We start from the raw sequence: 55,856 nt of genomic DNA, 5'->3' as shown, positions 1-55,856 counted from the left end.
GAGTCGAGCGCGATCAGCGGGACCGCGAAGAGCGGCAGCAGGACCGGCATGGCCATGGCGACGACGCAGATCAGCGGTGCGATGCCGAGCAGCGCGACCGCGACGAGGCCCTGGCGCAGCAGCGCGGTGCGGGCCGCGGTCGGCAGTCCGCCGCCCTGGGGTGAGCGGGCGTACCAGAGGAGTACCCGGGTGACGAGCAGATAGGTGGAGGCGGCGAGGAGGACTTCCGGGACGGCGTCGATGCCCCAGTCGAGTGGCTGCCAGGGCGACTCGACGGTCTGCACCTCGCCGAACGCGGCCATGACCAGTGCCGCCGCGCCCACCCCCAGGATGTCCACCGCGCCGTGCAGCAGCCCCTGCCACCAGCGGTGCCTGCGGGCCATCCCGACGAGCACGACCACGACCAGGCTGACCAGTCCGGCGGGCACCCAGCCGTAGAGCAGCAGCACGGCGAGCGTGAGGGCGGCCCCGGAACCGGTGCCGCCCCACCAGCGGTCGCGGCCGAGCGCGACCAGGTGGCCGACGACGATCCCGGTGAGAACGGCGAGCGACCAGCCGGCCTTCCCGTCCGGGAAGATCGCGTGTCCGCCGCTCACGGTCCAGTAGAAGCCGGTCGCGAGCTGGACGGTGGCGAGAGCCACGACGACGATGCCCACCTTGGGCGTGAGTCCGGCGAAACCCTGCAGCCGCGACACCGGTGCGGCGTTCTCGGTCGGTTTCATTCCGTCCCTCTCACAGCCGGCGGTGCCGATGTCACCTGATCGTTCCGTTCCCTGCCACCGCGCTCTTCGCACCCGGTGGCCGGGCTCCGCGGACGCATCCCTCAACAGTAGGCCGCAGAGGGCTTCCAGGGGCAGCGGTCTACATCTCTTGCCCGAATGCGAACCGACCGTCCGTCAGCATCTGCTATGCGCCGACCGGGTGAATCCGGGCGTACGCCCACGACTCCCCCGCACCGCGGCCCGGCGCTACTCCCCGGACCCGGCACCCGCCCCCTCGTCCTCCTCCGTCCCGGCCGGCACCGCCGCCTCGCGCGCCGCGTCCGCTCCGTCCGCGAGCAGTACGGCGAAGCCGTCCTCGTCCAGCACGGGGACCTTCAGCTGCATGGCCTTGTCGTACTTGGAGCCGGGGTTGTCACCGACCACCACGAAGGAGGTCTTCTTCGAGACGGATCCGGTCACCTTCGCCCCGCGGCTCTGGAGGGCTTCTTTCGCGCCATCCCTGGTGTGCGAGGCCAGGGTGCCGGTGACGACGACGGTGAGTCCTTCGAGCGGCCTGGGCCCCTCCTCCTCACCGGCCCCCTCGTCCTCCATCCGGACCCCGGCCTCCCGCCACTTGCGCAGGATCTCCCGGTGCCACTCCTGCGCGAACCACGCCTTGACCGAGGCGGCGATGATCGGTCCGACCCCGTCGGCGTCGGACAGCTCCTGCTCGGTGGCCTCGTCGATCCGGTCGATGGACCGGAACTGACGGGCCAGCTCCTGCGCGGCGACCGGCCCGACGTGGCGGATCGAGAGCCCGGTGAGGATACGGGCCAGCGGGGCTTCCTTCGCCGCCGCGATGGCGTCCAGCATCGCCACCGCGTTCTTCTTCGGCTCGCCCTGCTGGTTGGCGAAGACCAGCGCGGTCTTCTCCTCGCCCGTCTTCGGGTCGCGCTTGGGCAGTCCGCTGTCCATGTCGAGGACGTAGGCGCGGATGGGCAGCAGCTGCTCGACGGTCAGCCCGAAGAGGTCGCCCTCGTCGCGCAGCGGCGGCTCGGCGGGCTCCAGCGGGCGGGTCAGCGCGGCGGCCGCGACATAGCCGAAATGGTCGATGTCCAGGCACTTGCGGCCCGCCAGATAGGCGACGCGCTCGCGCAGCTGGGCCGGGCAGGAGCGGGCGTTCGGGCAGCGGACGTCGATGTCGGCCTCCTTCATGGGCCGCAGCTCCGTGCCGCATTCGGGGCACTCGGTGGGCATGACGAACGCCCGCTCGGTGCCGTCACGGAGGTCGACGACCGGCCCGAGGATCTCGGGGATCACGTCGCCCGCCTTGCGGAGCACCACCGTGTCACCGATCAGGACGCCCTTGCTCCGCACCACGTTCTGATTGTGCAGGGTGGCGAACTCGACCTCGGAGCCCGCCACCTCGACCGGTTCGACCTGCGCGTACGGGGTGACGCGGCCGGTGCGGCCGACGCCGACGCGGATGTTGACCAGCTTGGTGTTGACCTCCTCCGGCGCGTACTTCCAGGCGATCGCCCAGCGCGGGGCGCGTGAGGTGGAGCCGAGCCGGCCCTGGAGCGGGATCTCGTCGAGTTTGACGACGACGCCGTCGATCTCGTGCTCCACCGAGTGCCGGTTCTCACCGAAGTGGGCGATGAACTCGCGTACGCCGTCGAGGGAGTCGACCACCTTGTTGTACTTGGCGGTGGGCAGGCCCCAGCCCTGGAGCAGCTCGTAGGCGTGCGAGAGGCAGTCGATGTCGAAGCCCTCGCGGGCGCCGATGCCGTGGACGACCATGTGGAGCGGGCGGCTCGCGGTGACCTTGGGGTCCTTCTGGCGCAGCGAACCGGCCGCCGCGTTGCGCGGGTTGGCGAAGGGCTTGTCGTCCGCCTCCACCAGCCGGGCGTTCAGCTCCTCGAAGCCCTCCATCGGGAAGAAGACCTCGCCGCGGATCTCGACCAGCGCCGGGACGCGGTCGCCCTTCAGCCGGTGCGGGATCTCCGCGATCGTCCGGACGTTGGGCGTGATGTCCTCGCCGGTGCGGCCGTCGCCCCGGGTCGCGGCCCGGGTCAGCAGGCCGTTCTCGTAGGTGAGGTTGACCGCGAGGCCGTCGATCTTCAGCTCGCACAGGAAGTGGTAGCCGGTGGCGCCGACGTCCCGGGCGACGCGCTCGCCCCAGGTCGCCAGCTCCTCGTCGTCGAAGGCGTTGTCCAGGGACAGCATCCGCTCGCGGTGCTCGACGGAGGTGAACTCCGTACGGTACGGACCCGCGACCTTCTGCGACGGGGAGTCGGGCGTGCGCAGCGGCGGATACGTGTCCTCCAGGGCCTCCAGCTCACGCATCAGCCGGTCGAACTCGGCGTCGCTGACGACCGGCTGGTCGTTCACGTAATAGCGGAAGCGGTGCTCCTCGATCTGTTCGGCGAGGAGCGCGTGCCGCTCGCGCGATTCCGGCGGCACCTCCGTCCCCGCCTCCACCGGCCCTGCCGTCTGCTCTTCGCCGGCCATCGTCCCGTCCTCCCGTTACCCAGTGCCCCGTTACTCAGGGTTGTCCGCAAGCGATTTCGCGGCCCGGACGCAGTGGGCGAGCGCGGCCCGTGCGTACCCGGGTGACGCGCCGGCGAGGCCGCATGACGGGGTGATCGCGACAGACTCGTTCAGAGTCCCCGGATTCAGCCCCAGCCTGCGCCACAACGTCCTGACACCCATGACGCTACCGCCCGGGTCCGACAATCCGTCCGAGGCCGGGTCTGTGCCCGGCACCACCCCGAGGAACAGCTGGGTACCGCCCTCGACGGCTTCTCCGATCGCCTCCTCCTCACGCTCGGTGAGCAGCGAGAAGTCGAACGAGATGCCGTCCGCCCCGGCCCTGCGCAGCAGCGCGAACGGGACATCCGGCGCGCAGGTGTGGACGAGCGTGGCGCCCTCGCCCGCCGCGCCCAGCACCTCGCGCAGGGTGGATTCGACGAGCTGGCGGTCCACCGCACGGTAGGTGCGGTAGCCGCTCGCCGTCCTGACCTGTCCGCGCAGGACGCCGGTCAGGGAGGGTTCGTCGAGCTGGAGGATCAGCCGGGCTCCGGGCATCCGGCGGCGCACCTCCGCGAGGTGGTCGCGCAGTCCCTCGGTCAGCGATCCGGCCAGGTCGCGGCAGGCGCCCGGGTCGCCGAGCACGGCCTCGCCGCCCCGGCGCTCCAGGGCGGCGGCCAGCGTCCAGGGCCCGACGGCCTGGACCTTGAGGGGGCCCTCGTAGCCCTGGGTGAACTCCTCCAGCGCGTCGAGGTCCTCGCCCAGCCAGGAGCGGGCCCGGCGGGTGTCGCGCCCCGGCCGGTCGCTGATCCGCCAGCCGCTGGGCTCGACGTGCCCGTACATCTCGACGAGCAGTCCGATGGTCCGCCCGATCATGTCCGCGCCCGGTCCGCGCGCGGGCAGTTCCGCCAGGTACGGCACGCCCTGGCCGTCCCCGAAGGAGCCGGTGACGGTCTTCGCCGCCTCCCGTGCGTCCCCTCCGGGCATCGAACCGATTCCGGTGGCCCGGCAGTCCCTGAACTCGCTCTTCTCGCTCACGCCGGAAGCCTAGGGCCTTTCGTTTGGGTCAGGTCGGATCAGGGAGCGGGGTCTGGTGCGTGCGGCTGCAAGGCGGAGGAGGGAGACACTGCGGAGCATTGGCGACTGACGACAACGCCGCAGCTGTGCGTGCCGGACCCCGCGAGCCCGGCATGATCCGAACGAAAGGCCCTGAGGCGGCTGCGGGCCCGTGCCGTCAGCGGCCGGGGCGCACCGTGAGGTCGTTGACCTCTGCGTCCCGCGGCAGGTCGATCGCCATCAGGATCGTGGTGGCGATGGACTCGGGGTCGATCCAGCGCTCGGCGTCGTACTCCTTGCCCTCCTGCTGGTGGACCTTGGCCTGCATGGGGCTGGCGGTGCGGCCGGGGTAGACGGTGGTCACCCGGACCCCGTTGCCGTGCTCCTCGTGGCGCAGCGAGTCGGCGAGTGCCTTCAGCCCGTGCTTGCTCGCCGCGTAGGCGCTCCAGCCGGGGCTCGCGGCGAGCCCGGCGCCGGAATTGACGAAGAGGACGTGGCCCTGTGCGACGCGCAGCTGCGGCAGGAAGAGCCGGGTGAGCTCGGCCGGGGCCACCAGGTTGGCGTTGAGCTGGGCGTGCCAGGCCTTGGGCGTGAGCTCCCCGACCTGACCGAGTTCGACAACGCCCGCGATGTGCATCAGGGAGTCGAGCCGCTCCGGTACCGGCTGCTGGGCGAAGGCCCAGGAGAGCCGGTCCGGGTTGGCGAGGTCCCCGACGATCGTGCGGGCGCCGGGGTGCATGGCGGCGAGTTCCCTGGCGCGGCCCGCGTCACGGGCCAGGAGGACGAGGTCGTCGCCGCGCTCGGTGAGACGGCGGGCGACTGCCGCGCCGATGCCGGAACCGGCGCCGGTGATGAGGTGAGTGGACATGCCCCCATCGTCGCACCCGTCGCACCGCCCCCTTCACTCACTGCCGCCGCATCACTGCAGGCCGGACCACTCCTCCAGGTAGGCGAGGGCGCCCACGCCGTCCTCGGCGAAGAACACCAGGTCGGTCAGCGGGAGCGGCAGGAAGCCCTCGTCCTCCATGCGCTGGAACTGCTGGCGCAGTCCGTCGTAGAAGCCCGCCGTGTTGAGCAGCACGACCGGCTTGGTGTGCTTGCCGTGCTTCTTGAGCTCCAGGATCTCGGTCGCCTCGTCGAGGGTGCCGGTGCCGCCCACCATGATCACGACGGCCTCGGACTTCTCCAGGAGGAGCGCCTTGCGCTCCGCGAGGTCACGCGCGATCACCATCTCGTCCGCGTCGGTACGGGCCTTCGCGGCCAGGAAGTCCACCGAGACCCCGACCAGCTTCCCGCCCGCCTCCTGCACCCCGTCGGCCACGACCTTCATCAGCCCGCTCTCCGAACCGCCCCAGACCAGGGTGTGTCCGCCCCGGCCGAGCAGTTCGGCGAATTCGCGGGCGGGCCGGGTGTAGCGCTCGTCGAGGTCGGCGGCGGAGAGAAATACGCAGATGTTCATGGCCTCCACGGTAGAACCCGCCACCGACAGCCGTGCCGCCGGGGAAGAGGGGGAAGAAACGGGCGCGCCCCGCCGCTGAACCACATATGACTGCCACCCGAGGACATCTCATCACCGTGGAGCCCGCCGCCGAGCATGTGCGGGTGATCCACGACGGCGTGACCCTGGCGGAGAGCCGCCGCCCGCTCGTCCTGCGCGAGACCGGCTGTCCGGTGCGCTACTACCTGCCGCCCGAGGACGTCCGCACCGAGTTGCTGACGGCCTCCGACACCCGAACCCACTGCCCGTTCAAGGGGGATGCCTCCTACTGGTCGCTGCCGGACGCGGCGGACCTGGTCTGGGCGTACCCGGAGCCGAAGGAGGAAGTCGCCGCGATCAAGGACCACTTCTGCTTCTACGACACCGAGACGGTCGCCGACTGAAGCCTGACCGGTGGTCAGCACGGGTCAACAATCCCTGTGAGCAGGGACGGAGAGAAAGTCCAGAAGCTTTTCGCTCGGGGCGATGAGTTTTCCGGCACCCCGCAGTCCACCTTCACATGGACAAGACTCTCTCCCGCGACGGCACCCTGATCGCGTACCGGCGCCGTGGTGAAGGACCGCCGGTGATCCTGGTGGGCGGGGCCCTGGCCACGGCCGCGACCGAGGCCCCGCTGGCCCGCCTGCTGGCGCCCCGCTTCCATGTGGTGACCTACGACAGGCGGGGCCGGGGCCAGAGCGGCGACCGCGCGCCGTACGCGGTGGAGCGCGAGATCGAGGACCTGGGCGCGGTCGTCGCGGCGGTCGGCGGCCGCCCCTCGGTGTTCGGCGTCGGAGCCGGTGGCGCGCTGGCCCTGGAGGCGCAGGCCGCCGGGCTCCCGGTCGATCTGCTCGCGGTGTACGAGCCTCCGTACACCCCCGGCCCCGCCGGGCTGCTGTTCAAGGCGGACTGCACGGCCCGGCTGCACCGGCTGCTGTCCGCCGGGGACCGGGACGGGGCGGTGCAGCTGTTCCTGAGCGTGTCGGGCGTCCAGGCCGATGTGATCGCCAGGATGCGGAGTGCGCCGCTGTGGCGCAGCCTGGAATCCGTGGCGCACACCCTGGCGTACGACGACGCGCTGCTCGGTGACGGCGCGGTGCCGGCCGGGCGGTTCGCCTCCGTCACGGCGCGGACCCTGGTGGTCGGCGGCGGTTTCAGCCCGGACACCGCGAGGGCGGCGGGCCAGGAGCTGGCGGACGCCCTCCCCCGGGGCCGCCACCGCACGCTGACGGGCCAGGCCCGGGAGCTGGCACCGCAGGTGGTCGCCCCGGTGCTGGCGGAGTTCTTCGCCCGGCACGCGTACGCGGGCCAGGCGTCCTGAAGGGGGCCTCAAGCACCTCGCGCGGCCACGCCCGTACAGGGGTCGGGCGTATCCGCGCGGGGTACGAACGCCGGGCGGTTCAGCCCGCCGCCGCCGTCTCCCGCCGCACCGTCGTCGCGATCGTGGCGGACCCGACCACGCGGGTGCCGTCGTACAGCACGACCGCCTGGCCCGGGGCCACGCCCCGCACCGGCTCGGTGAACGAGACGTTGAGGGTGCCGTCCACCAGCTCGGCGCTCACCTCGGTCTCGCCGCCGTGGGCGCGCAGCTGGGCGGTGTACGTGCCGGGGCCGGACGGCGGGGTGCCGCACCAGCGGGGCTTGATCGCGGTCAGGGCGGTCACGTCGAGTGCCTCGACGGGGCCGACGGTCACCGTGTTGTTCACCGGGGAGATGTCCAGGACGTAGCGCGGCTTGCCGTCGGGCGCGGGGTGGCCGATGCGCAGGCCCTTGCGCTGGCCGATGGTGAAGCCGAAGGCGCCCTCGTGGGTGCCGAGCTTCGTGCCGGACTCGTCGAGGATGTCGCCCTCCGCCGTGCCGCCGAGGCGGTCGGCCAGGAAGCCCTGGGTGTCGCCGTCGGCGATGAAGCAGATGTCGTGGCTGTCGGGCTTCTTGGCGACGGCGAGGCCCCGGCGCTCGGCCTCCGCGCGGATCTCGTCCTTGGTGGTGAGGGTGTCACCGAGCGGGAACATGGCGTGGGCGAGCTGGCGCTCGTCCAGGACGCCCAGCACATAGCTCTGGTCCTTGGCCATGTCGGAGGCGCGGTGCAGCTCCCGGCTGCCGTCGGCGGCGAGCACGACGGTGGCGTAGTGGCCGGTGCAGACGGCGTCGAAGCCCAGGGCGAGGGCCTTGTCGAGCAGCGCGGCGAACTTGATCTTCTCGTTGCAGCGCAGGCACGGGTTGGGGGTGCGGCCTGCCTCGTACTCCGCGACGAAGTCCTCCACGACGTCCTCGCGGAAGCGTTCCGCCAGGTCCCAGACGTAGAAGGGGATGCCGATGACGTCCGCGGCGCGGCGGGCGTCGCGGGAGTCCTCGATGGTGCAACAGCCTCGCGCCCCGGTCCGGAAGGACTGCGGGTTCGCGGAGAGGGCGAGGTGCACACCGGTCACGTCGTGGCCCGCCTCCGCGGCGCGGGCCGCGGCGACGGCGGAGTCGACCCCGCCCGACATGGCGGCGAGGACACGGAGGGGGCGCTGGGAAGTCTGAGTCATAGCTCCACCAGGGTACGGGGCGGCGGGAACCGAACGCTCATGGATATGCGTTGTCGACCACATGGGGACCAAGGGCACGACAGGCGCCGAAGGCTCGGGCACCGGCATCAGCCGGCGTTCGGTGCTGATCGGTGGCGCCGTCACGGCGGCCGGCACCGCGGTGCTCGCCCGTGACCAGCTGATACGTGCCTGGTGGCGGCTGCCGGGCGTGGAGAAGCCCCGGAAACCCGGCGAGGTGGACTACGCGCGGGCCCGGTGGACGCCGGCCTCCCCGTCGAACTGGCGGCGGGCGGACCGCCCCGACGACTACGACATCGACCGGGTCGTCATCCATGTCACGCAGGGCAGCTTCCAGAGCGCCGTCAGGGTCTTCCAGGACCCCCGGCACGGGGCGGCGGCGCACTACGTGGTGCGCAAGGACGGCCATGTGGAGCAGATGATCCGCGAGCTGGACGTGGCGTTCCACGCGGGCAACCGCTCGTACAACGAACGCAGCGTCGGCATCGAGCACGAGGGCTTCGTGGACCGCCCGCAGGACTTCACGGCGGCGATGTACGCGGCGTCCGCCCGGCTGACCGCGTCGATATGCGGGCGGTACGGGATACCGGTGGACCGGAAGCACATCATCGGGCACGTGGAGGTGCCGGGCGCCGATCACACGGACCCGGGCAAGGGCTGGGACTGGGACCGCTACATGGCGCTGGTGCGGGCGGCGCGGCGCTGAGGGCCGGGCCGCCCGCGCTCAGCTGAGCCCGGCCGTCCTGGCCCGTTCCACCGCCGGGCCGATCGCCCGTGCCACCTCATCGATGTCCTGCTTGGTGGTGGTGTGGCCGAGCGAGAAGCGCAGGGTGCCGCGGGCCAGGTCCGGGTCCGTTCCGGTGGCGAGCAGTACGTGACTGGGCTGGGCGATCCCGGCCGTGCAGGCGGAGCCGGTCGAGCACTCGATGCCCTGGGCGTCCAGCAGCAGCAGGAGGGAGTCGCCCTCGCAGCCGGGGAAGGTGAAGTGCGCGTTGGCCGGGAGCCGGCCGCCGGGGGCCGGGTCGCCGCCGAGGAGGGCGTCCGGGACCTCCGCCAGCACGGCCGCGACCAGCTGGTCGCGCAGGCCGCCGGTCTCCCGGGCGAAGTCCTCGCGCCCGTCGGCGGCGAGCCGTCCGGCGACGGCGAACGAGGCGACCCCCGGCACATCGAGGGTGCCGGAGCGCACATGGCGCTCCTGACCGCCGCCGTGCAGCACCGGTACGGGGGTGAAGTCGCGGCCGAGCAGCAGTGCGCCGACGCCGAACGGGCCGCCGATCTTGTGGGCGCTGACGGTCATCGCGGCCAGTCCCGAACGGGCGAAGTCGACTTCCAGCTGCCCGAAGGCCTGCACCGCGTCGGCATGCATGGGCACATCGAACTCGCGGGCCACCGAAGCCAGTTCACGCACCGGAAGGATGGTGCCGATCTCGTTGTTGGCCCACATCACGGTGATCATCGCGACGTCGTCGGGGTTGCGGACCAGCGCCTCGCGCAGCGCGTCCGGGTGGACGCGCCCGAAGCGGTCGACGGGGAGGTATTCGACGGTCGCGCCCTCGTGCTCGGCCAGCCAGTCCACGGCGTCGAGCACCGCGTGGTGCTCGACGGGGCTGGCCAGCACCCGGGTGCGACGGGGGTCCGCGTCGCGGCGGGCCCAGTACAGGCCCTTCACCGCGAGGTTGTCCGCTTCGGTGCCGCCGGAGGTGAAAACCACCTCGCTGGGGCGTGCGCCGAGGGCGTCGGCGAGGGTCTCTCTGGACTCCTCGACGGTACGGCGGGCCCGGCGCCCGGCGGCATGCAGGGAGGACGCGTTGCCGGTGACAGCGAGCTGGGCGGTCATCGCCGCGATCGCTTCCGGGAGCATCGGGGTGGTCGCGGCGTGGTCGAGGTAAGCCATGGTGGGCTCGATTCTACGAGCCCGCGGTGGGGCGCAGGGCGGGCGCATGGCGCATCGCGGCCCGCGCACCGCGGAATCAGCCGCTGAAGCTCCAGCCGACGGCGCCGTTCCCGGTGACGAGGAAGGCCAGCACCACCAGGTCGGCGACGCCGAGCGCGAGCCCCAGCAGGGCGCGGCCGCGGCGGGCGGTGGACCGAGCCAGGGCGACGAGCGCCATCACGATGGCCGCCGGGCCCAGCAGGATGTTCATCACCAGCAGTCCGACGAGACCGAGGACGAAAGAGGCGACCGCGAGGGCGTCGGCGTCCCGGGTGGACCGGACAGGGCCACCGGCGGCCGGACCGGAGTCGTCCGTCGTCGCGGAGCGGCGGCCGAGTGTGGTGAGCGTCATGGTGCGGACTCCTTCGGGGTGGATGCGGCGGGGGCGGCGGGCGGGGGCGTCCGTCAACGGGACCGGCGCTGGGCGCCGTGCCGCTCGCGCACGGCGAAGACCAGGAGCCAGCAGCCGATGAGGGCGCCGAGGACGAGAGTCAGCGGCAGCGGTATGTGGGCCACCGCCCCCAGCACGATCCCCAGCAGAAGCAGAGCGACGACGAGGACGATCATGGCCGGCCTTTCCAGGGTCGAGAGCCCCGATTGAGAGCCCCGATTGAGAGCCCTCATTTGAGAGCACGAGTGTTCACTGACTTGTCAGTCTAGACCCGCGTACCCCTTCCCCGTCCCGGAGAACAGTTGTTTACTGAATGGCATGAGTCACACCGCCGGTATCCGCCAGGCCCAGAAGCTGAAGACGCGTCAGGCACTGCTGGACGCCGCCCTCGGACTGCTTGAGGAGCAGAGCCTGAGCAGCCTGGGACTGCGCGAGGTGACCCGCGCGGGCGGCGTCACGCCGACGGCCTTCTACCGGCACTTCGACGACATCGCCGCGCTCGGGGTCGCTCTCGTCGAGCAGACGCTGGGCAGCCTGCACGGAATGATCGGCGCGATCCTGGCCGAGACCGGCGACAGCGAGGTCCGGCTCGACCGCAGCGTCGAACTGATAGCGCGCCATGTCCGCGAGCAGCCCGCCCACTTCCGGTTCATCGCCCGCGAGCAGCACGGCGGGGTCGGCCCGGTCCGCGAGGCCATCGCCGACCAACTCCGGCTGTTCACGGAGGAGGTGGCGACGGCGATCGCCGGGGAGCCGGAGTCACGGGGCTGGAGCCAGGAGGATCTCCTGATGCTGGGCGGCCTCTACGTCGACCACATGGTGATCACCGCCTCCGCGCTGCTGGACGCGGGCCCGGACGGCGGACGGGCGGTGGCAGAGGTGGCCCGGCGCCGGATGCGACTGGTCACCCTCGGCAGGCTGCACTGGCTGGACGGCACCCCTGATCCGGCCTGATCCGGACGGAGGACCCCAGGACAGCCCTAGGCTGGCACACATGAGCGACGACCCGTGGATCCTGGACCGTACGTTCCACAGCTCCGCCGGGGAGGTCCGCTGGGCCGCCCTGGGACCGGCCGACGCACCGCCCGTCGTCCTGGTGCACGGGACGCCCTTCTCCTCGTACGTCTGGCGCGGGGTGGCCCGCGCGCTGGCCCAGGACCACCGGGTCCTCGTCTGGGACCTGCCCGGCTACGGCGCCTCCGCCCAGTTCGAGGGCCAGGACGTGTCGCTCGGCTCGCAGGCGCGGGTGCTCACCGAACTGCTGGGCCACTGGGAGCCGGCCGAACCCGCCGTGGTCGCCCATGACTTCGGCGGCTGCGTCGCCCTGCGCGCCCATCTGCTGCACGGTGCCCGCTATCGCCGCCTGGCGCTGGTGGACCCGGTGGCGCTGGCGCCCTGGGGCTCACCCGCCTACCGGCTGCTCGGCGGGCACCCGGAGGTGTTCGGACAGCTGCCGCCCGCGCTGCACCGGGCCCTGGTGCGCGAGTACGTGAGCTCGGCCAGCCACACCGGCCTGCGTCCGGCGGTCCTGGACCGGCTGGTCGAACCGTGGTGCACCGAGGCCGGACAGCCCGCCTTCTACCGGCAGATCAGCCAGAACGACCAGCGGTTCACCGATGAGATCCAGCACCGCTACGCCGGGATCGAGCCGCCGGTGCTGATCTGCTGGGGCGCGCAGGACACCTGGATCCCGCTCGAACGCGGCCACGAACTGGCCTCCCTCGTCCCCGGCTCCGAGCTGCGGATCATCGAGGGCGCCGGGCACCTGGTGCAGGAGGACGCGCCGGCCGAACTGACCGCCGCGCTCACCGGCTTCCTGCGGACGCCCCCGGCCGCCGGTCCCCGTACAGCGCCATGACCGCGCCGGGTGTCAGCCGCGCGGGGCCTTGGCGAGCTGGCGGGACTGGGCGACCAGCCGGCCGGCGCTGTCCCAGACGTCGGCGTCCTCCTCCAGGAAACCGCCCGCGAGGTTGCGGGTGGTGATGGAGACGCGGAGCGGGCCGGGGGCCGGGCGGCAGCGGATGTGGGCGGTGAGTTCGACGGTCGGGGTCCAGCCCTTGAGGCCCAGCTCGAACGAGGTCGGCGGCAGCGCGTCGACGGTGAGCAGCAGCGAGAGCGGGTCGGCGTCGCGGCCGTCCGCGAGCCCGAACCAGCCGCGCATCTCGCCCTTGCCGGACGGCTGCCCCACGGCCCAGCCGATCGTCGCGGGGTCCAGCTTGATGTCGAGCCGCTCGGTGATGGCCGAGCTGCCGGGGATCGGGGCCGGTCCGTCGCTCGGGCCCAGGCAGTGCTCGCGGGGCGGGATGGCGGGCACCTTCGCCGTGGTGCGGATGTCGTCGCTCAGGGCGTCCAGATCGCAGTAGGTGGCGAGGACCCGGATGCGTTCGACCTCGGTGCCGTCGTCCGCGTACTGGAAGAGGGAGGCCTCGCCGGTGGAGAGGGTGCGGCCGGTCCGGACGATCTGGGTGCGGATCACCGCGGGCCCGGGGACGGACGCGGTGAGGTAGTGCGCGGAGACCGAGAGGGGGTCCGGGTGCGGGAGGGCCTCACCGAGGGCGCGGCCGAGGATCGCGAGCAGGTAGCCGCCGTTGACGGCGCGGATGATCGTCCAGCCGGCGGAGAGCTCGGCGTCGTAGACGCCTTCTTCACGAAGGGTGACGGCGGTGTCCCGGTCGAACTCGCTGTCACCGATGATCGCCTGCGCGGTCTCTGCCGCCTGCGTTGCTGCCTGTGCCATGAAACGCACCGTACACCGATTGTATTACTGAGCGGTAGCTTTTTTCGGATGCTTCCGGCCGCTTCCTGATGCCGGGACGCCGGACGCCCGCGCTATCCCTCCTCCGCCGTGGCCGAGCGTCGGTTGTAGGCGCGCGGGGCCCGCCAGTGGTAGCGCAGCGCCAGCAGCCGCAGCACGAACGCGGTGATCACCGCGGCACCGCTGGTGAAGGCGTTGAGCGCGTCGAAGCGGATGCAGAGCACGATCATCGCGGCCCCCACGATCGCGGGCACGGCGTACAGGTCACGGTCCCAGCGCAGCAGCGAGGGCACCTCGTTGGCGAGCACGTCCCGCAGCACGCCGCCGCCGACCGCGGTGGCCAGCCCGAGCGCCGCAGACGCGGTCAGGCCGAGGCCGTAGTCGTACGCCTTGACCGTCCCGGTGACGCAGAAGAGGCCGAGCCCGGCCGCGTCGAAGACGTTGATGCCGACCTGGATGCGTTCGACGTGCGGGTGCAGGAAGAAGACCAGACCGGCGGCGAGCAGCGGGGTGGTGAAGTACCCGAGGTCCGTGAAGGCGGCCGGCGGCACCGCGCCGATGATCACGTCACGGAACAGCCCCCCGCCCAGCGCGGTCACCTCCGCGAGTACCGCGATGCCGAAGACATCGAAGTTCTTGCGTACGGCGAGCAGAGCGCCGGAGATCGCGAAGACGAAGATCCCGACGATGTCGAGCGCATGCTGGACGGAGGGCGTGAACAGTTCGTTGAGCACCGGGCAATTGTGCCGGTCCTACTCCTTCGGGCTGTCCTCCGGCGCCTCTGAGGGTGTTGCCGCGTCCCCCGCGGCGGGTTCGGCGGGTTCGGTGAGCGTCTTGGCCGGCTTCTCGGCGGCGGAGCTCTCCGGTGTGGCCGGTGTGACCAGTTCGACCGTTTCCCGGGGCGCGGCCGACTGCTGTCCGGGCGCCTGGTCGGGGGCGTTCTCCGGGTGGTGGCAGGCGACCTGGTGGCCGGTCTTCAGCGCGATCAGCGGCGGCTCCTGCGTCTTGCAGATCTCCGTCGCCTTCCAGCACCGGGTGTGGAAGCGGCAGCCGCTGGGCGGCGAGATCGGCGAGGGCACATCGCCCTTGAGCAGGATGCGCTCGCTCTTGGTCCCCCGGCGCCGCGGGTCCGGCACCGGCACGGCGGACATCAGGGCCTTGGTGTACGGGTGCATCGGCGCCGAGTACAGCGACTTGCGGTCCGCCAGCTCGACGATCTTGCCCAGGTACATGACCGCGATCCGGTCCGAGACATGGCGGATGACCGACAGGTCGTGCGCGATGATCACGTACGTGAGGCCCAGCTCGTCCTGGAGGTCGTCGAGCAGGTTGACCACCTGCGCCTGGATCGACACGTCCAGCGCGGAGACCGGTTCGTCGGCGACGACGAGCTTCGGGCGCAGGGCGAGCGCGCGGGCGATGCCGATGCGCTGGCGCTGGCCGCCGGAGAACTCGTGCGGGTAGCGGTTGTAGTGCTCGGGGCTGAGCCCGACCAGCGACAGCAGCTCCTGCACGTGCTTCTTGAGACCGCCCTCGGGCTCGACGCCCTGGAGCTTGAACGGCGCGCTGACGATCGTGCCGATCGTGTGCCGGGGGTTCAGCGAGGAGTACGGGTCCTGGAAGATCATCTGGACGTCGCGCCGCATCGGCCGCATCTTGCCCATGGACAGGTGCGTGATGTCGCGGCCCTCGAACTCGACCTTGCCGCCGGTCGGTTCGATCAGCCGGGTGATGAGCCGGCCCATCGTCGACTTGCCGCAGCCGGACTCGCCGACGACGCCCAGGGTCTCCCCCGGGTACACCTCGAAGTCGATGCCGTCGACGGCCTTGACCGCGGCGGCCTGGCGGCCGAACAGTCCCTTGCGGATCGGGAAGTGCTTGACCAGGCCCTCGACCCTGAGCAACGGCTCGCGCGAGTCGGTGGCCTGCTCGGGGATCGTCACGTCCTTCTCCAGCACCGGGGAATTCTTCTTCTCGCTCACGTCACTCACGTCGCTCACATCACTCGGATCGCTCACAGCTTCGGCGCAATCTGTTCGGTCCAGATCCGGGACCGCTCCTCCGGTGCCATGTGGCAGGCGGCGAAGTGTCCGTCACCGACCTGCTCCAGCTCGGGGCGCGTCGTGCGGGTGACGTTGTCCTTGGGGACGTCCGCGTACGGGCAGCGCGGGTTGAACGCGCAGCCGTCCGGGACGTTGATCAGCGACGGCGGCTGGCCCTTGACGGGGATCAGCCGGTCGGTCTCCTCGCGGTCGATGCGCGGCATCGAGGTGAGCAGACCCCAGGTGTACGGGTGCTGGGGCTGGTAGAAGACCTTCTCCGCCGAACCGCGCTCGATGCACCGGCCGCCGTACATCACCAGCAGCTCGTCGGCCATCTCCGCGACCACCCCGAGGTCATGGGTGATCATGATGACGGCGGAGCCGAACTCCTTCTGCAGATCCCGGATCAGGTCCAGGATCTGCGCCTGGACGGTGACGTCCAGGGCGGTGGTCGGCTCGTCCGCGATGAGCAGTTCCGGGTTGTTGACCAGGGCCATCGCGATCATGGCGCGCTGGCGCATACCGCCGGAGAACTCGTGCGGGTGGGAGTCGACCCGCTTGTGCGGCTCGGGGATGCCGACCCGGTCGAGCATCTCGATGGCGCGGGTGCGCGCGATCTTCTTGCTGACCTTGTTGTGGACCCGGTACGCCTCCACGATCTGCCCGCCGACCGTGAAGTACGGGTGCATCGCGGAGAGCGGGTCCTGGAAGATCATGGCCATCTTGCGGCCGCGCAGCGCGCGCACCCGGTCGTCGGAGGCGCCGATCAGCTCCTCGCCGTCCAGCCAGACCTCGCCGGAGATGCGGGCGTTGGGGGCGGTGCGGTGCAGGCCCATCACGCCGAGCGAGGTGACGGACTTGCCCGAGCCGGACTCTCCCACGATGCCGAGGGTCTGTCCGGGCTTCACGTCGAAGCTGACGCCGTCGACCGACTTGACCAGGCCGTCGTCCGTCTTGAAGTGGATGCGCAGGTCCCGTACGGAGAGGAAGGCCTCGTCGGCGGCCCGCGCGGCGGCGGGCTTGCCGGCCGCCGCTGTCTGTGACTTGGAAACCTCGGTCACGAGTACCTCACCCTGGGGTCGATGGCGGCGTACACCAGGTCCACCAGCAGATTGCAGACGACGATGAAGAAGGCCGCGATGAGCGTCACGCCCATCACGATGGGCAGGTCGTTGCCCCGGACCCCGTCAATGGCGTAGAAGCCGAGGCCCTGGAACGAGAACACCTGCTCGGTGATGACCGCGCCGCCGACCAGCAGGCCGAAGTCCATGCCGAAGATGGTGACGATCGGGGTGAGCGCGGCCCGCAGACCGTGCTTTCCGATGATCACGTTCTCCTTCAGACCCTTGGCGCGGGCCGTACGGATGTAGTCCTCACCCATGGTCTCCAGCATCCCGGCTCTGGTGATGCGGGCGTAGAGCGCGGAGTAGAGGAAAGCCAGCGAGCACCACGGGATCAGCAGGTTCCAGGCCCATTCCAGCGGATTCTCCGTGAACGGGACGTAGGTGATGTTCTCCCAGACGGGCCACTGCACGGTGAAGACGCCCAGCGCGAGCATGCCGGTGAAGAAGATCGGCAGCGAGACACCGGCGAGGGCGACGGCCATGAAGAAGCGGTCGAGGAGCGAGCCCCGCTTGAGCGCGGAGACGACACCGATCGCCACACCGCTGATCAGCCAGATCACCGCGGCACCGATGGCCAGCGAGAAGGTGACCGGGATGCGCGAGGTCAGCTCGGGCCAGACCTCGACGTGGTTCTTGAAGGAGAAGCCGAAGCAGGGGGCGCCGCAGTGCGAGACCTCGGGGCCGAACGTGTAGTCCGCGCCGACGAAGATCTGCTTGATGAAGTGCCAGAACTGCTCGTACAGCGGCTGGTCGAGGCCGAGGTTCTGTTTGACCGCGAGGATGGACTGCGGATTGGCGTCCTTGCCCACGTACTGGGCCGCCAGTTGGTCCATCGTCTGCCCGGCGAGCCGGGGGACGAGGAAGAAGATCGCGAAGGTGACTGCGCTGACGATCAACAGCAGCAGTACCGCGCCGAAGACGCGTCGGATGATGTACGCAGCCACAGCTATCCGGCGCCGGTATCTGTCTGCCGGGGGTGACCCGTGCGGTCGGACACCGTGCCTTCACCTGCCTTTCAGGACAATTCTGGGGGCCCGGAGAGCGGGGCCGTACCTACTTGGCGGAACCCATCAGCACGTAGTCGTACATGCCGAGGTAGGCCTGGGTGACCGTGACGTTGGTCGCGGACTTCGGCCGGAGCAGCAGGTTCTTGCGGTAGATCAGCGGCACGGCGGTCGCGCCTTCGGCCACGGCCTTGTCGACGTCGCCCCACGCCTTCTCACGGGCGGCGGTGTCGGTGTTGGCGATGCCCTCGTTGAGCAGCTTGTTGATCTTCGGGTCGTTCAGTTCCTGGACGTTGTTGCCACCGGACGGCTTGATGGCCGAACCGTTGATGATCTGGTCCAGGAAGCCGAAGCCGGTCGGCCAGTCGGCACCCCAGGCGCTCATGATCATGCCGAGCTTGTTCGCGTGCACGTAGCTCGGGTTGCCCGCGAAGTTGGTGAAGTACTTACCGGCCGGGAAGCTCTTGATCTCGGCGTTGATGCCGATCTTCTTGAGCGAGGCCTGCACCGCGGTGACCATGGCCATCTCGGCGGGGCGGTCGGAGCGGGCCGAGATCTTGGTGTCGAAGCCCTTCGGCTTGCCGCACTGCTTCAGCTCGTCCTTGGCCTTGGCCTCGTCGCCCTTGTGGCCGGCGGACTCGTACAGGTCGAACTTGCTGTAGCCGTTGACGGTCGGCGGCAGCAGGGTCGTCGCGACGTCACCCTTGGGGTCGCCACCCTGGGCGGCCTGGACCGACGCCTTGTCGAGGCCCCACTGGACGGCCTTGCGGCAGTGGATGTTGTCGAACGGGGCCACGTTGACGTTCAGACCGATGTACGAGGTGGCGCCCGCGTACGAGTTGTCCGTCTGCTTCTTCAGGTCGGGCTTGGTGAGCACGTCCGGCTGGGTGGCCGGGGCGACACCGGTGCCGCCGCCGTCGATGGTGATGTTGTCGGAGATCAGGTTGTTGTCGACCGTCTCCTGCTTCACCTTGAAGCGGATCGTCACCTTGTCCGGCAGGGCCGGGCGGTTCGGGTCGGTCTTCGGGTCCCAGTTGGAGTTGCGCACGAGGGTCGCGCCGCGGCCCTCGTCGTACGACTCGAACTTGTACGGGCCGGAGGACACGATGTGCTTCACATAGTCGGCACCCTTGTCCTTCGAGGCCGGCACGGGGGCCGTCTGCGAGAAGGTCGCCAGGTAGTCGAAGTCCGCGAAGGCGTCCTTCAGCTTGAAGACGATCGTGCTGTCGTCCGGCGTCTCGATGGAGGAGATGCCGCCCGCGCTCTTGTCCTTGTACGGACCCTTGTACTTGTCACCACCGAGCAGGTGGGCCTTGAAGTACGTCGGGCCGTTGGACAGGGCCTCCGGCGCGAAGTTGGAGCGCTCGACGGCGTACTTGACGTCCTTCGAGGTGATCGGGGTCCCGTCCTCGAACTTGAGACCCTTCTTCAGCGTGTACGTCCAGGTCTTGGCGTCGGCGCTCGCCTTGCCGAGGCCCTCCGCGAGGTCCGGGACGACCTCCAGGCCGTCCTTGCCGGCGGCCGGCTTGAACGACGTCAGGGTGCGGCCGTACAGGCGGGAGAGGTTCTGCACCCAGCCGTAGTAGGTGTTGCCGGGGTCAAGGGAGTCGGGCTCGTCGGAGAGCTCGATCTTGACGGTCCCGCCCTTCTTGTCCGACTTGTTGACGACCGACGTCAGCGCGGCGTCGGTGGCGCCGGAGCCCTTGCTGCTCCCGCCGCCGTTGTTGTCGTCGTCGGAGCCGCTGCACGCGGACGCGCCCAGCATCAGGACCACAGCCGTGGCAACCACCGCTGTCGTTTTACTGGTCTTCACCTGAGGAAATTCCCCTCAATCGATGGTTGCCATGGCATGTCGCACGTCGTTGTGACGAGCGCCGTTGGGCCCTACTTGCTACGGGGGTCGAGGGCATCACGCAGCCCGTCTCCCAGCAGGTTGAACGCCAGGACCGTGACGAAGATGGCCACGCCCGGCACGATCATGTACATCGGGTCGTTCCGGTAGAAGTCGATCGCGTTGGTGAGCATCCCGCCCCAGGAGGCCTGCGGCGGGGCGATACCGACCCCGAGGTAGCTGAGACCCGCCTCGAAGAGGATGTTCGAGGGGATCAGCAGCGTGGAGTAGACCAGGATGGGAGCCACCAGGTTCGGCAGCAGCTCCCGGAAGAGGATGAAGGGGCCGCGGGCCCCCAACGAGCGGGCCGCCTCGACGAATTCGCGGTTGCGCAGGCTCATCGTCTGGGCCCGGACGATACGGCCCATGTACGGCCAGCTGAAGAAGCCGATCACGAAGATCAGTACCGCGAGCCGCAGCGGCAGCCCCTCAAGACCGAACGCGCCGTCCTGCAGCGCCGCCGAGATGGAGATCGCGAACAGCAGCAGCGGGAAGGCCAGGAAGGTGTCCATCATGCGGCTGATGACCGTGTCGACCCAGCCGCCGTAGAACCCGGAGACCACGCCGAAGAAGACGCCGATCACCACGGAGAGCAGGGTGGCGCCGACGGCGACGACGAGGGAGACCCAGGAGCCCTCGATGATCCGGGACAGGATGTCGCGCCCGTACTGCGGTTCGACGCCGAGCGGATGGCTCCAGCTGATGCCGCCCCAGTCGCCCTTGGGCGCCAGCAGCGCGGGGTCGATGAGGTCCTGGTGGAACTCGTTGGGGTCCAGACCGAAGACGGCCTGGATCGGCTTGGAGAGGACAGCGAGCAGGACCAGCAGGATGACAACGATGCCGCCCGCGACGGCCACCTTGTCGCGCTTGAAGCGCGACCAGGCGATCTGTCCGAGCGAACGGCCCTCGATCTGGCTCTGCTTGACTCCCGTGAGTACTGCCTCCGGCTGAGCCTCGGCAGCCGATCCGGTGGTCTCGATCGGTGCGGTCACAGTGCCTTTGACCCCTCCCGCCGGCGGTGGCCGGCCCTTGCTCGCCGCGGTAACGGCCTGGCGCTTGTCGGCCGCGCGTGTTCACGCGGCTTCTGGCGTCTCGGTGCGAAAACGGTGCGGAACTCTGTGCGGAAATGCGTCTGCGGAATGTCCGCCGGGGCAACCTCGTACAAAGGGCCGACGATCCCCACTAGCCGGGAGTCTTCAACGCAGTTGCGATCACCCGCCAGACCTGACGGGGAATGTTTGCTCAAACGTGATGCGGTCAGTGAGCTTCCGTTATCCGGACAGGTGGATCGAGTGAGCGGACCACTCGCCCGCTAATCCACCAGAACGGACATGACGCCCAACAGGCGTTATTGAGTGGCTATTTGGGTGACCCGGAGGGGCACCTTGTCCGTCGGAGGGACCTTTGTCCGCTCCGATGGGCGCGCTAGTAGGTGTGCGGAGCCGGCCCGGGTGCCTGCGGGTAGCCGTAACCGGGAGCGACGACGCCACTGCGGCCGGCCGGGGCGTGCGACTCGCGGTCGTAGAACGGACGGGAGTTGCCCCGCAGCCACATCGCGACGGGGTCGTACTCGTCGGACATCGCGACGGTGGAGACCGGCAGTCCCTCCGGGACCGCGCCGATCGACTGCCGCATCATCGCGCGCACCGCGTCGACGGACGGCTGGCTCGTGTCGTACAGGTCGAGGCCGATGGCGAGGTACGGCACGCCGAGCGCGGGCTGCACCCAGGCGCGGCGCAGCGAGCGGACCGCCGGGGTGTGGTGGGCGTTCTGCGTCAGCTGGGCGTAGAACTGCGGGGTCTCAAGGGCGGGGTCGCTGATCCGCAGCGGACCGGCGGGCATCCGGTCGAGGCCGGTGGCGATCCGGCGGAGGTCGAGCCACGGGATGCCCACGCCGCCGCCCGGGGCGTGCGGGTTCAGCCAGATGCCCCAGCGCTCCGGGAACAGCGCACGGGCGATGTCGCGGCCGCCCACCACCTCGTGGGCCCGGTTCCAGCCGCTGGCGGCGAGCTCCTGGGCGGAGGTGACACAGGGGGCGTAACCGAGGCCCTCGACCTCCATGTTGCCGTACTGTGCGTCGGGCGAACCGGCCCTGCCGTGCCAGAGCAGCATCCAGATCCGGTCGGCCGCCAGGGCCTGGAGCAGAGCCTCGTACGCGTCGTAGCGACCGGGCGTCACTTGGCGCAGCATGTGCTCGATCTGCCCGCCCGCCGCAGTGCCTGACGCACTCACCCTGGTCCCGCCCCTCTTCGATCCACTGTGTCGGCCTGCCGCTCCCGGGGCACACGGGTGCGGCGCGGTGCCGAGGCACCAGCCATCAAACCAGCTTAGGCGCCGGTCATGACACCGACTTGACGCCATGGCCCGCCGCCGTCACCCGGGGGCGGCCGGGCCGCGCTACTCGGCGGGGCGCTGGAAGAACGGCCGGATCCGCGCACGCATCCAGTCGGCGACCGGGTCCTGCGCCACGTCGAGCAGGACCAGGTTGACCGGCCACGGCGGCTCGACGCGGCCGAGCGCCCGGCCCAGCGCGTCCATGGGGGCGTTGCGCCCCGCGCCGTCCCAGGTCGAGAACTCGACGCCGACGAAGAGGACGGGGTCGCCCCCCTCGATGCTGGCCAGGGTCCTGCGGGCGCTGAGCACGACACCGCTCCGGGCGAACTCGTCGGCGGCGGCGGCGAGGAAGTCGACGGGGTCCTCCTTCCAGTCCGGCTCGTAGAGCCGGACCCGGCCGCCGCTGGCCGGCCCGTCGAGCACGCTGCGTCCGGCCCGGCAGAGTTCGGCCACGGCGGGCGGCGGCAGCGGCATGCCGACGGCGCCGCCCGGGTTCACCGCCAGGCCGAGCTGCGGGGGCAGTCCGCGGGCGAACTCGACGGCGGGCGCCACGGTGAAGGACATATGGGTGCCGACACAGCTGAGGAACTGCTGCTCGGAGCTGAACACGGGGACGTACACCCCGCCGTCGAGCTCCAGCGTGGGCAGGTCCAGGTCGGTGGAGTCCGGCCCGCCGCCGTTGGGCAGGGGCACCCAGAGATGGCTGCGGCCGAGCACCTCCACGAGCCGGCCGCCCGCTTCCGGGCTGCCGAGCGAGGCGCCCAGTACTTCTTCTAGCTCATTGGCCGGCCATCCGCCCTGCGGGTGGATGGGGTCCTGCGCCGGAGTGTTCACTGCTTACCTCTCTCGCCCCCGTGTCGTGCAGCAAGAGGTTAGCCCCGCGCGTCCGCGAAGGTGATCCGGGTCAGCAGCGCCGCCGCCTCGCGGTCCAGCAGGACCGCGGAGACGCAGCCGAGCGGCAGCAGTCCCGACTCGGTGTCCCGCAGCAGCCTCCGCAGTGCCCTGCGGTGCCGGGCGAACGCGTATCCGGAGACGCCGCGCCCCCGCTCGATCTGCCCGGCCCGCGCCGTCCGCGGGCTGACGTCGAGCAGGACGAGGTGCAGGACGCGGCCGCGCCGCCGGGCGTCGCGGGCCAGCCAGCCGCGCACCCAGGACTGGGTGCCGCAGTCGTGGACGACGACGGAGACGCCGGAGCGCAGCACCCGCCACAGCCCCCAGTAGTGGGCGACGCGGACGAGCGGGCGGTAGAGGGCGTACGGGACTAAGCGCGGCAGCAGGGCGGCCCAGCGGTCCCTGGTGTCCTGGGAGTCGATGACGCGGGCGGAGACGGCCCGTGCGATCAGGGTCGATTTGCCGCTGCCCGGCAGCCCGGAGACCACCACCACATCGCCGGCCACGAAGTGCAGGCCGCGCGGGCTGCGCCCGGCCCGGTCGCGCAGGTCCCGGACGACGGGTCCGCGCGGGCCCCGTGCCTCCCGGGCCGGCGCGCCCGGCTGTGCGGGCAGTGCGCCGTGCTCGGCCCCCGCGGTCGCCGCGTACCGCTGCAACGTCATCGCCATCCCCCTGTCGGCCGACCCACACCTGCCAAGAAGTGTAAAGAAAAGGTAATGCGGCACAAGCGCGCGACCCGCCGGATCCGGTGGGGTACCGGCGCCCCACCGACCGGAGATGCGTGCGATGATGACCCGGCCAACTGCATAAAGGCCGCTTGAATCCGCGCGGGAGAGTTCCGGCCACCGGCCGGGCGCCGAAGGAGCAAGATCCTCCCTTGAATCTCTCAGGCCCCGTACCGCGTGGATGAGGCAGATCTGAAAAGCGAGTCGCCCCGCGGCTCCACCCAAGGTGCAAGCCGAACCCCTCCGGGGCCTCTCGGCGAACCTCTCAGGTTCCGATGACAGATGGGGAGGGATCGTCCTCGTCGTCATGCCCTGGGAGCCACATCCATGAGCACCGCCCCCCGCCTTACCGCCCTCGATGCCCTGCACCGTTCGCTGGGCGCCACCATGACCGACTTCGCGGGCTGGGACATGCCGCTGCGGTACGCCAGTGAGCGCGACGAGCACATCGCCGTGCGCACGAAGGCCGGCCTCTTCGACCTCTCCCACATGGGCGAGATCACCGTCACCGGCCCCCAGGCCGTGGACCTGCTGAACTTCGCGCTGGTCGGCAACATCGGCACCGTCTCCGTGGGCCGGGCCCGCTACACGATGATCTGCGCCGAGGACGGCGGCATCCTGGACGACCTGATCGTGTACCGGCTGGGCGAGACCGAGTACATGGTGGTCGCCAACGCGGGCAACGCGCAGATCGTGCTGGACGCGCTGACCGCCCGCGCCGGGGGCTTCGACGCCGAGGTGCGCGACGACCGCGACGCGTACGCGCTGCTGGCCGTCCAGGGCCCGGAGTCCCCCGCCATCCTGGCCGCCGTCACCGACGCGGACCTGGACGGGCTGAAGTACTACGCCGGACTGCCCGGCACGGTCGCCGGGGTGCCCGCGCTGATCGCCCGTACCGGCTACACCGGCGAGGACGGCTTCGAGCTGTTCGTCGCGCCCGCCCACGCCGAGCAGCTGTGGAAGGCCCTCACCGAGGCCGGCGCCTCGCGTGGCCTGATCCCGTGCGGGCTGTCCTGCCGCGACACGCTGCGCCTGGAGGCGGGCATGCCGCTGTACGGGCACGAGCTGACCACCTCCCTCACCCCGTTCGACGCCGGTCTCGGCCGGGTCGTGAAGTTCGAGAAGGAGGGCGACTTCGTCGGCCGCAAGGCCCTGGAGTCCGCCGCGGAGCGCGCCGAGACCGCCCCGCCCCGCAAGCTCGTCGGCCTGGTCGCAGAGGGCCGCCGGGTGCCGCGCGCCGGGTTCCCGGTCGTCGCCGGCGGCCAGGTCATCGGCGAGGTGACCTCCGGTGCCCCCTCGCCCACCCTCGGCAAGCCGATCGCCATGGCGTACGTCGACGCCGCGCACGCCACGCCCGGCACCGAGGGCGTCGCGGTGGACATCCGGGGCAGCCACGAGCCGTACGAGGTCGTGGCGCTGCCGTTCTACAAGCGCCGGAAGTAACGGCCGCCCGCGTCGAGAAGTGACGCGGTCGTGTCTCACACCGTAAGACCATCGTTCATCAGCACTCCCCCGCGTACAGGAGAATTCAGGTCATGAGCAACCCCCAGCAGCTGCGGTACAGCAAGGAGCACGAGTGGCTGTCGGCCGTCGAGGACGGCTCGGCCACGGTCGGCATCACGGAGCACGCGGCCAACGCGCTCGGTGACGTCGTCTTCGCCCAGCTCCCCGAGGTCGGTGACACGGTGACCGCGGGCGAGACCTGCGGCGAGCTGGAGTCGACCAAGTCGGTCAGCGACCTGTACTCGCCGGTGACCGGCGAGGTAACCGCCGCGAACCAGGACGTCGTGGACGACCCCTCGCTGGTGAACTCCGCGCCGTTCGAAGGCGGCTGGCTGTTCAAGGTGCGCGTCACGGAGGAGCCGGCCGATCTGCTCTCCGCCGACGAGTACACCGCGTTCTCCGGCAACTGAGACCCCAAGGGACCACCTGATGTCGCTTCTCAACTCCTCCCTCCACGAGCTGGACCCGGACGTCGCCGCCGCTGTCGACGCCGAGCTCCACCGTCAGCAGTCCACCCTCGAAATGATCGCCTCGGAGAACTTCGCTCCGGTCGCGGTCATGGAGGCCCAGGGCTCCGTCCTGACCAACAAGTACGCCGAGGGCTACCCCGGCCGCCGTTACTACGGGGGCTGTGAGCACGTCGATGTGATCGAGCAGATCGCCATCGACCGCATCAAGGCGCTCTTCGGGGCCGAGGCCGCGAACGTGCAGCCGCACTCCGGCGCGCAGGCCAACGCCGCCGCGATGTTCGCGCTGCTGAAGCCGGGCGACACGATCATGGGCCTGAACCTGGCGCACGGCGGTCACCTGACCCACGGCATGAAGATCAACTTCTCCGGCAAGCTCTACAACGTGGTCCCGTACCACGTGGACGAGACCGGTCTCGTGGACATGGCCGAGGTCGAGCGCCTCGCCAAGGAGTCCAAGCCGAAGCTGATCGTCGCCGGCTGGTCCGCCTACCCCCGCCAGCTGGACTTCGCCGCCTTCCGCCGCATCGCGGACGAGGTCGGCGCGTTCCTGATGGTCGACATGGCGCACTTCGCCGGTCTGGTCGCCGCGGGCCTGCACCCCAACCCGGTGCCGCACGCCCACGTCGTCACGACCACCACGCACAAGACCCTCGGCGGCCCGCGCGGCGGTGTGATCCTCTCCACCCAGGAGCTCGCCAAGAAGATCAACTCGGCGGTCTTCCCCGGCCAGCAGGGCGGCCCGCTGGAGCACGTGATCGCGGCCAAGGCGGTCTCGTTCAAGGTCGCGGCGGGCGAGGAGTTCAAGGAGCGCCAGCAGCGCACCCTGGACGGCGCCCGCATCCTCGCCGAGCGTCTGGTGCAGCCGGACGTCACCGAGGTGGGCGTCTCCGTGCTGTCCGGCGGCACCGACGTGCACCTGGTCCTGGTGGACCTGCGCAACTCCGAGCTGGACGGCCAGCAGGCCGAGGACCGGCTCCACGAGCTGGGCATCACGGTCAACCGGAACGCCATCCCGAACGACCCGCGGCCGCCCATGGTCACCTCCGGTCTGCGGATCGGCACCCCGGCGCTCGCCACCCGCGGCTTCCAGGCGGCGGACTTCACCGAGGTCGCGGAGATCATCGCGTCCGCCCTGAAGCCGTCCTACGACGCCGACGACCTGAAGGCCCGCGTGGTCGCGCTCGCCGAGAAGTTCCCGCTGTACCCCGGTCTGTAGTCAGACCTGCGCATTTGCACATTGGGGCGGGGCACCACGCACACTGAGAGGTGAGCGGGGTGCCCCAACCCTTGCCCCCCGCTCTTGCCCCGCTCTTCGGGCCGACCCGGCCCGTACCGCACCACCCGGCAGACAACGGCGTCTACCAGCGCTTTTGAGGAGTTACCCGTGGCCATCTCGGTCTTCGACCTGTTCTCGATCGGCATCGGCCCGTCCAGCTCCCATACGGTCGGCCCGATGCGCGCCGCCCGGATGTTCGCGCGCCGGCTGAAGAACGAGGGCCTGATGGCCCACACGGCCTCGATACGCGCCGAGCTGTTCGGCTCGCTCGGCGCCACCGGCCACGGTCACGGCACGCCCAAGGCGGTGCTGCTCGGCCTGGAGGGCGAATCCCCCCGCACCGTCGACGTCGAGACGGCCGACGACCGGGTCGCCGAGATCCGCTCCACCGGCCGGCTCAACCTCCTCGGCATGCACGAGATCGACTTCGACGCCGACAAGCAGCTGGTCCTGCACCGCCGCAAGAGGCTGCCGTACCACGCCAACGGCATGACCGTCTTCGCGTACGACCGCGACGGCGCCCCGCTGCTGGAGAAGACGTACTACTCGGTCGGCGGCGGCTTCGTCGTCGACGAGGACGCGGTGGGCGAGGACCGGATCGTCCTCGACGACACCGTGCTGAAGCACCCCTTCCGCACCGGTGACGAGCTGCTTCGCCTCGCCCAGGACACCGGCCTGTCGATCTCGTCCCTGATGCTGGAGAACGAGCGGGCCTGGCGCACGGAGGACGAGATCCGCTCCGGTCTGCTCGACATCTGGCGCTCCATGCAGGCGTGCGTCTCGCGCGGCATGTCCCGCGAGGGCATCCTGCCCGGCGGTCTGAAGGTCCGCCGCCGCGCCGCGAACACCGCCCGCCAGCTGCGCGCGGAGGGCGATCCGCAGACCCACGCGATGGAGTGGATCACCCTCTACGCGATGGCGGTCAACGAGGAGAACGCCGCGGGCGGCCGTGTCGTCACCGCTCCGACGAACGGCGCCGCGGGCATCATCCCGGCGGTGCTGCACTACTACATGAACTTCGCGGCGGGCGGCGCCACCGAGGCGGAGAAGGACGACAGCGTCGTCCGCTTCCTGCTGGCCGCCGGCGCGATCGGCATGCTCTTCAAGGAGAACGCCTCCATCTCCGGCGCGGAGGTCGGCTGCCAGGGCGAGGTGGGCTCCGCCTGCTCCATGGCCGCGGGCGCCCTCGCCGAGGTCCTGGGCGGCACCCCCGAGCAGGTGGAGAACGCCGCCGAGATCGGCATGGAGCACAACCTGGGCCTGACCTGCGACCCGGTCGGCGGCCTCGTCCAGATCCCGTGCATCGAGCGCAACGGCATGGCGGCGGTCAAGGCCGTCACGGCGGCGAAGATGGCCCTGCGCGGCGACGGCAGTCACAAGGTCTCCCTCGACAAGGTCATCAAGACCATGAAGGAGACGGGCGCGGACATGTCCGTCAAGTACAAGGAGACGGCGCGCGGCGGGCTCGCGGTGAACATCATCGAGTGCTGAGCGCATAGGCCCATCGGCGCGCCGACGGGAGAACGAGCGAGGGCCCGTCCCATGGTGGGACGGGCCCCGCGCCGTGCGGAAGGTCAGCCGCGGCTGAGGTACTCGGCGTAGAAGCTGCCGCCCTCGCCCTCCAGCTCCGCCTTGTTCTGCTTGCCGTACGTGATGCCGTACGGACCACCGACGTTGAAGAACTCCGTGTTCTCACGCGAAGCGTCGAACTCGTAGTAGTTGGCCCCGATCTTGCCGGCCTCCTCGCCGCTCCCGCCGCCGTTGGCGGCGGCCGGGGCGGCGGCCATGAATCCTGCAGCGGCAACGGTGGCCAGCGTGATTGCGATACGGCGAACCATGGGTCACTCCTTTTGCGGTACATCACGGTTAGTGCGGGCGATTCACCATGAACCGGGCGGGGCGATGTCCGCAGCAGGCACGCCAAGTTCTCGTCGGGAGTTGCACCGAACGGATTCCCCTGTTGCCCCAACTGCCAACGCGCGCCCCCTCATACGCCCGGCGCACGCCTGGTATACGCCTGGCATACGCCTGGTACACGAGCGCGCTCGGAGTAATGCGGTGTCTCCGACGACGCGGACGCTATGGTCCCCTTTCTGGCGTTTGTCTCACGTCGTGTCCGATTCACGAGGGGCGTCATGGAAGACAGACAGTCGACGGCCCCCGGCCGGACCGGTTCGACGCTCCGGCGGCCGGCACGGCGCCGGCCCTCGCTGCCGGATCTGCTGCGGGACGGGCCGCCGGCCGGTCCGACCCGGCGGGGCTTCTGGCGCAGCCCGTTGCGCGGGCCCTGGCTGACGTCCGTGCTCGGCGCGGTACTGCTGGTGGGCATCACGCTGATGTTCGTGACGGGGCTGCTCTCGTACGCCGCGTACAACCCCGACCTCGGCGCCAACGACAGGACTCCGGACCGGGGCTGGCTGGGCTTCTACCTGTTCTCCTGGCCCACCCACCCGTACTGGCTCTACCGGCTCACCCAGGGCGTCCACGTCACGCTCGGCATCGTGCTGATCCCGGTGCTGCTCGCCAAGCTGTGGTCGGTGGTCCCCAAGCTGTTCACGTGGCCCCCGGTCAGGTCGGCCGGCCACGCGCTGGAGCGGCTCTCGGTGCTGCTGCTCGTGGGCGGTGTGCTGTTCGAGTTCGCCACCGGGGTGCTCAACATCCAGCTGGACTACATCTTCCCCGGCTCGTTCTACCCGCTGCACTTCTACGGCGCCTGGATCTTCATCGGCGCCTTCGTCGTCCATGTCGCCTTCCGGATCCCCCTCACGGTGCGGATGCTGCGCGGCGGCGGCCTCCGTGCGGAGCTGCGGGGCCCGGCGGACGCCGCGGAGCTGGTGACCCCGCGCCCCGCCGCCCCCACCATGTCGCGCCGGGGGGCGCTGGGCATGGTGGGGGCGGGCTCGCTGGTGCTGCTCGTGGTGACGGCGGGGCAGAGCATCGGGGGCGTCCTGCGGTCCACCGCGCTGCTCGCGCCGCGCGGTCAGAACCCCGGGCCCGGCCCCAACGGATTCCAGATCAACAAGACCGCGGCGAGCGTGGGGATCCGTCCGCGGGACGTGGGCCCCGGCTGGCGGCTCGTCGTGCGGGGGCCCGGCCGGGAGCGGGTCCTCACCCGTGCCCAGGTGCTGGCCCTGCCGCAGCACACGGCGGCGCTGCCCATCGCGTGCGTGGAGGGATGGTCCACGGAGGACCAGGAGTGGAGCGGGGTACGGCTCGCGGATCTGGCGGCACTCGTCGGGTTCACGGGGGCGGCACCCGGCGTGTTCGTCCAGTCCGTTCAGCGTGCGGGGTCGTTCCGTTCCACCACGCTGCGCGACAACCAGGTCCGTGATCCGCGCTCCCTGCTGGCGCTGCGGGTCAACGGTGCGGACCTGTCCCCCGACCACGGCTACCCGGCGCGGATCATCGTCCCGGCCAACCCGGGTGTGCACAACACCAAGTGGGTCACCCGGCTGACGTTCGGGGAACAGACGTGAACCGGTTCCGCGCCCTGTACGGGGCTTCGCCGCTGCACCTGCTGCTGGTCCTCTGCTCGTTCGCGCTCACCGGCTACGCCGGAGTGCGGCTGCTCGGCGGCGCCGAGCCCTGGAAGGTCGTCGCCTGGTTCGTCGGGGCCGCGCTCCTGCACGACCTGGTGCTGCTGCCCCTGTACACGGTGACCGACCGCGCCGCCCAGACCGTGCTGGGCGAGCGCCGGGAGCCCGCCGCGGCCGGTGGGACGGAGCGGCCGGGCCGGCGGTGGATCAACTACGTCCGGGTTCCGGTCTTCCTCTCCGGCCTCCTGCTGCTGACGTACTTCCCGCTGATCCTGGGACGGGTCAGCCACCGCTACACCCTGTACTCCACGCTCTCCGCCGATGTGTTCCTCGGGCGCTGGCTGATCCTCACGGCCGTCCTGTTCGCCCTCTCCGCCGTGGCCCTGCTGATCCGGATGAGCCGTTCCCGCCGTCCGGGGCCGGACACCGGCGCATCGCCGTGACCGTTCACCCGGCAACGGCCGGGGCCGCTCTGCGGGTCCTGCTCCACGTCCGGACCGCGCGCCCCAGCCCGGTGAGTCGAGCCGGATCGCGCGGTCCCCGACCAGGGACCTGAGCGCCCCGGCTCCACGGCGCCCCGCGCCTACCGGACTCGCGTTTGCCGAAGCGGCAACATGACTCGCGGGCGGCCCGGCCGCCGTCGCATGATCATGTCCGGAGCCGTCGGGCGGCCGTCGGGCGGCACCGGTCCCGGAGCGCGGCTGCGAACGGCCGGCTCCCCGGACCACGCAGAACGAGAGCCTCGGAGGATCCATGACGCATCAGCCCGCCCCGTCCCCGGAACTCACGCACCGCACCGTCCCCTCGCCCGCCGGGCGCGTCCACCTGGTCGAGCAGGGCACCGGGCCACTGGTGCTGCTGCTGCACGGGTTCCCGGAGTCCTGGTACTCCTGGCGCCACCAGCTACCCGCGCTGGCCGCCGCCGGATACCGGGCCGTCGCCGTCGATGTCCGCGGTTACGGGCGGTCATCCCGGCCCATGGACGTCGCCGCGTACCGGATGGCCGCGCTCGTCGAGGACAACGCCGCCGTGGTGCACGCGCTCGGGGAGCGGAGCGCGGTGCTGATCGGCCACGACTGGGGCGCCACGATCGCGGCGAACTCCGCGCTGATCAGGCCCGACGTCTTCCGCGCGGTGGGGCTGCTGAGCGTCCCGTACGCCCCGCGCGGCGGTCCGCGCCCCAGCGAGATCTTCGCGGGAATGGGCGGGGACCAGGAGTTCTACGTCTCCCGGTTCCAGGAGCCCGGCCGGGCGGAGAGCGAGATCGAGCCGGACGTCAGGGGCTGGCTCGCGGGCTTCTACGCGGCGCTCTCCGCCGACACCATGCCCGCACCAGAGGCCCCGGACCCGCATTTCGCCGGGCCCGGCGGGACGCTGCGCGAACGCTTCCCGGAGCAGCGGCCGGGCTGGCTCGGTGACGCCGAACTCGACTTCTACGCGGGTGAGTTCGAGCGGACCGGAATGACCGGTGCGCTCAACCGCTACCGGAACATGGACCGGGACTGGGAGGATCTCGCGGAGTTCGACGGCGCACCCGTCACCCAGCCGTCCCTCTTCGTCGGCGGCTCCCTGGACGCCTCCACCACCTGGATGGCCGATGCCATCGCGGCGTACCCCACGACCCTGCCCGGACTGGTCTCCTCGCACCTCCTGGACGGCTGCGGACACTGGATCCAGCAGGAGCGCCCGGAGGAGGTCAACCGGATCCTGACAGGCTGGCTCGCCTCGCTGCCCGCCTGAACCGGCTCCACGACGGGAGGGGCCCGGCCCGGCCGGGCCCCTCTCGCGTCACCCCTCCCCACCCCTCCCCACCCCTCCCCGCTTCGCCCCGCCCGGGAGTGCCCCAACTGCTCATAACTGAGCAGGTGTTCATGATGAACACACATTTTCAGTCACAAGCGGCTTCCCTCCCCCGCATACTGGGAGTTCACTGGTCGTGACGAGTGGTGATGCAATCGCCGTGCACGTCAGGCGGTCTGCTGCCATGAACCCACTGGGCCCGGCTCCGATGCCCATGCCCCGGCGGAGGAAAGAGGACAGCGATGACAGCCGCCCCTCCCGCGACACACCCCCGACGGGATCCGGCCGTCCGGCCCGGTCGCGTCGTTTCACGCAGTGCGTCGCGTCCTCCTCGAACCGATCAGCCGCCCCTCCACTGAGCCGGCTCCTGCGGCGGCCCGCCGCAGCCGGCTCCACGACCCCACCGCTCTTTCGCCGGACCGGTGCGGGCGCTGTCCCCGATGGCACGGCCCCGGCGGAGCGCCGATCGGCGGGGCCGCGCCCACCGCTCGCCGCTCCGGCCGTGCGTGCGCGGTTCTCTCCGCGCTTCCCCCTTCCATGTCCGTATCGTTTCGACGAGGTGCACAATGAGCAAGATCGCGCTTCCAGAATTTCACATGCCGTTCGAGAGTGCGGGATGCAATCCAGGAGCTGATAAAACCAAGCAGGCCGCCTGGGAATGGGCCGAGTCCAGCAATCTCGTCCTGTCGCCGGTGGCTCACAAGAAAATGCTGCGGACTCGGCCCGAGCTCTGGATCTCCCTGATTTTCCCGCAGGCCTCGCAGAAACACCTCGACCTGTTCTGCCAGTGGCTTTTCTGGGCCTTCCTCGTCGACGACGAGTTCGACGACGGCCCGGCCGGGCGCGACCCCGGGCTGTGCGAATCGGCGATCACGCATCTGGTGGACGTGCTCGACGGCGTCCGCGCGCCGGTCGGTCCCATGGAGAACGCGCTCGGCGAGCTGTTAGTCCGGACCTGCGCGGACCGGCCGGCGCACTGGGTACGGCAGTTCCGCAGGGACACCGCCGCGTGGCTGTGGACGTACTACGCGGAGGCGGTCGACCGGGCGGCGGGCCATGTGCCGAGCACCGCCGATTTCGTGAAGCACCGCCGCGATTCGGTGGCCATGCAGCCGTTCCTCGACCTGCACGAGATCGCCGCCGGAATCGATCTCCCGGAATCCGCCCGGAGCCTTCCCGCCTATATCGCACTGCGCAACGCGGTGACCGATCACTCGGGTCTCTGCAACGACATCTGCTCGTTCGAGAAGGAGGCTCTTCTCGGTTATGAGCACAATACGGTCCGGCTGATCCAGCGGGACCGCGGTGGCACGCTCCAGGAGGCCGCGGACGAGGCCGGAATCCTGCTGGCCCGTATCGCGGACCGTGTGCAGCGGGCCGAGAAGGAACTGGAGGAGGAGATGGAGGCAGCCGGAATCGAGGGCCCGCCACGCGCCGCCCTGGAGCGCTGTGTCCAGGACTACCGGGGGCTCGTACGGGGGGACTTCGACTACCACGCGCGGGCGGAGCGCTACACCCGCCCCGACCTCCTGGAGATCGACGAACAGGATTCCCTGTCCCGGAACTTCGCCGCCTGACGGGGGCGCCCGGCGGGGCCCTGCACCCCTGCCGGGCCCCGCCCCGACGGCACCCGGCGCCGGAACGCGGGAACACAGCAGCGATTTTCGGACATTCGTCGTCCTCCATGCCGTCGGGAACGTCGTCCGGCCCCGGCCGGCCCGCCCGTGACCGGAAACGCGCCCCGGTGAGAACGGCCGCTTCCGGCTCCGCCGTCGCCCACGAATGGCCGACCGACCCCTGCCGTGATGTCCTGGTACGTACGCCCGATGCCAGGCGGCGGTTCCGATGACCCGAACTCGCCGGCCGTACCGCAGAAGGGCTGGAGGCATCCATGACTGCCGCACCTCCTCCGATATCCGGATCCGCGTCAGAGGCCGACCGGACCGCCCCGCACGCCGAGACCGACCGGGGCACCGTCCGGGGCGCGTACGAACAGGGCGTCGCCGTCTTCCGAGGCATCCCGTACGCGGCGCCGCCGGTCGGCGCGCACCGGTTCCGGGCGCCGGCACCGCCGGAACCCTGGGAAGGCATACGGGAGGCGGTGGCCTTCGGCCCCACCGCGCCCAAGCGGCCGTACGCCCCGCCGCTGGACCGGCTGCTGCCGGACCCGGAGGTGGACGGTGACGGCTGCCTCAACCTCAACGTCTGGACCCCGTCGCCCGGTCGCACCGGACTGCCCGTCCTCGTCTGGATCCACGGCGGCTCGCTGCTGCACGGCTCGTCCGCCGTCCCGCTGTACGACGGGGCCGCCTTCGCCCGCGACGGCGTGGTCCTGGTGTCGCTCAACTACCGCCTCGGCATCGAGGGGTTCGGGGTCTTCCCGGACGCGCCCGCCAACCGGGGCCTGCTCGACCAGCTCGCGGCGCTCGGCTGGGTGCGGGACAACATAGCGGCGTTCGGCGGAGATCCGGACCTGGTGACGGTGTGCGGCGAGTCGGCCGGGGCCATCAGTATCGGCGCGCTGCTCGCCGCGCCACGGTCCCGGGGGCTGTTCCGGCGGGCGGTGATGCAGAGCGGAGCCCCGACCGCGCTCCCCGTGGACAAGGCTCGCCGCACCACGGAGCTGATCGCGAAACGGCTCGGGACGGCCGCGACGGCACAGGCCCTGGCCGCGGTGGACCCCGCCGCGCTGCTGGCGGCGCAGACAGCGGTGACGAGCGGCGGCTCCCCGCTGACCGGCGGGAACTCCTTCCAGATCGTGGTGGACGGCGAGCTGCTGCCCCGCGATCCGGCCGAGGCCCTGCGGGACGGCGCAGCGTCCGGCGTCGATCTGCTGATGGGCTCCAACACCGAGGAGTACCGGCTCTGGTTCGTACCCAGCGGGCTCACCGAGCGCCTCTCGCGCACGAAACTCCGGCTGGCCCTGCTGAAGTTCCGGGTGCCCGGCGCCACGGCCCGTACCTACCGGGCCAACCGGCCGCAGGCCACCCCCGGCGAACTGCTCGGCGCCCTCGCCACCGACCTCCTGCTGCGCGTCCCGCTGAACCGGCTGGCCGACGCCCGCGTGGGTGCCGCGGGCTCGACCCACCTCTACGAGTTCGGCTGGCCGTCCCCCGTACAGCGGCTCGGCGCCTGCCACGGGCTGGAGGTCGGCTTCGTCTTCGACAACCTGGACCGGCCGGACGCGGTGCTGCTCGCCGGCCGGGACGCGCCCCGGGAGCTGGCCGCCGCGATGCACGCGGCGTGGGTGCGGTTCGCGCTCTGCGGGGATCCGGGCTGGCCCGGCTGGGACGCCTCGCGCCCGGTGATGCTCTTCGGCCCCGGCGCCCCCGCGACGGCGCGCGCCCCGCGCGACGACGAGCTGCGCGGCTGGGCGCCGTACCGCGACGGGCGTTGAGCGGGGCGGTCAGCGCGGCGGTCAGCGGGTGCTGAGCCAGTGCGGGTCGGGTACGACGGTCAGCACCGCCGATACGAGCACGACGGCGGCCAGCGCCACCAGTTCGCGGCGCGCGCGGCGGTGGGCGGCGGTCGGGTCCGTGTCCGACGCCAGCCTGCGGCGCGCGCCCAGCGCCAGCGCGCTCACGACGGCCAGCAGCACCAGTTTGGCCAGCAGGGTGCGCCCGTACGCCGAGGTGAGGACGACATCGGGCGGCAGCCGGCGCAGGGCGCTGCATGTCCCGGTCACCGCGAGGGGCGCGTACAGCCGGCCGGCGAGCCGGGCATAGCGGCCTGGGGCCTGTCGTCAAAGTGCCGTCGTTGCCCGGCAGACGGCAGTTCGACGACAGGCCCCAGCAGCGCGCGTGCGGCGCCGGGCCCGGTCCGCCGCCACAGCCGCATGGTGCGCAGCACGTGGAGGAGTCCGCCGCACCAGAGCGAGGCCGCGGTCAGATGGACGACGGTGAGGGCGGCGCCCACCGCCGGGCTGTACACCTCGGGGTGGGCGCGCGACGACTCCGCGACGACGACGAGCGCGAGCGGGGCGGCGGCCAGGGCCGGGCGGCGGCTCACCGCGCAGCAGGCGGCGAGGGCGAAGCCGTTGGCGGTGAGCAGCAGCAGCCCGCCCTCGCGGGTGCCGTAGGTCTCGACGAGCCCGAGATCGCTGACCCGGGCGAGCCGGACGATCTGTCCCGCGGCGGCCAGCGCCCCGGCGACCGAGGCCGCCGCCGCCCAGCTGCGCGGCGCGGATTCCGGGCGGCCCGGCAGGGTGCGGGACAGTGCGGTGGCGGCGAGCGCGCAGAAGAGGACCGTACGCAGCAGGGTGGCCGTTCCGGCGCCGGGGATGCGCAGTTCACCGGTGCCGTGGGCGGCGGCGGTGGCGCCCAGCAGGGCGGCGGCCACGGCCGCCGGGCAGGCGCCCGCCGTGCCGAGTACGGCGGCCGACGGCCCGCGACAGGCGGGTGCGGGCACGCGGGAGGGAAGCACCGCCCACCTCCCTCCTGACCGACAACCACACAAATGGGCCCGCGGCGTCCACGGCACCATCGAACATTCACCCGGAAGGACGCATTACGGCAGGCGCGAACGTTTCTGCATCCCCGCCCGCCACGAGCCTCGGGTTAGGTTCACCGACTGTCACCCCACTGACAGTCACCCAGGCCCGGGTGCCTCCGCGGATTCGGCGCTGCGAGGAGAGGCATCATGACCGAGAGGCTGTCCCCCACGGCATCCCCCACCCTGGTCCCCCTGCCCGAACCGTGCGGCCACGTGTACCGCAGGAACGGCCGGACGGTGGTGGCGCTGCGGGACGAGATCGATATCGCGACCGCGACGCTCATCGCACCAGTTCTGGACTGCGCCACCTCCGACGGGTCACCGCACGTGGTCGTCGACCTGACCGAGGTGAGTTTCCTCGACTGCTCGGGGCTGACGCTGCTGTGCCGGGCCCGGCGGCGGACGCTGGACCGGGACGGGCGGTTCTGGCTCGTCTGCGACTGCCCACGGATCCTGCGGCTGCTGCGGGCGGGCCGGCTGCACGACCTGTTCCGCCCGGTGGCGACGCCGGACGACGCCTTCGCCGCGCGGGAGGCGCCGGAACCGCAGGACGGCGGAACCGGCGCGTCCGGGCAGTGAACGAGACCGGTCCAGCGGCTCCGGGCCCCCGGCCCGCCGGCCGGGGTCCTGGGCAGGCAGCCGTCAGCCCCACGGCCTTTTCTGGATCAGGCCGGGCTCGCGCGCCCTGGTGCCGCACCTCGCGGCGCGCTCCCTGATCCAGCCTGATCCAGACAAGAGGCCCTAGTTCTGCGCGGCCCAGAACTCGTCGAAGGTGAGCAGCCCGTCACCGTTCGCGTCGTGGGAGTTGATCACGGCCTGCGCGACCGGCTCGGTGACGTAGGGGTCCCCCAGCTGAGCCATGACGCTCGTGTACTCGGCAGCCGAAATCAGCCCGTCGCCGTTGAGGTCGTACCGCTCGAACGCCTTGCGCGCCGACTCGATGTCCGCCACTGTTCCGCCCCTTCGTAATGCCTATATGACGGAGGTCAGATTATCGGGCGGGACGGATGGCGATCGCGGCGGCCGGTCGTCGATCATGGGTGGGGCCGCCCGCCGACCGGCGGGCGGTGGTCCGGAACGGGGAGAGTACGGCGCGATGACCGAGGCACTGACGGAGATTCTGGCAGCCGCGGCGCAGGGCCGGTTCCCGTCGCCGGACGGGTCCACGACGGTGGTGCGGCAGCCGAACGCGCGGGACGCCGGGGTGCTGGCGTTCACCGCGCACTCGGTGGTGTTCACGGACGAGGACCCGCGGTGGGTGCGGGCGGCCCTGGCCGGCACCCCCGGTGACGCGCTCGCCGCGACGATGAACCCGCACTTCCTCGGCGCGCTGATGGCCCGGACCGGCCGGCACATGAACACGATCGACCTGCTCACGGTCGCACCCGCGCTGCCGGGCGATCCCGAGCTGGAGCTGCGGGAGATCCGGGACCCCGGACACCCCCGGGTGGCACGGGCAATGGGCTTCCGCGACGAGGTGCGGGTCTGGCGGACGGAGGGCGGGGTGCTGATCCTCGGGCGCGGGGTCGCGGGGCGCTGGGAGGCGGCGATCGAGGTGGCGGAGGAGGCGCGCGGGCGGCGGCTCGGCGAGCGGCTGGCGCGGGCGGCCCGGCAGCTGGTGCCGGGCCCGGTGGTGTGGGCGCAGCAGTCGCCGGGGAACGCCCGCAGTGTGCGGACGTTCCAGGCGGCGGGCTACCGGCCGGTGGGCTCGGAGGCGCTGCTGATCAAAAGCTGAGCCACCCGAGCGATCCGCGCCACCCGCGCCACCCGCGCCACCCGGCTCAGCGGAAGACGCCGGTGTGGCCGAGCGAGTAGCGGCCCGGCTGCGGGTAGACCGCGAGGCCGTGCGGTCCGCTGCCGACCGGGATGCGGGCCAGCTGCTTGCCGCTGGTGGTGTCGATCGCGTACACCTCCGAGTTGTAACGCCCGGTCAGCCAGAGGACCTTGCCGTCGGCGGAGACGCCGCCCATGTCGGGGCTGCCGCCGCCCGGCAGATGCCACTTCTTCGCCAGCTTCCTCTGCGCGAAGTCGAAGACGGAGACGGAGCCCTCGCCCCGGTTGGAGATGTACATCTCCTTGGCGTCCCGGCTGACGTAGAGCCCGTGGCAGCCCTTGCCGGTGGGCAGCAGCTTGGGGGTGGTGAACTTCTTCCCGTCCAGCACCCACATGCCGTTCGCCATCATGTCCGCGATGTAGAACGTGCTTCCGTCGGGCGACAGCTTCACGTCCTGCGGCATGGCGCCCTTGAACGGCAGCTTCTGCTGGCCCACCACCTTCATCCTCGCCGTGTCGACCTTGAGGAGTTCGCCGGAGAACTCGCAGGAGACGATGAAGTACCGGCCGTCCGCCGAGAAGTCCGCGTGGTTGACCCCCGCGCAGCTGACCGGGACGGCCTTGGCCGTCTTCATGGTGTGCGCGTCACGGAAGACCAGCTGACGGTCCATCGAGGCCATCACGATGGCGTACTTGCCGTTGGGCGTGAAGTAGAGGTTGTACGGGTCGGAGACGTCGACCGTCTTCCCCGCCTCGCCGGTCGCCGGGTCGATCGCGGTGAGGCTGTCGCCGACGTCGTTGTTGACCCAGAGGGTCTTCAGATCCCAGGACGGGACGACGTGCTGCGGCTGCCGGCCGACCGGGATGGTCTTGATGACCTTGTACGTGGCGGGGTCGATCACCGTCACCGTGTTGGAGTTGGTGTTGGGGACGTACACCCGGGACGGGAAGCCCTTGACGGCCGGTGACAGCTTTCCGGCGGCGTCGGCCGCGTACACGTTCGCGGGGTCGAGCACCGGAGGCATCCCGGCCAGTGCGGGCGGCTCGGGCGGGGTGACGTGCTCGGCCCTGGCGGGTGGCGCGGCGGCCTCGGTCGCGGAGTCGGACGCCGACTTGCCGGCGGGGGTGCCGCAGCCGGTGAGTGCGGCGAGCAGGACGCCCCCGAGCAGGGCCGCGGTGCGTGTGGTGGAGGGATGCATCAGGTCAACAGCTCCGTGGTCGTCACCGCGCGCAGTTGGCGGCGGTCGAGTTCGGTGAGAAGGAGGGGCAGCGCGGCGACCGTGTCCGCGTAGCCGAAGTGCATGCTCACCACCGATCCGTTGCGGATCTCGCCGGCCACCTTGCGGGTGACGGCCGCGGCGCCGGGCGAGGTGAAGTCGAGGGAGTCCACGTCGTAGGAGAGGACGTGCGGGTAGCCCGCGCGGACGGCGAGCCGCTGGACGAGCGGGGTGGCGTACTGGGTGCGCGAGGGCCTGAACCAGGTACCGATGGAGCCGGTGAGCCGTCGCAGCCGCTGGGCGCAGCCGGTGATCTCCGCGTACGCCTGCGCCTCGTCCATCGAGGAGATGTCGATATGCCGCTGGGTGTGGTTGCCGAGGTCGTGGCCGCCGTCGAGGATCCGGCGGGCCATCTCGGGGTGTTCGTCGAGCCAGCCGCCGACCGCGAGGACGGTGACCCGCGCCCCGGCCCGTTCGGCCTCCGCCAGCACGGTCCTGGCGATGGCGGGATCGCCCTGGCCGTGGAAGGTGAGGGCGACGCGGGCGCGGTCGCGGGGGCCGTGACCGATCTGCACCGGCTGCCCGGGGAAGCTGCGCGGGGCGGGTGCGGGGGCGTGCGCTCCGGCGGAGGCGGGCGGCTTGCTGGGTGCCGGGTGGGTGAGGGTCTTCGCCCCGGCGCCCCCGGTGTCGGCTGTTTCCCGCTCCCCGCAACCGGCGGCGAGACCTGCGGCGAGGGCGGCCCCGGCTCCTGCGCGCAGGGCGCTGCGCCGGTGCACCGGAGTGTCGGAGACGTTCATGCGCAGAACAGTAAGTGCGGACTGTCAGGAAAATAACAATTGACCCTTTTTGCCGCTTTCATCGATCACACGGATGCGCGCGGTCGACATCGGCGGGGATCGATGAATCACCCGCCAAGCCCTGGCAGCACTCATGGATTTCCAGGCGAGTGACCCAGCACACCTAAGATTCATCGCCATAATCGCCGAAACTATACACTTATGGGCGATTTGCGGCTTTGGCGATGTAGTCGCCCGTCTGCCATAGTCGGTGACACGACCCGCACTGACCCGGGCCGGGTCGTCATAAGCGGCCGTGAACACACCCCCCATTTCACGGCCCCCACACAGAAGCCCCCGCAGCGCCGCACCACGGCCGAACCGGGGGCTTCTGTGTGTCCGGGGGCCGTCAGCGGTCGGAGATCCGCATCTCGAACCAGGTGATCTTGCCGCGCGGCAGCAGATCCACGCCCCACCGGTCGGAGAGCTTGTCGACGAGGAAGAGGCCCCGCCCACTGACATCCATCGCCTGTACGGGCATGAGGCAGGGCAGTCCGCGCGAGGGGTCGCGCACCTCGATCCTGATCCAGCCGCGACGGCGCAGCATCCGCAGGCCGAAGACCCTGGCCCCGGTGTGCCGCACCGCGTTGCCGACGAGTTCGGAGACGAGCAGCACGGCGTACTCGCCGGTCTGCGGGGAGAGCGCCCACTGACGCAGCACCACGCAGGAGGTGAGCCGACGGGCGGTGGCCGCGGATTCCGGACGGGAGGGCAGCCGGACCTCCTCCTCCGTCGGATTACCGAACAACTCCAGCGCCTTGAACGCCTGTTCGTCCTCGACGGCCGGCATCCTCCGTGCCGCTGTCGCGCTGCTGCGCTGTCGCGGCTGCTCCACACCTTCCAGGCCCGCCATGAGCACCATCATGGCCGCAAGGTGGACACTCCGGGGCCGTTCCGGGGAAATCCCCACCCCGGAATCAGCAATTCCGCAGTGGTCTGCTGGCATATGCCACTGGCAGAATGCGCCCGCTCACAACCCCGCTGACCTGCACGGACGCCGCGCCCGAGCGAGTTTGCCGGCACGGACGGAGCGCTGAGCCTTAAGGTTGCCTTAAGGCTCAGCTAATCCGCCCGCACGGATGAACGCGCCGTGATCTGTTCCCAACTGGCGTTCGGTCAGAGGAATTTGGCCTTGCCCGGTCCCTCGTCCACAAAGCTGCGCATACCGCGCTCCCGGTCCTCCGTGGCGAAGAGTCCGGCGAACCAGGTGCGTTCGATCGTGAGGCCCGTATCGATGTCCGTCTCCAGGCCGGCGTCCACCGCCTCCTTGGCGGCGCGCAGTGCCAGGGCGGGTCCCTTCGCCAGCTTCGCGGCCCAGGCGTGCGCCTGCTCGTACACCTCCGCGGCCGGTACGACCCGGTCCACCAGACCCATGGCGAGCGCCTCTTCGGCCTTCACGTGGCGGCCGGTGAAGATCAGGTCCTTTGCCTTGGCGGGACCCACCAGGCGGGCGAGCCGCTGGGTGCCGCCGGCGCCCGGGATCAGTCCGAGCATGATCTCCGGCTGCCCGAGCTTGGCGTTGTCCCCGGCGATCCGGAAGTCGGCGCAGAGGGCCAGCTCGCAGCCGCCGCCGAGCGCGTAGCCGGTGACGGCCGCGACGACGGGCTTGGGGATCCTGGCCACGGCGGTGAAGGACTCCTGCAGCGCCTTGGACCTGACCACCATCGCCGGGTGGTCCATCGCCTGCATCTCCTTGATGTCCGCGCCCGCCGCGAACACCTTCTCGCCGCCGTAGAGCACCACGGCGCGTACGTCGTCGCGCCCGGAGGCCTCCTCCGCCAGCTCGCGCAGCCGGTCCTGGGTGGCGATGTCCAGGGCGTTCATCGGCGGACGGTCCAGCCGGATCGTGCCGACGCCGCCGCTTACTTCGAGGGTTACGGTCATGGGAGGCAGGTTAACCGGCGCTAACCGAGGGGCGAACAGCCCGGGAGCCGGTGCCGTTCGTCACAGCCCCCCGGCCGGCTCTCAGCCCTCGACCCAGCCGTGCTGCTTGGCGAACTGCAGCAGCCCCTGGCGGGCCTGGAGAATGTGCGCGGCGGTGATGCCGGGCGCCGCCTCCAGCAGCACCTCCGTCACTTCCCGTACGTACTCCCGCGAGTTGAGCACGTCGCACAGCACGTCGTCGCCGTCCACGACCTGCCTGGCGGGGGACTCGGAGTGCCCCTGGAACCCGGAGCCCGGGGCCGCGTGGCCGCTGCCGGGGGCGAGCCGCACGGCGGACGCCTTCAGCCCCCGGTCGCCCTGCTCGACCTCGAACCCGACCATCAGACCGGGCCGGAGGGAGGCCTCGGGGATGCGGAGGTCGTTCACATGCAGGAAGACGTCCTCGCCCCCGTGATCGGGAGCGATGAACCCGTAACCCTTGACGCCGTCGAACCGCACCACACGACCGGTGACCATCGGAACCAACCTCTCAACGAAACCCCGGACCCGTGCCCGGGGTACCCCTGCCGCGGCGGCCGGGCCCGGACCTCGTACACCACCGCGGACCCGCCCCGCGACCGCCTGCGCACCACTGTGCCAGGAAATCGTGGCCCCCGGACCACACTGTGGTCCGGGGGCCGGCGTCATGCGGGTCCGTGGTCAGTGCCGCGGAGCTACTTGGTCCACTGCGACCAGTCCATGTTCCAGCCGTTGAGGCCGTTGTCCGGCTGGATCGTCTTGTCGTGGGAGTTCGTCACGACCACGACGTCACCGATGAGCGAGTTGTCGAAGAACCACGCCGCCGGGGTGCCCGGGTCACCGCCGCCGCGCGCGTCCAGCATGCCGACGCAGCCGTGGCTGGTGTTGGTGTTGCCGAAGACGCCGGAACCACCCCAGTAGTTGCCGTGGATGAAGGTGCCGGAGGTGGACAGTCGCATCGCGTGCGGCACGTCCTTGATGTCGTACTCGCCGCCGAAGCCGACGGTGTCACCGTTCATCCGGGTCACCCGGAGCTTCTCGCTGATGACCATCTTGCCGTTGTACGTGGTGGTGGCCGGGGCGCCGGCGGAGATCGCGATGTCCTTGATCTGCTTGCCGTCGCGGACGACCTTCATCCGGTGGGTGTTCGCGTCCACGGTGCTGACCTGCCGGCGGCCGACGGTGAACGACACCGTCTTGGCCTGCTTGCCGTAGACCCCCGGGCGTCCCTCGACGCCGTCGAGGTTGAGCTTCACGGTCACCTTGGTGCCGGCCGCCCAGTAGTCCTGCGGCCGGAAGTCCAGGCGGTCGTTGCCGAACCAGTGGCCCGCGATCTCGACGGCCGGGTCCGCCGTCACCTTGATGGCCTTCTCGACGGCCTCCGGGTCGGTGATGCCCCGGGTGAAGTGGATCGAGACCGGCATGCCGACACCGACCGTGGAACCGTCCTCCGGGGTGTACTGCCCGATGAAGGTGTTCTTCGGGACCAGCGTGGTGAAGGCGGTGTCCTTGGCGGACTCACGGCCCTTCTCGTCCTTCGCCACCGCGTGGACCTTGTACTTGGTCGCGGAGGCCAGGTGCTGGTCCGGCTCCCAGCTCGTGCCGTCCGCCGCGATCTTCCCCTCGACCTCGGCCCCCTTGGGGTCGGAGACCTTGACCGTGAAGAGCTTCCCCTGCTCGGCCGAGATCTTCAGCGCCCCGCTGGTGGCGACGGAGTCGGCACCGTCCTGCGGGGCGACCTTCACCACGGCCTGGGAGGCGCTGGTGTCACCGTTCTTCGCCCCGCCCTTGCCGGCGCCGCCCTTGCCCTCGTCGCCGCCGTCCTCGCCGCCGCATGCCGTCACCAGCAGCAGCAGCGCGCCCAGCACCAGGGCCAGCAGTCCGGTGGACCCACGTCCGCGCCGCCCGCTGTCCGCCCTGACCGATGTCCCCGATATCGGCTGCCCGTTCAATGTGGTCGTCTCCCCTCGCACGGCCTGGCCCCGCCAAGGCCGGCCCTGGGAGCTCGCAAGCTCCCGCCCCCGCGCGCTGCATATGCGCGCTCAGCGAAAGATAATCACACCGGCTGCGGACAGATCTCCCCCGCAATGTCACCGTTCCGTCCCAACTCGTTCAGGACTTCCCCTGGTCGGAGGCGCTGCCCGCGCGAGCGGCTGTACGGGGCCGCGGTCCGGCCCGTCCCGGAGGACTCCGGGACGGGCCGCCGAGGATCAGCGCACGGCTGAACCGGCCTTCCACTGGCGCCAGTTCAGGTTCCAGCCGCTCAGCCCGTTGTCCGGGGCCACCTGCTTGTCCTTGGAGTTGACGACCTCGACGACGTCACCGATGAGGGTCCGGTCGAAGAACCAGCCGGCCGGGGTGGACCCGCTGCCGCCCTGCTCGTCACGGAGACCGATGCAGCCGTGGCTGACGTTGGTCGTGCCGAAGATGTCGTCGTCGGACCAGTAGTTGCCGTGCAGGAAGGTGCCGGACTCGGTGAGCCGGATCGCGTGCGGCACGTCCTTGATGTCGTACTCGCCGCCGAAGCCGACGGTCCGCCCGTCCATCCGGGTCACCTCGTGCATCTCGCTGACCACCATCTTGCCGTTGTACGTGGTCGTCGTCGGGGAGCCCGCCGTGATCGGGACCGTGGAGACGAGCTGCCCGTCCCGGCTCACCCGCATGGTGTGCGCGGCCGAGTCCACCCGGGAGATCTGCTCCCGGCCCACAGTGAAGCGGACGGTCTTGCGCTGGCTGCCGTACACCTGCGGCGCCCCCTCCACATCGCGCAGCCCCACCTCGACGGTGACCTCCGTGCCCGGCTCCCAGTACGCGGCCGGGCGGAAGTCCAGCCGGTCGGCGCCGAACCAGTGCCCGGCCACCTCGACCGGCGGATCGCTGGTCACCCTGATGGCCCGCTGCACGGCCGCCTTACGGGTGATCGGGCGGTTGAACTCGAAGGAGACGATCATGCCGGTGCCGACCGTGGACCGGTTCTCCGGTTTGAAGTAGCCGATGAAGCGGTGCTCGGGCACCACCGTGGTGAAGGTGGTGTGGCGGGCCGAGCGGTGCCCCGCGCCGTCCACGGCCACCGCGTCGACGCTGTACTTGGCGGCGAGCCCGAGCCGGCCCGCCGCGCCCTGCGGCGTCCACGAGAGGCCGTCCTTCGCGATCAGGCCTTTCACCTCCTGCCGCTGCGCGTCCTCGATCCGGGTCACCCTGACGCTCTCCAGCCGCCCGTCCGGGACCTTCACCCCGACCTCGGCGTCCGCCTTCACGTCCTCCGCCCGGTCCTGCGGGGTGATCCGGATCGCCTCCTGCGGCGACCGGGACTTCCCGCCGATGATCGAACCGGCGCCCGAACAGCCGGTCAGAACAACCAGTACGGCCAGTACGACGAGCAGTCCCGACCGTCTCAGCACGGTGGCCTGTCTCGCGCCTGCCTTCTTCGCTACGTGGTTCACGTCCCCCCAACGACGGGGCCGCCGGAGGGAAACGTGAGTGCGGGGCCACTCGTGGGCAGAACAGAGGGGACGACCACACTCGGGGAGCCGCGGCCGGGACGCCGCGCGCTCCCTTTCGGTGCCGGTCCCCCAAGAGCCGCGGGAGGCGAGCAGGTGTCGAGCGCAGCCGAGCAGGAGGCAGTGCCGAAGACGTCCACGAGGCCGGCGGGCCGGGCGGTGGAGCGGCCCGCCGTCGCCCCCGGACAGCGGGCGCCCGCCGTGTGGCCCGGTACGCCGATGCCCCTCGGAGCCCGCTTCCGGGTGGGGCCCGACGGGGTGGCGGGCACCAACTTCGCGCTCTGGGCGGGCGGGGCGGAGGCCGTGGAGCTGTGCCTCTTCGCGGAGGACGGCGCCGAGACCCGGCTGCCGCTGACCGAGCTGACCCACGAGATCTGGCACGGCTTCGTCCCCGGTGTGCGGGCCGGTCAGCGCTACGGCTACCGGGTGCACGGCCGCTGGGACCCGTGGACGGGCGCCCGCTGGAATGCGGCGAAACTGCTCCTCGATCCCTACGCACGGGCCGTGGACGGCGATTTCACCCTTCCGGCCGAGGTGTACGGCCATGTGAGGGACTGGCCGGATCAGCAGGTCGCGGACACCGTGCGCGACGAACGGGACTCCGCCCCGTACGTCCCCAAAGGGGTCGTCGTCCACGATGACGACGACTGGGCCGAGGACCGGCGGCCCAAGACGCCCTGGTCCGACTCCGTCATCTACGAACTGCACGTGCGCGGCTTCACCGAGCGCCACCCCGGCATCCCGCGGGAGCTGCGCGGCACCTACGCCGGACTCGCGCACCCGGCGGCGATCGGCCATCTGAAGCACCTCGGGGTGACGGCGGTGGAGCTGCTGCCGGTGCACCAGTTCGCCCATGAGGACCATCTGCTGCGGCGCGGGCTGCACAACTACTGGGGTTACAACTCGATCGGCTACTTCGCCCCGCACGCCGGCTACTCCGCGAGCGGCACGGCGGGCCAGCAGGTCGGCGAGTTCAAGCGGATGGTCCGCGCGATGCACGACGCCGGGATCGAGGTGATCCTCGACGTGGTCTACAACCACACGGCGGAGGCGGGCGAGCTGGGCCCGATGCTGTCGCTGCGCGGCATCGACAACCGGGGCTACTACCGGCTCCAGTCCGACGCCCGCAGATACGCGGACTACACGGGCTGCGGCAACACCCTGCACGTGGTGCAGCCCAACGTGCTGCGGCTGATCACCGACTCGCTGCGGTACTGGGTCACCGAGATGGGCGTGGACGGCTTCCGCTTCGACCTGGCGGCCGCGCTCGCCCGCTCGATGCACGACGTCGACATGCTCTCCCCGTTCCTCGCGGTCATCGCCCAGGACCCGGTGCTGCGCCGGGTCAAACTGATCGCGGAGCCGTGGGACGTCGGCAACGGCGGATACCAGGTCGGCGCCTTCCCGCCGCTGTGGACGGAGTGGAACGACCGCTACCGCGACGCCGTCCGGGACTTCTGGCGCGGCGCGCTGCCCGACGTACGCGATCTCGGCTACCGGCTGACCGGGTCGAGCGATCTGTACGCGTGGGGCGGGCGCCGCCCGTACGCCTCGGTCAACTTCGTCACCGCGCACGACGGCTTCACCCTGCGCGATCTGGTGAGCTACGAGCACAAGCACAACGAGGCCAACAACGAGGGCAACCGCGACGGCACCTCCGACAACCGGTCCTGGAACTGCGGCGCCGAGGGCGAGAGCGACGACCCCCAGGTCAACGCGTTGCGCCTGCGCCAGCTGCGCAACCTCCTCACCACCCTGCTGCTGTCGACCGGGGTGCCGATGCTGGTCGCGGGCGACGAGATGGGCCGCACCCAGGGCGGCAACAACAACGCCTACTGCCAGGACAACGAGATCAGCTGGGTCGACTGGTCGCTGCTGGAGCGGCCCCAGTGGCGGGCGCTGACCGAGCTGACGTCCCGGGTGCTGGCGCTGCGCCACACCCATCCGGTGCTGCGCCGCCGGGCCTTCTTCTCCGGGCGCGCGCAGGCCCCGGACGGGCTGCGGGACCTGGCGTGGTTCACCCGGCGGGGCGCGGAGATGACGGAGGAGGACTGGTACGCCCCGGCGGCGACGATCGGGCTGTACCTCTCCGGGCGCGACATCCCGGGCCGGGACGCACGGGGCGAGCAGGTGAGCGACGACAGCTTCCTCGCGGTGCTGCACGCCGGTGACCGCCCGGTGGACTTCCGGCTGCCGGGCCCACCGTGGGCGCGGGACTACGAACTGGTCCTGGACACCGCGCGCGAGGACCAGTCCACCGCGCCGGGCACCGTCCACCGGGGCGACTCGGCCCTCACGGTGCCCGCGAGATCGGTCCTGCTGCTGCGGGTACGGGAGTGAGCCCGGCGCTCAGCCCAGGATTCCCCGGTCGTACGCGACGGCGACGGCCGCGGCACGGTCCTTGGCGCCCAGCTTGGCGAAGACATGGGTGAGATGGGTCTTCACCGTGGCCTCGCTGATGAACAGCACGGCGGCGATCTCCCGGTTCGATGTGCCCCTGGCGACGAGTTCGAGCACTTCGCGTTCCCGCGCGGAGAGCGTCTCGCCGCCGGACGCGGCGGGCGCGCGCACCCGTGAGATGAGCCGGGAGGCGATGGCGGGCGACAGGACGGTGCGGCCGTCCGCGGCGGCGCGCACCGCGGTGAACAGCTCCTCGCGCGGGGCGTCCTTGAGCAGGTACCCCGTCGCACCGGCCTCGATCGCGGGCAGGGTGTCGGAGTCGGTGTCGTACGTGGTGAGGACCAGGACCCTGGAGCGGGCGCCGCGCCGGGTCAGTTCGGTGATCGCGGCGACTCCGCCGCCGCCGGGCATCCGGAGGTCCATCAGGACGACGTCGGGGTCGAGCCGGACGGCCATCTCGACGCCCTCGACGCCGTCGGCCGCCTCGCCGAGCACCTCGAACTCCGGCGCGGACGCGAACATGCCGCGCAGCCCGTCCCGTACGACGGGGTGGTCGTCGACGACGATCAGCGTGATGACGCGCGCGGGTTCCTGGGCCATAGCGGCCCACCGTACTGCGCCCGCGGCGGCGGGCGACAGCCGCTCAGTCGTCGCGGACCAGCGGGACCCGGGCGCAGACCGCGGTGCCGAGACCGGGGCCCGTCTCCACCTCGACCGTGCCCGCGATGCGTTCGGCGCGGGCCCGCATGCCGCCGAGGCCGAATCCGCCGGCGCCCCGGTACGGCTCCAGCGCGTCCGGGTCGAAGCCCCGGCCGTCGTCCCGCACGTCGAGGGTGATCTCGTCGCCCATGTAGGACAGGGTGACGCCGGTCCTGGAGGCGGCGGCGTGGCGGCCGGCGTTGGCGAGTGCCTCTTCCGCGATCCGGAGCAGGGTGGCGCCGACCTCGTCGTGCAGCGGCTCCGCCGTGCCGGTGACGGTGAACTCGGCCCGGACACCGGTCCGCTCCGACCAGGAGGTGACCGTCTTCTTCAGGGCGCCGGGCAGATCGTCGTGCTCCAGCGCGGCGGGAAGCAGATTGTGCACGGAGCGGCGCGCCTCGCCGAGGCTGTGCCGGGCCAGCGCGGTGGCCCGCAGGAGGTGTTCCCCGGCCAGCTCCGGATCGGTGACCGCCGCAGAGGTCACGGCCTGGAGCTGGGCGATGATCCCGGTCAGCCCCTGGGCGATGGTGTCGTGGATCTCGGCGGCCATCCGGCTCCGCTCGTCGGCCACCCCCGCCTCCCGCGCCTGGACGAGCAGTTGGGCGTGCAGTCCGGCGTTCTCCGCCATGGCCTGTTCGAGCCGGGCGTTGGCGGACTCCAGCGCGGCGATGGTCTCGTCCTGGGTACGGGACTGCTCCGCCTCCCGGCTGCCGATCTGGGCGAACACCATGGTGAGGGTCCCGTGCAGGGCGAAGAGGATGACGAAGGCGACCCAGTTCATGAGGCTGACGGGCGGCAGGCCGCCGCCGGACTGCGAGCCCGCCATGATGGCGGCGGTGGCCAGCAGCCCGGCCCTGATGCCCCGGCGCGGAAGCACCCGGGCGGCGTCGAAGTAGCCGAGCGTCGTGAAGATGGCGAAGAACGGGTTGCACCAGGTCAGCCCGAACGCCAGGAGGGTGCGGACGACGAAGTAGGCCCGCGCCGCCCGCGACCCCGCAGCCGCCCGCGACCGTCCCCACCAGAGCTGGAGCACGAGCGCGGACGGCACGAGGACCGCGACGGCGTACACGTCCTGCCGGGACATGATGAGGTCGCTGGTGACGGCCGAGACCGCGGTGGCCAGCGTGAGCAGTCCGTACGGCCCGTACCGGAAGAACCGCTCCCACCACTGCTCGGCCGTCGGCGCCCCGGACACGGCTTCGCTCCCACCCGCGTGCATGGCTGAAGTGTCCCCGATCCCTACTCCCAGCGGAACGTGCGGATCGCGACCGCCGCCACCGCCGCGGCCCACAGCACCATCACCCCGAGGTACCCCCAGCTCGGCCACGCTCCGGAGGCCGCCCGGTCCAGCGCCTGGGAGGCCGCGCCGAACGGGGTGACCTGGACGATGTGCCGGAGGGTGCCGGGCATGGCCTGCACCGGCACCCAGACGCCCGCGGTGAACATCATCGGGAAGAAGACGACCGAGCCGATGGCGGCCGAGATCTTGGTGGTGCGGGAGATCGCGCAGACCAGCGAGCCCAGGGCCAGCACACAGGCGACGGCCAGCAGCAGCGCCAGCAGATAGCCGAACGGCTGTCCGGGCAACCGCACCCCGAACGCGATCCGGCCGACCGCCATCACCAGCACGGCGGAACCGAGCCCCGCGACACCGTGCAGGACGATCTGCGCGCCGAGCAGGGCGGCGGGCCGCACCGGGGTGGTGGACATCCGGCGCAGGATGCCGCGCTCGCGGTAGCCGGTCAGTACCGGCGGCATCGCCTGGAGCCCGGCCATGATCATGGCGAGCAGCACCGCGACGGGGACGTAGAGGTCGATCACGCGCCGGCCGCCGAGCCCGTCGTCGTGCTGCCGGAAGGACGGGATCAGTCCCAGGACCGTCATCAGGACGGTCGGGAAGACCAGGATCCAGAAGAGGCTGCCGGGTTCGCGCAGGAAGAGCCGGGTCTCGGACCTGAGGACCGCGAGCGGGGCGCCGGCCGGGGTGGCGCGGGGGGTGCGTGCGGGGGCGGTGTGCGAAGTAGCCATCTCAGACTCCCCGTTCCGTGAGGTCGTGGACGTCGGCCGGGCCGGACTGCTCGGTGAGGTCGAGGAACGCGTCGTCCAGAGTGGCTTCGGAGACGCGCAGTTGGTGCGCGGTGATACGGAGCCGGGCCAGCAGCGAGATCACCGCGTTGACGGTCTCGTCGGTGCCGTTGATGACGATCCGGCCGCCCCGGCTCTCGTACGAGGCCGCGCCGGGCAGCCGGGTCAGCTCGTCGTCGTCGAGCGGCTGCGAGGGCGTGAAGGAGATGACCGTGGAGCTGCCGGCCTTGGCGATCAGCCCGGAGGGGGTGTCGAGGGCGGCGAGCCGGCCCTTGTCGATCACGGCGATCCGGTCGCAGAGCCGCTGGGCCTCCTCCATGAAGTGGGTGACGAGCAGCACTGTGACGCCGCTGTCGCGCACCTCCTCGATCAACTTCCAGGTGTCGCGCCGGGCACGCGGGTCGAGGCCGGTGGTCAACTCGTCGAGAACCACGACCCGGGGGTTGCCGACGAGTGCGAGCGCGATGGACAGCCGCTGCTTCTGGCCGCCGGAGAGCTTGCCGAACCGGGTGGTGAGCTTGGTGTGCAGGCCGAGGCGTTCGGCCAGTGACCGCCAGTCGGCGGGGTCCGGGTAGAACGCGCTGTAGAGGTCGAGCGCCTCGCCCACCGTGATCTTGGGCTGGAGTTCGCTCTCCTGGAGCTGGGCGCCGAGCAGCAGCGTCACCCGGTCGTGGTCGGCGACGGGGTCGAGCCCGGCGACCCGGACCGTACCGGAGTCGGGGACCCGCAGCCCCTCGACGCATTCGACGGTGGTGGTCTTGCCGGCGCCGTTGGGGCCGAGGATCCCGAAGATCTCCCCCTCCGCGACGGTGAAACTCACCCCGTCCACCGCGGGGCGTCCGGCGTAGGCCTTGCGCACCCCGTCCACTTCGATGATTGCCATGCCACGAGCATCCCGGCCCGGGGCCGCGCGCTCCATCCGCCATCGCGCTCGAACCGGCATCAGCCGATCGGCTGATGCCGGACTACGACCGCCCTACGGCCCGTCAGGCGTCGGCGGTGGTGGCGGCCCCGGCGGTCCCGGTCCCGTCGCTCTCCGAGAGCCGTGCCTCCAGGCGTGCCACGGCCAGCCGTTCGGCCTCCTTGCGTACCGAGGTGAGCCGTGCGTCGGCCAGCAGCATCGGCACCATCCACAGCAGCCCCCAGGGACCGAACCCGTGGACCACTCCGGTGGTCCGGAGCAGCAGACTCGTCAGCGCCGAGAGCGCGAACGACACCGCCCACGCCTCCGCGCGGTGCCGGGCGGCCCAGCGCAGCGGGGCGTTGCCCGGCCCGGCGAGCGCTTCGAGGGTGTCGGCGAGAACGGCGGCCCGCCGGTCGTCGGGCCGGGCCGCGGCGGCCGCCATTGCCTCGGCCCGTGCCTCCTCCGGTCGCCGGCCTCTGAGGGCTTGGGCGATCTCGTCGCTCCGGGTCTCAAGCGCCTGCCGCCTCACCGCGCCCTCGGCCGCCGACATCCGCAGGTCCTCCCAGTAGCCGCGGGCGGCCCAGCGGTGGGCGGCCCGCAGCCGGTCGTTCTCCGGGGAGTCGGGGGCGAGTTCTTCGAGGCGCCGGGTCAGCTCCACGGCACGGGCGGCCCGGCCCGGGTACTCGAACGAGTCGCTGCGCAGGCAGAGCTCGGCGTACCCGGCCAGCAGGCCGGGGTGGTCCGCGTCCAGGGCCAGGCCCTTCCTGAAGGCCCGTTCGGCCTCGGTGTCGTGGTCGTCGTCGTCCTCCGAGGCGTGGGCCACGGCCAGCCAGCAGTACAGGTCGGCGTGCGGACCCGTCTCGTCGAGCCCCTGGGTGGCGGCGCGCCGGACCCCGGCGAGGCCTCCCGCCAGAAAGAGCTGCTCACAGCGTTCGCTGTAGACGTCGGCCGTCGTCATGTGTTCTGCCCCCGATGGTCCCGGACCCGGCCGCGCGGATTCCGCGACCGGCCGCCCCTCCCCCGGGGCTGACCAAATATCGACGGCCGCGGTCACGGCGTCAAGCGGGCTCCTGACCGGAAAACCAGATGAGCGTTGTCAGTGGTGAACCGTAGGCTCGCGCCTGATGCCCGAAGAACATGTAGAGCCCAAAGACCGGTCCACCGCCCGCTCCCTGATGCGGCTGTGGCCGTACGTGAAGCCGGTGCGGGCCCGGCTCGCATCCGCCGTCCTGATCGCGGTCGTCGCCTCGTGCCTCGGGCTGGTGATCCCGCTCGTGCTGAAGTGGATGGTCGACGGCCCGGTCGCCGCCAGGGATCCGGGCGGCGTCTGGCTCGGGGCGCTGTACCTGCTGCTGCTCGGGATCGCGGAGGCGCTCCTGTTCGGCCTCCGGCGCTGGGTGGTGGCGCGTCCGCTGGCCGGGGTCGAGGCGTCCATGCGGGCCGCCCTGTACCGGCATCTGCAACGGCTGCCGGTGGCCTTCCACGACCGGTGGCCGTCGGGCCAGCTGCTGTCGCGCGGGACCACGGACCTGATGCTGGTGCGGATGTTCCTGGCCTTCCCGCTGACCTTTCTGGTGGTCAACTCCACCACCATCGTGGTCGGTTTCGTGATTCTGCTCGGCCAGCAGTGGACGCTCGGCCTGGTGCTGCTGATCCCCGTCCTGCCGCTGATGATCGTCTGCTCGGTCTTCGAGGCGAAGTACTCGCTGGCGGCACGGAAGGCCCAGGACCAGGTCGGAGACCTGACGACGGTGGTCGAGGAGAGCGTGCTCGGCATCCGGATCGTGAAGGGCTTCGGCCGGCACCGCAGCCAGGCGCTGGCGTTCCGCGCCCTCGCGCAGCGCCTGCGGGCCACCGAACTGGACAAGGCGCGGCTGCTCGCGGGCATCTGGGCCCTCATCACGACGATCCCCGAACTCGCCATCGGGGCCGCGCTGGTGCTCGGCACGATCCAGGTGGCGGACGGCGGTCTGTCGGCGGGCACGCTGGTCGCCTTCCTCTCCACGGCGCTCGCGCTGCGCTGGCCGGTCGAGGCGACCGGCTTCCTGCTGGCGATGTGCCAGGAGTCGGCGTCGGCTACCGACCGGTTCTTCGAGGTGATGGACGTGGCCGAGGAGAAGGAGACCGCGACGCAGGGTCCGGCGGGCCCGTCCGGGGCGGGCTCCGGGGCCGGTGGCATGGTCTTCGAGGGGGTCCGGTTCCGTTACCCGGACGCGGCGCCGGACTCCGCCCCTGTGCTGGACCGGATCGATCTGCGGATCCGGCCCGGCGAGACGATGGCCCTGGTCGGGGCCACCGGCAGCGGCAAGACCACGCTGACCGCGCTGGTGCCCCGGCTGCACGACGCCAGCGCGGGGCGGATCACCCTGGACGGCGAGGACATCACCGCGATGCCGCGCGAGCGGCTGCGGAAGCTGGTCTCCGTGGCGTTCGAGGAGCCGACGCTCTTCTCCGCGACTGTCGCGGAGAACGTCCTGATGGGTGCGGAGGGCGCCGGCGAGGACGAGCTGCGGCGGGCCCTTTCGGTCGCGCAGGCCGACTTCGTCCACGAGCTGCCGCACGGGACCGGCACCCAGGTCGGTGAACAGGGGCTGAGCCTGTCCGGCGGCCAGCGCCAGCGCCTCGCGCTGGCCCGCGCCGTCGTCGGCCGGCCGCGCTTCCTGGTGCTCGACGACCCGCTCTCCGCGCTGGACGTGCACACGGAGACGCTGGTCGAGGCGGCGCTGCGCAGTGTGCTGAAGGAGACCACGGCGGTGGTGGTCGCCCACCGGCCGTCCACCGTGATGCTCGCGGACCGGGTGGCGCTCCTGTCGGAGGGCCGGATCAGCGCGGTCGGCACCCATCAGGAACTGCTGCGCGGCAACGCCGAGTACGCCTGGCTGATGTCCGGCGCGGACCTCCCGGACGGCGCGGACGCGTTCCCTCCGGCCCCGGGCCCCACCAACGACACCCTGGGCGTGTACGCCCCTGCCGAGGAGGGCAGCAGCCGATGACCAGCACCACGACGGGGCGCCCCACGGAGGACGGCGACGACGAGAAGGCCGCCCAGGCCCCGGCCCCCAGGGACTCCTTCGACCGCGACGACCTGCCCACGCCCCGTGGCGCGACGCGCGAGCTGCTCCTGTCGCTGCTCCGCCCGCACCGCGCGCGGGTCGTGGTGGCCGCGCTGTTCCTGCTGGTCCAGCAGGTCGCGGTGCAGGCGGGACCGCTGCTCGTCGCGTATGCCATCGACAGCGGGGTGCCCGCGTTCCGGGACGAGGACTACGGGCCGCTGATCGCCGTGGGCCTCGGTTACGCCCTCTGCGCGGCCGGTGCGGGAGCCATGCAGTACGCGTTCATCAGGGCCTCCGCCGGGGTCAACCAGGACGCCCTGCTCGATCTGCGCGGCCGGATCTTCCGCCATGCGCAGGCGCTGAGCGTGGACTTCCACGAGCGGTACACCTCCGGCCGGCTGATCTCCCGTTCCACCACCGATGTGGAGTCGCTGCGGGAGCTGCTCAGCGAGGGGCTCCAGGAGCTGATCGGGGTCGTCCTCTCGTTCGTCTCCATCTCCCTGATGCTGCTCTGGCTGGATCTCGCGACGGGCGCCGTCGCGGTGCTCTCCTTCGCCCCGCTGTATCTGCTGGTACGGCAGTACCAGCGCCGGGCGGGAGTCATCTTCGCCGGCCGGTCGACGGCGATCGCCGCGGTCATCGTGAAGTTCGCGGAGACGATGAACGGCATCCGGCCCGTCCAGGCGTTCCGCCGGGAGCCGGTCAACGACGCGGTGTTCGAGAAGCTGAACCACGAGCACCGGCGCACCAACGGCGACGCGATGATCGAGAACGCGCGTTACGTCGTCGGGTCCCGGCTGATCGCCAACACCGCGGTGGCCGCGATCGTGCTGTGGGGTGCCTACCGGGTCGCCTCCGGCACCCTGGCCCTCGGGGTGCTGGCCGCGGTGGTGCTGTATCTGCGGCGGCTGTACGACCCGATCGACCGGCTCAGCATGTTCCTGAACTCCTACCAGTCGGCGGCGGCCTCACTGACGAAGATCGCGGGCCTGCTGGCCCAGACCCCGAC

Annotated in this window: 52 protein-coding genes, 1 pseudogene and 1 riboswitch (2 of these 54 only partly in view); of the genes and pseudogenes, 19 read left to right on the top strand and 34 right to left on the bottom strand. The window is 71.3% G+C overall.

Translation table 11 applies throughout. The features are described 5' to 3' along the window. The 5 genes from ACFVQ0_RS14005 to ACFVQ0_RS13985 all read right to left on the bottom strand — a co-directional run. Positions 1–722, bottom strand: the 5' portion of a protein-coding gene (locus tag ACFVQ0_RS14005) for a putative bifunctional diguanylate cyclase/phosphodiesterase (RefSeq protein WP_390087594.1). The gene continues 1,450 nt to the left of window position 1, outside the view; 722 of the gene's 2,172 nt are visible here — the first part of the coding sequence; it begins with the start codon at positions 720–722; the stop codon falls past the left edge of the window. Between the two features lie 246 nt (positions 723–968). After that, a complete protein-coding gene (gene ligA, locus ACFVQ0_RS14000; RefSeq protein ID WP_390087592.1) occupies positions 969–3,212 on the bottom strand; it encodes an NAD-dependent DNA ligase LigA in 2,244 nt (747 codons plus the stop codon). A gap of 30 nt (positions 3,213–3,242) precedes the next feature. Beyond that, positions 3,243–4,268 carry a methionine synthase gene (locus tag ACFVQ0_RS13995; RefSeq protein WP_390087590.1) on the bottom strand — a complete coding sequence of 342 codons (1,026 nt, stop codon included), beginning with the start codon at positions 4,266–4,268 and terminating at the stop codon, positions 3,243–3,245. Positions 4,269–4,464: 196 nt separating this feature from the next. Continuing rightward, complete coding sequence (locus ACFVQ0_RS13990) at positions 4,465–5,154, bottom strand: SDR family oxidoreductase (protein ID WP_390087588.1); 690 nt, start codon at positions 5,152–5,154, stop codon at positions 4,465–4,467. 51 nt (positions 5,155–5,205) lie between these two features. Then, a complete protein-coding gene (locus ACFVQ0_RS13985) occupies positions 5,206–5,745 on the bottom strand; it encodes a TIGR00730 family Rossman fold protein (RefSeq protein ID WP_390087586.1) in 540 nt (179 codons plus the stop codon). An 86-nt stretch (positions 5,746–5,831) separates the two neighbouring features. On the opposite strand from ACFVQ0_RS13985, the gene ACFVQ0_RS13980 reads away from it, so the two are divergent. Together ACFVQ0_RS13980 and ACFVQ0_RS13975 are read left to right on the top strand one after the other, a co-directional pair. Next, complete coding sequence (locus ACFVQ0_RS13980) at positions 5,832–6,167, top strand: DUF427 domain-containing protein (protein ID WP_390087584.1); 336 nt, start codon at positions 5,832–5,834, stop codon at positions 6,165–6,167. Positions 6,168–6,283: 116 nt separating this feature from the next. Further along, entirely contained in the window at positions 6,284–7,084 is an 801-nt protein-coding gene (locus ACFVQ0_RS13975) for an alpha/beta fold hydrolase (protein ID WP_390087582.1), read from the top strand. 79 nt (positions 7,085–7,163) lie between these two features. On the opposite strand, the gene mnmA is transcribed toward ACFVQ0_RS13975, so the two are convergent. Then, positions 7,164–8,294 carry a tRNA 2-thiouridine(34) synthase MnmA gene (gene mnmA / locus ACFVQ0_RS13970; protein ID WP_390087580.1) on the bottom strand — a complete coding sequence of 377 codons (1,131 nt, stop codon included), beginning with the start codon at positions 8,292–8,294 and terminating at the stop codon, positions 7,164–7,166. A 61-nt stretch (positions 8,295–8,355) separates the two neighbouring features. Here mnmA and ACFVQ0_RS13965 point away from each other — a divergent pair, with 61 nt between their 5' ends. Next, positions 8,356–9,018, top strand: coding sequence for an N-acetylmuramoyl-L-alanine amidase (locus ACFVQ0_RS13965; protein ID WP_390087578.1), 663 nt, complete (start codon positions 8,356–8,358; stop codon positions 9,016–9,018). Positions 9,019–9,036: 18 nt separating this feature from the next. Here ACFVQ0_RS13965 and ACFVQ0_RS13960 read toward each other — a convergent pair whose 3' ends face one another. The 3 genes from ACFVQ0_RS13960 to ACFVQ0_RS13950 form a co-directional block, all read right to left on the bottom strand. Further along, positions 9,037–10,206, bottom strand: coding sequence for a cysteine desulfurase family protein (locus tag ACFVQ0_RS13960; RefSeq protein WP_390087576.1), 1,170 nt, complete (start codon positions 10,204–10,206; stop codon positions 9,037–9,039). 76 nt (positions 10,207–10,282) lie between these two features. Then, positions 10,283–10,597 carry a DUF4190 domain-containing protein gene (locus ACFVQ0_RS13955; protein ID WP_390087574.1) on the bottom strand — a complete coding sequence of 105 codons (315 nt, stop codon included), beginning with the start codon at positions 10,595–10,597 and terminating at the stop codon, positions 10,283–10,285. Positions 10,598–10,650: 53 nt separating this feature from the next. After that, entirely contained in the window at positions 10,651–10,812 is a 162-nt protein-coding gene (locus ACFVQ0_RS13950; protein WP_024492930.1) for a hypothetical protein, read from the bottom strand. 142 nt (positions 10,813–10,954) lie between these two features. Between ACFVQ0_RS13950 and ACFVQ0_RS13945 the strand changes: the two genes are divergently transcribed. Both ACFVQ0_RS13945 and ACFVQ0_RS13940 read left to right on the top strand, forming a co-directional pair. Next, positions 10,955–11,590, top strand: coding sequence for a TetR family transcriptional regulator (locus ACFVQ0_RS13945; RefSeq protein ID WP_390087572.1), 636 nt, complete (start codon positions 10,955–10,957; stop codon positions 11,588–11,590). Positions 11,591–11,630: 40 nt separating this feature from the next. After that, positions 11,631–12,494 carry an alpha/beta fold hydrolase gene (locus tag ACFVQ0_RS13940; protein ID WP_390087570.1) on the top strand — a complete coding sequence of 288 codons (864 nt, stop codon included), beginning with the start codon at positions 11,631–11,633 and terminating at the stop codon, positions 12,492–12,494. A 12-nt stretch (positions 12,495–12,506) separates the two neighbouring features. On the opposite strand, the gene ACFVQ0_RS13935 is transcribed toward ACFVQ0_RS13940, so the two are convergent. The 10 genes from ACFVQ0_RS13935 to ACFVQ0_RS13890 form a co-directional block, all read right to left on the bottom strand. After that, positions 12,507–13,373, bottom strand: coding sequence for a thioesterase family protein (locus ACFVQ0_RS13935; protein WP_390087568.1), 867 nt, complete (start codon positions 13,371–13,373; stop codon positions 12,507–12,509). Positions 13,374–13,465: 92 nt separating this feature from the next. Continuing rightward, a complete protein-coding gene (locus tag ACFVQ0_RS13930; RefSeq protein WP_390087566.1) occupies positions 13,466–14,125 on the bottom strand; it encodes a trimeric intracellular cation channel family protein in 660 nt (219 codons plus the stop codon). Positions 14,126–14,143: 18 nt separating this feature from the next. Further along, the gene (locus ACFVQ0_RS13925) at positions 14,144–15,349 is read right to left on the bottom strand and encodes a dipeptide ABC transporter ATP-binding protein (RefSeq protein ID WP_390087824.1); all 1,206 of its coding nucleotides are present in this window, start codon (positions 15,347–15,349) and stop codon (positions 14,144–14,146) included. A 56-nt stretch (positions 15,350–15,405) separates the two neighbouring features. Beyond that, complete coding sequence (locus ACFVQ0_RS13920; RefSeq protein WP_390087564.1) at positions 15,406–16,494, bottom strand: ABC transporter ATP-binding protein; 1,089 nt, start codon at positions 16,492–16,494, stop codon at positions 15,406–15,408. After that, positions 16,491–17,501 carry an ABC transporter permease gene (locus ACFVQ0_RS13915; protein WP_390087562.1) on the bottom strand — a complete coding sequence of 337 codons (1,011 nt, stop codon included), beginning with the start codon at positions 17,499–17,501 and terminating at the stop codon, positions 16,491–16,493. Before ACFVQ0_RS13915 ends, ACFVQ0_RS13920 begins: the two co-directional genes overlap by 4 nt. Before the next feature lie 109 nt (positions 17,502–17,610). After that, positions 17,611–19,326 carry an ABC transporter substrate-binding protein gene (locus tag ACFVQ0_RS13910; protein ID WP_390087822.1) on the bottom strand — a complete coding sequence of 572 codons (1,716 nt, stop codon included), beginning with the start codon at positions 19,324–19,326 and terminating at the stop codon, positions 17,611–17,613. A 119-nt stretch (positions 19,327–19,445) separates the two neighbouring features. Beyond that, positions 19,446–20,444, bottom strand: coding sequence for an ABC transporter permease (locus ACFVQ0_RS13905; protein WP_371633613.1), 999 nt, complete (start codon positions 20,442–20,444; stop codon positions 19,446–19,448). 433 nt (positions 20,445–20,877) lie between these two features. Continuing rightward, entirely contained in the window at positions 20,878–21,684 is an 807-nt protein-coding gene (locus ACFVQ0_RS13900; protein WP_390087560.1) for an enhanced serine sensitivity protein SseB C-terminal domain-containing protein, read from the bottom strand. A gap of 165 nt (positions 21,685–21,849) precedes the next feature. Further along, entirely contained in the window at positions 21,850–22,620 is a 771-nt protein-coding gene (locus ACFVQ0_RS13895; RefSeq protein ID WP_390087558.1) for an enhanced serine sensitivity protein SseB, read from the bottom strand. Positions 22,621–22,658: 38 nt separating this feature from the next. After that, positions 22,659–23,339, bottom strand: a complete 681-nt coding sequence (locus ACFVQ0_RS13890) for an AAA family ATPase (protein WP_390087556.1) — start codon at positions 23,337–23,339, stop codon at positions 22,659–22,661. A gap of 156 nt (positions 23,340–23,495) precedes the next feature. After that, positions 23,496–23,588, top strand: a riboswitch (glycine riboswitch). A gap of 141 nt (positions 23,589–23,729) precedes the next feature. Here ACFVQ0_RS13890 and gcvT point away from each other — a divergent pair. The 4 genes from gcvT to ACFVQ0_RS13870 all read left to right on the top strand — a co-directional run bounded on the left by gcvT (position 23,730) and on the right by ACFVQ0_RS13870 (position 28,142). Further along, positions 23,730–24,845 (top strand): glycine cleavage system aminomethyltransferase GcvT, encoded by a 1,116-nt coding sequence (gene gcvT / locus ACFVQ0_RS13885; RefSeq protein WP_390087554.1) that lies wholly within the window; start codon positions 23,730–23,732, stop codon positions 24,843–24,845. Positions 24,846–24,937: 92 nt separating this feature from the next. Beyond that, positions 24,938–25,315: a glycine cleavage system protein GcvH gene (gene gcvH / locus ACFVQ0_RS13880; RefSeq protein WP_390087552.1), complete on the top strand. Its 378-nt coding sequence runs from the start codon at positions 24,938–24,940 to the stop codon at positions 25,313–25,315. Between the two features lie 19 nt (positions 25,316–25,334). Beyond that, positions 25,335–26,591 (top strand): serine hydroxymethyltransferase, encoded by a 1,257-nt coding sequence (glyA, locus tag ACFVQ0_RS13875; protein WP_390087550.1) that lies wholly within the window; start codon positions 25,335–25,337, stop codon positions 26,589–26,591. A gap of 168 nt (positions 26,592–26,759) precedes the next feature. Continuing rightward, a complete protein-coding gene (locus ACFVQ0_RS13870) occupies positions 26,760–28,142 on the top strand; it encodes an L-serine ammonia-lyase (RefSeq protein WP_390087549.1) in 1,383 nt (460 codons plus the stop codon). 83 nt (positions 28,143–28,225) lie between these two features. Here ACFVQ0_RS13870 and ACFVQ0_RS13865 read toward each other — a convergent pair whose 3' ends face one another. After that, complete coding sequence (locus ACFVQ0_RS13865) at positions 28,226–28,489, bottom strand: hypothetical protein (RefSeq protein WP_390087547.1); 264 nt, start codon at positions 28,487–28,489, stop codon at positions 28,226–28,228. 297 nt (positions 28,490–28,786) lie between these two features. Here ACFVQ0_RS13865 and ACFVQ0_RS13860 point away from each other — a divergent pair, with 297 nt between their 5' ends. From ACFVQ0_RS13860 to ACFVQ0_RS13840, 5 genes are all read left to right on the top strand, one after another. Continuing rightward, entirely contained in the window at positions 28,787–30,127 is a 1,341-nt protein-coding gene (locus ACFVQ0_RS13860; RefSeq protein ID WP_390087545.1) for a molybdopterin-dependent oxidoreductase, read from the top strand. Continuing rightward, positions 30,124–30,630: a hypothetical protein gene (locus ACFVQ0_RS13855; RefSeq protein WP_390087544.1), complete on the top strand. Its 507-nt coding sequence runs from the start codon at positions 30,124–30,126 to the stop codon at positions 30,628–30,630. Before ACFVQ0_RS13860 ends, ACFVQ0_RS13855 begins: the two co-directional genes overlap by 4 nt. A gap of 310 nt (positions 30,631–30,940) precedes the next feature. Beyond that, the gene (locus ACFVQ0_RS13850) at positions 30,941–31,927 is read left to right on the top strand and encodes an alpha/beta fold hydrolase (RefSeq protein ID WP_390087542.1); all 987 of its coding nucleotides are present in this window, start codon (positions 30,941–30,943) and stop codon (positions 31,925–31,927) included. Positions 31,928–32,583: 656 nt separating this feature from the next. Further along, positions 32,584–33,564, top strand: coding sequence for a terpene synthase family protein (locus ACFVQ0_RS13845; protein ID WP_390087820.1), 981 nt, complete (start codon positions 32,584–32,586; stop codon positions 33,562–33,564). A 314-nt stretch (positions 33,565–33,878) separates the two neighbouring features. Further along, positions 33,879–35,384: a carboxylesterase/lipase family protein gene (locus tag ACFVQ0_RS13840; RefSeq protein WP_390087540.1), complete on the top strand. Its 1,506-nt coding sequence runs from the start codon at positions 33,879–33,881 to the stop codon at positions 35,382–35,384. A 21-nt stretch (positions 35,385–35,405) separates the two neighbouring features. Here ACFVQ0_RS13840 and ACFVQ0_RS13835 read toward each other — a convergent pair. Further along, a pseudogene (locus tag ACFVQ0_RS13835) lies at positions 35,406–36,469 on the bottom strand (CopD family protein). A gap of 156 nt (positions 36,470–36,625) precedes the next feature. On the opposite strand from ACFVQ0_RS13835, the gene ACFVQ0_RS13830 reads away from it, so the two are divergent. Next, positions 36,626–37,057 (top strand): STAS domain-containing protein, encoded by a 432-nt coding sequence (locus tag ACFVQ0_RS13830; RefSeq protein ID WP_390087538.1) that lies wholly within the window; start codon positions 36,626–36,628, stop codon positions 37,055–37,057. Between the two features lie 162 nt (positions 37,058–37,219). Here the strand turns inward: ACFVQ0_RS13830 and ACFVQ0_RS13825 are convergent, their stop codons facing one another. Further along, positions 37,220–37,429 (bottom strand): EF-hand domain-containing protein, encoded by a 210-nt coding sequence (locus ACFVQ0_RS13825; RefSeq protein WP_390087536.1) that lies wholly within the window; start codon positions 37,427–37,429, stop codon positions 37,220–37,222. A gap of 145 nt (positions 37,430–37,574) precedes the next feature. On the opposite strand from ACFVQ0_RS13825, the gene ACFVQ0_RS13820 reads away from it, so the two are divergent. After that, the gene (locus ACFVQ0_RS13820) at positions 37,575–38,213 is read left to right on the top strand and encodes a GNAT family N-acetyltransferase (protein ID WP_390087534.1); all 639 of its coding nucleotides are present in this window, start codon (positions 37,575–37,577) and stop codon (positions 38,211–38,213) included. 46 nt (positions 38,214–38,259) lie between these two features. Here the strand turns inward: ACFVQ0_RS13820 and ACFVQ0_RS13815 are convergent, their stop codons facing one another. The 7 genes from ACFVQ0_RS13815 to ACFVQ0_RS13785 all read right to left on the bottom strand — a co-directional run bounded on the left by ACFVQ0_RS13815 (position 38,260) and on the right by ACFVQ0_RS13785 (position 45,649). Further along, positions 38,260–39,450, bottom strand: coding sequence for a hypothetical protein (locus ACFVQ0_RS13815; protein ID WP_390087532.1), 1,191 nt, complete (start codon positions 39,448–39,450; stop codon positions 38,260–38,262). Next, entirely contained in the window at positions 39,450–40,265 is an 816-nt protein-coding gene (locus tag ACFVQ0_RS13810) for a polysaccharide deacetylase family protein (RefSeq protein ID WP_390087530.1), read from the bottom strand. Before ACFVQ0_RS13810 ends, ACFVQ0_RS13815 begins: the two co-directional genes overlap by 1 nt. A gap of 388 nt (positions 40,266–40,653) precedes the next feature. Continuing rightward, complete coding sequence (locus ACFVQ0_RS13805) at positions 40,654–41,169, bottom strand: ATP-binding protein (RefSeq protein WP_390087528.1); 516 nt, start codon at positions 41,167–41,169, stop codon at positions 40,654–40,656. Positions 41,170–41,420: 251 nt separating this feature from the next. Further along, positions 41,421–42,188 (bottom strand): enoyl-CoA hydratase/isomerase family protein, encoded by a 768-nt coding sequence (locus tag ACFVQ0_RS13800; protein ID WP_390087526.1) that lies wholly within the window; start codon positions 42,186–42,188, stop codon positions 41,421–41,423. Between the two features lie 81 nt (positions 42,189–42,269). Then, on the bottom strand, positions 42,270–42,704 hold the full coding sequence (locus ACFVQ0_RS13795; RefSeq protein WP_390087524.1) for a cold-shock protein: 435 nt from the start codon (positions 42,702–42,704) through the stop codon (positions 42,270–42,272). Positions 42,705–42,901: 197 nt separating this feature from the next. Continuing rightward, on the bottom strand, positions 42,902–44,158 hold the full coding sequence (locus tag ACFVQ0_RS13790) for an Ig-like domain-containing protein (RefSeq protein ID WP_390087522.1): 1,257 nt from the start codon (positions 44,156–44,158) through the stop codon (positions 42,902–42,904). Between the two features lie 258 nt (positions 44,159–44,416). Then, positions 44,417–45,649 (bottom strand): Ig-like domain-containing protein, encoded by a 1,233-nt coding sequence (locus ACFVQ0_RS13785; RefSeq protein ID WP_390087520.1) that lies wholly within the window; start codon positions 45,647–45,649, stop codon positions 44,417–44,419. Between the two features lie 153 nt (positions 45,650–45,802). On the opposite strand from ACFVQ0_RS13785, the gene glgX reads away from it, so the two are divergent. After that, entirely contained in the window at positions 45,803–48,046 is a 2,244-nt protein-coding gene (gene glgX / locus ACFVQ0_RS13780; RefSeq protein WP_390087518.1) for a glycogen debranching protein GlgX, read from the top strand. A gap of 9 nt (positions 48,047–48,055) precedes the next feature. Here the strand turns inward: glgX and ACFVQ0_RS13775 are convergent, their stop codons facing one another. The 5 genes from ACFVQ0_RS13775 to ACFVQ0_RS13755 all read right to left on the bottom strand — a co-directional run bounded on the left by ACFVQ0_RS13775 (position 48,056) and on the right by ACFVQ0_RS13755 (position 52,752). Further along, a complete protein-coding gene (locus tag ACFVQ0_RS13775; RefSeq protein ID WP_390087516.1) occupies positions 48,056–48,706 on the bottom strand; it encodes a response regulator in 651 nt (216 codons plus the stop codon). A 43-nt stretch (positions 48,707–48,749) separates the two neighbouring features. Beyond that, positions 48,750–50,024 (bottom strand): sensor histidine kinase, encoded by a 1,275-nt coding sequence (locus tag ACFVQ0_RS13770; RefSeq protein ID WP_390087514.1) that lies wholly within the window; start codon positions 50,022–50,024, stop codon positions 48,750–48,752. Between the two features lie 20 nt (positions 50,025–50,044). Continuing rightward, the gene (locus ACFVQ0_RS13765) at positions 50,045–50,833 is read right to left on the bottom strand and encodes an ABC transporter permease (RefSeq protein WP_390087512.1); all 789 of its coding nucleotides are present in this window, start codon (positions 50,831–50,833) and stop codon (positions 50,045–50,047) included. Position 50,834: 1 nt separating this feature from the next. Then, positions 50,835–51,773, bottom strand: a complete 939-nt coding sequence (locus tag ACFVQ0_RS13760) for an ABC transporter ATP-binding protein (protein ID WP_390087510.1) — start codon at positions 51,771–51,773, stop codon at positions 50,835–50,837. Between the two features lie 103 nt (positions 51,774–51,876). Then, entirely contained in the window at positions 51,877–52,752 is an 876-nt protein-coding gene (locus ACFVQ0_RS13755; protein ID WP_390087508.1) for a hypothetical protein, read from the bottom strand. 166 nt (positions 52,753–52,918) lie between these two features. Between ACFVQ0_RS13755 and ACFVQ0_RS13750 the strand changes: the two genes are divergently transcribed. Beyond that, positions 52,919–54,787 carry an ABC transporter ATP-binding protein gene (locus ACFVQ0_RS13750; RefSeq protein WP_390087506.1) on the top strand — a complete coding sequence of 623 codons (1,869 nt, stop codon included), beginning with the start codon at positions 52,919–52,921 and terminating at the stop codon, positions 54,785–54,787. Beyond that, positions 54,784–55,856, top strand: the 5' portion of a protein-coding gene (locus ACFVQ0_RS13745) for an ABC transporter ATP-binding protein (RefSeq protein WP_390087504.1). Its footprint extends 790 nt past the window's final position; the window shows 1,073 of its 1,863 coding nt (coding positions 1–1,073); the start codon lies at positions 54,784–54,786; its stop codon lies off the right edge, out of view. Before ACFVQ0_RS13750 ends, ACFVQ0_RS13745 begins: the two co-directional genes overlap by 4 nt.

The sequence above is a fragment of the Streptomyces sp. NPDC057900 genome (assembly GCF_042887885.1).
GTDB lineage: Bacteria > Actinomycetota > Actinomycetes > Streptomycetales > Streptomycetaceae > Streptomyces.
The sequence above is the reverse complement of the archived record's forward strand: the minus strand, read 5'-3'. Positions and strand labels throughout refer to the sequence as shown.

Excerpts from the sequence above, each read along its gene's own strand:
- ligA (WP_390087592.1), bottom strand. The coding sequence starts at position 3,212 with ATGGCCGGCGAAGAGCAGACGGCAGGGCCGGTGGAGGCGGGGACGGAG.
- ACFVQ0_RS13860 (WP_390087545.1), top strand. The coding sequence starts at position 28,787 with ATGGAAGACAGACAGTCGACGGCCCCCGGCCGGACCGGTTCGACGCTC.
- ACFVQ0_RS13770 (WP_390087514.1), bottom strand. The coding sequence starts at position 50,024 with ATGCACGCGGGTGGGAGCGAAGCCGTGTCCGGGGCGCCGACGGCCGAG.
- ACFVQ0_RS13775 (WP_390087516.1), bottom strand. The coding sequence starts at position 48,706 with ATGGCCCAGGAACCCGCGCGCGTCATCACGCTGATCGTCGTCGACGAC.
- ACFVQ0_RS13750 (WP_390087506.1), top strand. The coding sequence starts at position 52,919 with ATGCCCGAAGAACATGTAGAGCCCAAAGACCGGTCCACCGCCCGCTCC.
- ACFVQ0_RS13890 (WP_390087556.1), bottom strand. The coding sequence starts at position 23,339 with ATGACGTTGCAGCGGTACGCGGCGACCGCGGGGGCCGAGCACGGCGCA.
- ACFVQ0_RS13955 (WP_390087574.1), bottom strand. The coding sequence starts at position 10,597 with ATGACGCTCACCACACTCGGCCGCCGCTCCGCGACGACGGACGACTCC.
- ACFVQ0_RS13990 (WP_390087588.1), bottom strand. The coding sequence starts at position 5,154 with ATGTCCACTCACCTCATCACCGGCGCCGGTTCCGGCATCGGCGCGGCA.
- ACFVQ0_RS13845 (WP_390087820.1), top strand. The coding sequence starts at position 32,584 with ATGCCGTTCGAGAGTGCGGGATGCAATCCAGGAGCTGATAAAACCAAG.
- ACFVQ0_RS13985 (WP_390087586.1), bottom strand. The coding sequence starts at position 5,745 with ATGAACATCTGCGTATTTCTCTCCGCCGCCGACCTCGACGAGCGCTAC.
- ACFVQ0_RS13965 (WP_390087578.1), top strand. The coding sequence starts at position 8,356 with ATGGGGACCAAGGGCACGACAGGCGCCGAAGGCTCGGGCACCGGCATC.
- ACFVQ0_RS13805 (WP_390087528.1), bottom strand. The coding sequence starts at position 41,169 with ATGATGGTGCTCATGGCGGGCCTGGAAGGTGTGGAGCAGCCGCGACAG.
- ACFVQ0_RS13865 (WP_390087547.1), bottom strand. The coding sequence starts at position 28,489 with ATGGTTCGCCGTATCGCAATCACGCTGGCCACCGTTGCCGCTGCAGGA.
- ACFVQ0_RS13815 (WP_390087532.1), bottom strand. The coding sequence starts at position 39,450 with ATGCATCCCTCCACCACACGCACCGCGGCCCTGCTCGGGGGCGTCCTG.
- gcvT (WP_390087554.1), top strand. The coding sequence starts at position 23,730 with ATGAGCACCGCCCCCCGCCTTACCGCCCTCGATGCCCTGCACCGTTCG.
- ACFVQ0_RS13840 (WP_390087540.1), top strand. The coding sequence starts at position 33,879 with ATGACTGCCGCACCTCCTCCGATATCCGGATCCGCGTCAGAGGCCGAC.
- ACFVQ0_RS13980 (WP_390087584.1), top strand. The coding sequence starts at position 5,832 with ATGACTGCCACCCGAGGACATCTCATCACCGTGGAGCCCGCCGCCGAG.
- ACFVQ0_RS13810 (WP_390087530.1), bottom strand. The coding sequence starts at position 40,265 with ATGAACGTCTCCGACACTCCGGTGCACCGGCGCAGCGCCCTGCGCGCA.
- ACFVQ0_RS13945 (WP_390087572.1), top strand. The coding sequence starts at position 10,955 with ATGAGTCACACCGCCGGTATCCGCCAGGCCCAGAAGCTGAAGACGCGT.
- ACFVQ0_RS13975 (WP_390087582.1), top strand. The coding sequence starts at position 6,284 with ATGGACAAGACTCTCTCCCGCGACGGCACCCTGATCGCGTACCGGCGC.
- ACFVQ0_RS13950 (WP_024492930.1), bottom strand. The coding sequence starts at position 10,812 with ATGATCGTCCTCGTCGTCGCTCTGCTTCTGCTGGGGATCGTGCTGGGG.
- gcvH (WP_390087552.1), top strand. The coding sequence starts at position 24,938 with ATGAGCAACCCCCAGCAGCTGCGGTACAGCAAGGAGCACGAGTGGCTG.
- ACFVQ0_RS13820 (WP_390087534.1), top strand. The coding sequence starts at position 37,575 with ATGACCGAGGCACTGACGGAGATTCTGGCAGCCGCGGCGCAGGGCCGG.
- ACFVQ0_RS13755 (WP_390087508.1), bottom strand. The coding sequence starts at position 52,752 with ATGACGACGGCCGACGTCTACAGCGAACGCTGTGAGCAGCTCTTTCTG.
- glyA (WP_390087550.1), top strand. The coding sequence starts at position 25,335 with ATGTCGCTTCTCAACTCCTCCCTCCACGAGCTGGACCCGGACGTCGCC.
- mnmA (WP_390087580.1), bottom strand. The coding sequence starts at position 8,294 with ATGACTCAGACTTCCCAGCGCCCCCTCCGTGTCCTCGCCGCCATGTCG.
- ACFVQ0_RS13830 (WP_390087538.1), top strand. The coding sequence starts at position 36,626 with ATGACCGAGAGGCTGTCCCCCACGGCATCCCCCACCCTGGTCCCCCTG.
- ACFVQ0_RS13940 (WP_390087570.1), top strand. The coding sequence starts at position 11,631 with ATGAGCGACGACCCGTGGATCCTGGACCGTACGTTCCACAGCTCCGCC.
- ACFVQ0_RS13800 (WP_390087526.1), bottom strand. The coding sequence starts at position 42,188 with ATGACCGTAACCCTCGAAGTAAGCGGCGGCGTCGGCACGATCCGGCTG.
- ACFVQ0_RS13795 (WP_390087524.1), bottom strand. The coding sequence starts at position 42,704 with ATGGTCACCGGTCGTGTGGTGCGGTTCGACGGCGTCAAGGGTTACGGG.
- ACFVQ0_RS13960 (WP_390087576.1), bottom strand. The coding sequence starts at position 10,206 with ATGGCTTACCTCGACCACGCCGCGACCACCCCGATGCTCCCGGAAGCG.
- ACFVQ0_RS13765 (WP_390087512.1), bottom strand. The coding sequence starts at position 50,833 with ATGGCTACTTCGCACACCGCCCCCGCACGCACCCCCCGCGCCACCCCG.
- ACFVQ0_RS13910 (WP_390087822.1), bottom strand. The coding sequence starts at position 19,326 with ATGCTGGGCGCGTCCGCGTGCAGCGGCTCCGACGACGACAACAACGGC.
- ACFVQ0_RS13935 (WP_390087568.1), bottom strand. The coding sequence starts at position 13,373 with ATGGCACAGGCAGCAACGCAGGCGGCAGAGACCGCGCAGGCGATCATC.
- ACFVQ0_RS13850 (WP_390087542.1), top strand. The coding sequence starts at position 30,941 with ATGACGCATCAGCCCGCCCCGTCCCCGGAACTCACGCACCGCACCGTC.
- ACFVQ0_RS13760 (WP_390087510.1), bottom strand. The coding sequence starts at position 51,773 with ATGGCAATCATCGAAGTGGACGGGGTGCGCAAGGCCTACGCCGGACGC.